Below are 45731 nucleotides of genomic sequence, written 5' to 3' on the forward strand. Positions count from 1 at the left end.
TGACCCTAAGAAGATGGCCTGTCATGCAGGCGTTGCCCCCTTTGAACACCGTTCAGGAACCAGTGTGCGTGGTAAAACCCAGGTGAGCCATCAGGCTCGTAAACGGTTGAAATCCCTGTTTCACTTGGGAGCCATGTCGGTCATCCGCATGAAAGGAGAACTTCAAGACTACTATCAGCGAAAGGTGGGCGAAGGCAAAAATAAAATGCTAGTGCTAAACGCGGTTCGCAATAAACTTATTCACCGCATCTATGCCGTTGTTAAGCGGGGCAAAAAATATGACAAAAAGTATGTCTCATCACTTGCATAAACCATAGAAATCCGTGCGGATGAATTATAAATGATGAATAGGCTCGTACAGCAACAATTCATCATTCATCATTCATCATTCCTATCACCACCCCTTTGCCAGCGTCCTGATTCGGCACAGATACATGTCAGCGGTGACGTAGAGCGTTGAGCCATCATCGCCCCAGGCGCAGTTGGCAGTAGCTCCGCCGATGCGGATATGTCCCAGGAAATCGTAGGGACCGTTTCCGGGCGTTGGGGCCAGTACCAGTACGCCACCGCCCCCCGTTACGTACAGGTTCCCTTCGCGGTCTACTTTCATGCCATCGAAGCCGCCGGGCAGATTCTGTTTCTTCATCTCATCGGGTCCGAACGCTACCCGACCTTTTCCAACCGACCCATCAGCCAGCAGCGGATACGCCATCACCAATGGGCGCATCGGGTCCGACTGGGCGACGTACAGTATTTTTTCATCGGGGGAAAGGGCAATGCCGTTGGGCCGGGTCAGATCACCCACCACAATGGACACGGCACCCGGTACGCCCGCGCGTTCGGGTCCTATTCGGTATACGCCCCAGCCGTCGGTTTCGCGGGTGGGATCGTTTTCTTTTTTGGGCATTCCATACGGTGGGTCGGTGAAGTAGTAACTCCCATTGGTATGCGCCACCACATCATTAGGACTGTTGAACCGCTTGCCGTTGTAATTATCGGCCAGGGTGCGTTTGCCGCCGGTGCCATCCATCGCCATGGCCGTAATGCGCCGGTCGCCGTGTTCACAGGCAATCAGTCTGCCTTTCGGGTCGATGGTCAGCCCGTTCGAGCCGGGTTCGTCACTGTAAGGGCCCAGCCCCGTGTAGCCCGACGGTTTCAGGAACGGAGTTACCCCCTCCTTGTCGGCCCACTTAAAAATGGTGTTTTGCGGCACATCGGAAAAGAGCAGAAAGCCGCCCATGTTCCCACCCTGATTTTTGACCCAGATAGGCCCTTCCGTCCAGACGAAACCACTGGCCAGCACCTCGATTTTGGCCCCGGCGGGAATAAGTTTATCCAGGCGGGGGTCAGCCCGAACAACCTGGCCAATGGAGGGCAACGGGTTAGTTTGGGCGGTAGCGGGGCTTAAGGTCGCTGTCAGGCAACAGGTCAGCAATAAGGATAGGCTTTTCATACGACATCAGGAATTTAGGTTCAATGGTACAACGAATTTAGGGGCGCAGCAAGTAGAAAAAAGGGATTTACAGCTACTTATAATTCCGCCAGAAACTATTTTCCGTTCACAAACCTTAAATTTATGTAAGAACGGTTTTCAGGTATGTACTTTTTACATCTCAACTGAATCGCATGAAGAAAAACAATAAACGCGCAGTGCAGTCGGCTAACGATACAAACAGTTCCCGGCGCTCCTTTCTAAAAACCCTCGGTCTGGCCAGTACAGCCGCAGCCACCGCTCCGGCCGCTTTTGCCAGCACACCGGTGGCAATGCCTCAGTACCTTAATCTGGTTCGCAGCCACTCCAGCACAGCCGCCAATGATAAAGTTCGTATTGCCCTGATTGGCACGGGCGGCATGGGTATTGGCGATACTCAAACCGCCCTGATGGTGGATGGGGTAGAAATGGTTGCCGCCTGCGATTTATACGACGGACGACTGCGCCGGGCTAAAGAGCTTTGGGGTGATCAACTGCCCGTTACGAAAGACTACCGGGAAATTCTGGAGCGTAAGGACATCGATGCCGTCATTAATGCCACCACCGACCACTGGCACGAAAAAATATCGTCCGATGCCATGAAAAAAGGCAAGCACGTATACTGTGAGAAGCCGATGGTGCAAAAGGTGGAGGATGGGCACACACTGATCGACGTGTCGAAAAAAACGGGTAAAGTATTTCAGGTGGGAAGCCAGTTTGCCAGCTCGTTACTCATTGCAAAAGCCCGCGAACTGATGAAAGCAGGCGACATTGGTGAGCTGGTCTTCGCCGAAGCCATTTACGATCGGCACAGCGCGATGGGTGCCTGGCAGTACTCCATTCCACCGGATGCGTCTCCGCAAACCGTCGATTGGGATACCTACCTTGGCAGTGCACCCAAACGCCCCTGGGACCCCCTCCGTTTTTTCCGGTGGCGCAACTACCGCGACTACGGAACCGGTATAGCCGGTGACCTGTACGTTCACCTGCTCACCTCGCTCCACTGTATTACGGGGTCGAAAGGGCCAAGCCGAGTCTACTCGTCGGGGGGCACCCGCTACTGGAAAGACGGCCGCGACGTACCCGACATTCAACTCAGCATTTACGATTACGCAAAAACGGCCGAACATCCGGAGTTTAACCTGACTACCCGCTCTAATTTTGAAGATGGGGGTGGCGGCAATTACCTGGTTCGGATTGTGGGTACGGAAGGTGACCTGTCCCTTGGCTTCGACAGTCTGACCGTACACCGGACCAAATTTCCGAAGGCACCGGGCATGTCGATTGACAATTTCCCCAAAGATCAGAAGGAAAAGTACATCGCCGAATACCAGAAAATGTATCCCGAAACCCCCGAACTGGTGGGTCCGAAAGAGTTCAAATACGCGTTCCCGAAAGAGTACAAGGGCGACCGTTACGAGCACTTTGTCAACTTCTTCAATTCGGTGCGTACCGGTAGCCCCAACGTGGAGGATGCTACTTTCGGTTTGCGGGCCTGTGGACCGGCACTTTGCGGCAACATGAGTTATTTCGATAAGAAAATTGTTGGCTGGGACCCCATCAATATGAAAATCAAGGGCGTCGTTTAAATTTGCTTTATCATCCTGTCATGCTTGTAAGCAGGGTATCAAACGGCAACAACCAGCCGTTTGATACCCTGCTTGCTTATTCCACTTTCACGCTCCCCTGCCCTACGCCCGGCATTCCGCTTATCGTTATTCCTTCGGCCCGAAACCGGATTGGATTTTTAGCATCGGAGGTGAAAAAGGAAACGCTGGCCTTGCCCTCCGCGTCGGTTTGTATCATAGGTGCCCAGAACAGCGTAGCCCGATAATCAGGTTGACGGTCCGGCGATCCGGGTTGTTCCGGTTTTTTTACATCGTACCGGGGAGCATAAAACTCCCGAACGGGAGCGTAGCCGGGCAGCTTGGCCAACAATGTACCGGGAGTAACCTCCTTCGTAAAATCATAGTCGGGTGCGCCCCGCTTGGTGAGTACCGAAATGACTCCGCCCCCACCCCGCGAGCCGTAGATAGCCGCCGATGCCCCTTTCAGCACATCCACCCGGTCAACATCCGACACCGGAATATTGATGACCCCCTGCAAATCGGTAGGCATTCCATCCAGCACGAACAAGGGCTCGACGGGACCACTGAAATTAACCGCTCCCCGGATTTGCACGCGTGCCTGAAAGCCGGAACCCGTTACCTGCACACCGGCAATCTGCCCCTGAATAACATCCAGAATGGTTTGTCGCCCCGCCGAGTTCAACGTAGTAAACTTAACACTGGCATCGGGATTGCTGTAAATCACCCGCGAGTCCCGCTCCACGTACTTTTTCGCTTTCACCGTAACAGCCTTGAGAAGTACTTCCCCATTGCGCCGAATCTGGCGTTCTATTTCGAGGTATTCGCTGGCCCGTTTCATGAACTCAGCCAATTCGTCGCGCTGAAATTCAACCGGGTTATAAGGTATTTTCGTCAGGGTAACGGTGGGTAACAGCAACTGATCGAGCTGGATAACCAGGTCGCGGTTGGCCCGGCCTTTTACGCCTTGTATGCGCACGATGGTCGTATCCGTAAAGTTGAGGTCGTAGGCCCCAAAATTACCGGCCTCATCACTTTCACCCAGCAAAAAATCCCGGGTGCTATCGCCTTTCACCACCATAAAATTCAGGTTTACCTTACCACCGATGTCTTTTCCGTTTGGCCGAACCACCCGGCCCGTCAAGGACAGGCCCCGCTCCACCGGGTGTTTTATGGGCGGTATGGTTCCCGCCAGTATATCAGACCAGGCAAAACGTCGCCAGCCCTGGGTCATCAGCAACAGATCCAGCATTATCCACCGGTTTTCGTGCGCAGCGTTGAAATACCAGGCGGGCTGCTCGATAGTGCCGGTCAGATCGGACGATAGTAGTAGGTGTGATACAATGGTAGCGCTGTTGGTGTCGGCTTCGGGCGCGAGTCGGGCATCCAGAGCCGCCAGCGACAGATTGGCCGCAACGGGTTTTCCGTTAGCATCCGTGGTGGTTAGGGAAAGAGCTACTTTCTCCCGGTTTTTGTACGTCTTTTTGTCGGGTGTCAGCGTAATGTTGATTCGCTCCTGCTGGTTCACAAAGATCAGCCGCTCACAGGTGGGCTTGTGAGTCTCGTCAAAAAGGGTCAGTTGGGCGATTCCTTCGGGAAATTCTTTTTTTGGCAATTGAACCATCAACACTTTTTTGCTGACGGGTATACTCACTTCATGAATAGGCTGGCCGCGCGTGTGGGCCAGGAGTGTCAGGGTAGCGGCTTCGTCGGAACTGCTCCTGTTATGCCGCACGTACACCTTTACCTGCTCTTTGGAACTCATGTTGTCAACCTGCATGATAATACCCTGTTCCTGCACTGCCGGTATGGAGTAGGGAATTACCGTTCCCGGAGCCACCTGTACAAATGCGGTATAGGCCTGCCCGGCTTCTGGTTTGACCGTAAAAAAACCCATACCCAGGTGACTACTGGCAAAACCGGTCACGGTATCTTTCTGCGTATTCAGCACAAATCCACTGACCGGCATACCCCGCCCCGATGGCCCAACCGCTTTAAAAGCTACCCGGCTCTCAATACCCGCTACCAGTTGCCCCCCTTCCGGCAAAAACTGCACATCGGGTTGAACGGACACAACCGTTGGCCGTACCGCCTGAGTGGCATCACCCCGTGGTAAGCTGGTTATTGCCCCATTACCGGGAAGGATGGTCAGGGTTTTAGTGAAATAATACGCGTCCGGCTCATTGCGCATAAAGTTCGTGTAGGCCCGTAGTTGATACGTACCGGCAACCAGCGAATCGGGCAGCAGCAGTTGGCCAGGTGCGTACCCCGCCGTGGCCCGGAGTTGCGTCCGTAGCCGGACCCGGCTGGCTACTGGATCGACCAACTCTACGTACAGTACCCGGCTAACGGTATCGTATTCGTGCGTTGTTCCATTCACTAGATAGCCTTTGAGCCATATCGTTTCACCAATCAGGTACGCATCGCGGTCGGTCTGGATATAAACCTTTTCGGTAGGTCGCTCCTGAGAGTAAGCCCGGAAGTTAGCGATCAGCCGTTTACTGAATCCATCGTCGGCTCCGTAGCGAAAAGCCACCAGAAATAGGCTGAATACCACCCCATAAGGGGTAAGTTTACGAAAAAAGTAAGGCGGCATAGGATAGATTTCTACTTGCTTTATGGTCATTTGGCCATGAAGCAACTAAATTAGCAGAAATCCCTTTTCGTAACCATGACCTTACCCATACAAAAAACGGCGTTGGTACTTGGTGCCAGTGGCCTCATTGGTGATTCGCTCACGCATTATCTCGTCGAGTCAACCTTCTACTCCAACGTTAAGGTGCTGGTACGTAAATCGTTGAGCTGGCAGCATCCCCGCCTTCAGCAAATACAGTTTGATTTCAAGAACCCCAATGGCTTATTAATCCAGGCCAATGATATTTTTTGTTGTCTTGGCACCACCATAAAAAAGGCGGGATCGAAACAGGCGTTCCGACAGGTAGACTATCAGTATCCAATTGACATTGCGCGGCTTGGCCTGGCCAATGGTGCCCAACAGTTCGCTATCGTTACGGCCATGGGGGCTGACCCGGATTCCCGTATCTTTTACAATAAGATCAAAGGCGAAGTCGAACGTGACTTGACGGTTCTCAACTACCCGACGTTCCTCATCTTCCGCCCTTCGCTCCTGTTCGGAAATCGCACCGAAAACCGGTTGGGGGAGCGGCTTGCAGCCGGAGCGATGCGCCTGTTCAACCCTATTATTCCAGCTAAGTACCGGGGTATTGAAGCGGACAAGGTAGCGAATGCCATGCTACAGACAACCCAGCAGGATTTGATGGGTAAGCACGTTTTCGAATCCGATACGCTACAGGATTTCTAAAATGGGCACCCAATCTACTCCTGCCGATGGTGTACTCATCCGGCGAGCCACCGCGGCTGATGCCGACTTCGTTTATGCGTTCATCTGTGCGCTCGAAGATACAACCATCGACCCGGGTAGATTCCAGGCCATCTACCAGTTGAATATAAATTTTCCCCCTGTTCACTATTTCGTGGCCGAGCAGGCGGGTGAGGTAATTGGTTTTATAAGTTGCCACACTCAGCATTTACTCCACCACGGCGGTAAAGTGGGCGAAATTCAGGAATTTTTCGTTCGGCCAGACCGGCGCGGGAAGGGTATTGGCCGGCAGCTTTTAGCGGCCGTTATGGCTCTGGCAACAGAGAAAAAGTTCGTTAATCTGGAAGTGACTACCAACCAAAAACGGCAGGATACCATTCGGTTTTACGAACGGGCTTCCTTTCTGCTATCTCATTACAAACTAGTAAAACCAATCAGGCCCTAATGCGTTTTCTTCTTGTCTGCATTTTATTCGTTGCCTGTTTCTCCGCTACATTCGGTCAATCACCGACACGAACGGATAAGAAGCTGGAGCAGAAACTTCAAACTGCTTTCGCCAACTTTCGGGGCGATGTGGGCGTGTACGTCCATAACCTGCGCACGGGAAAAACCGTAGCGATCAACGCGGACACGCTGTTTCCAACCGCCAGTACTATCAAAATCCCCATTCAGTGCGGACTATTCGACAAGATTCAGCAGGGTGAACTGAAATATGGACAGGAGCTGATCTACAAGGACTCCCTTCATTACGACGATGGCATTGTCGGCTCCCTGAAAGATGGCAGTAAAATACCCCTTAGCGAGGTGGTGATGCTCATGGAAACCGTTAGCGACAATACGGGTAGTTTATGGTGTCAGGCACTGGCTGGTGGGGGTTCCTCCATCAATGACTGGCTCGAAACGAATGGCTTTCACCAGACGCGCGTCAACTCCCGAACACCGGGCCGCAAAGCAAATCAGGCGCAGTACGGCTGGGGGCAAACAACTCCGCGCGAACTGGCCAACTTACTAACATACATACGGCAGGGCAAGGCTGTTAGTGTTGCTGCCAGCGACGAAATGTATCGGAATTTAGGGCGGCAATACTGGGACAACGACGGACTCTCGCAGGTACCGCCCGATGTAAAAACGGCGTGTAAAAATGGAGCCGTGAATCAGTCCCGGTCGGAGGTAGTGCTGGTACATGCACCGCATGGAGACTATGTGTACTGCGTGATGACGAAAAACCAGAAAGACGAAAGCTGGGAACGGGCCAACGAGGGGTTTGCGCTGTTACGCGCTGTGGGCGCTGTCCTCTGGCATCATTTCGAACCAAAATCGACCTGGAAACCGGCCGTAGGCTACGAGAACTGGTGGTAAGTGCTATCGGTAGTCTACGCTAAAAAAGCTATCTTTGATTAAGCCAACCGAAAGCTATTACAGTATGACAGCTCCCCAGTCTATCCCCAAAACATACACATTTGATGAGTATGTAGCTCTCGAGCAAGCCGAGGGTATTCGCTATGAATACTGGGATGGTGAGGTCATTGCCACGGACGGAGCTACCAAGCGGCACAACATACTTGTACAGTCTTTATCAAGGCTTCTCTACCCCTATGCTCGAAAAAAAGGCTGTCAGGTTTTTGCGGAGAACGTTCGACAAAAACTTAAGACAGGAGAACGGTATGTTTATCCAGGTATCATTTATACCTGCGATCCTGCCGATTTGGAAAACGATATGGGCGTGTGGGTCAACTCACCAAGTTTACTCATCGAAGTAGGCTCAAACGCGACACAAAGTAACGATTTTCACGAGAAGCGACCTCACTACACAAAAATCCCTTCCTTACTATATTATTTGTTAGTCTCCCAAACCGAGTACCGCATTGAAGTATTCGAGCGTAATGTCGACTTCTGGAAGTATCGGATTACCGAGGGAGTAGAGGCCATTGTCGACTTGCCCTTATTGGGTATGAACTTACCTTTAGCGGATGTTTATGAGGGGATCGTTACTGTAGAAGAATAGCCTTTTCGGTCACACCATAGGCATAAAAAGAGCCATCTTTCTCGCGAAAAATGGCTCTTTGCGTAGGTGTACAGTCGATTTCTTAATTCAGAAACTGAAGACGCAAATCGTTTAACTGGTTGCGGAGTGATTCGTCAACCTGCCGGTCGCCCAGACGCAGGACATAGCCACCAATCAGTTTGGGATCTATTTTTTCTTCCAGCTCAACCAGTTTTCCACCGGTTGTCTGCATAACCATCGCTTTGAACTTCTCCCGCAAAACAGGTGTCAGCGGCACGGTTGTTATGATGGTGGCCCGTTCAATATGGTTCAATCGGTTGTACTGATTGATAAACTCTTCGGCAATAGCGTCCAGAATGGCTTCGCGGTTCTTCTTGGCAATGATCTGAAAGAAAGCCATCGTCATAGCGTTCAATCGACCCTCGAAAACGGCTTTGATGATATTGTTCTTCTTCTCTGCCCGGACGATTGGATTTTTCATCATCAGCAACAGCGGCCGATTTTTAGCCACCGTTTCCTTGAAGAACTGCATATCCTTGTGAATCGTCTCAGTGAGACCTTTTTCCTGGGCCAAATCCAGCAGTGATTTGGCATAACGGGCGGCTACAGTAGCAACGGCCATAAGTGTATTTCAGTTAGGAAGTCGGTTAGTTAGAGAGTCGGTTAGTCAGTTACTAACTGATTGACTGAACAGCTATCCAACTGACGGACTAGTTTAAATGCGAGTTAGCGACCAGATCGCTTATCAATTTCTCCTGCGATGGTTTATCGCTCAACTCTTTACGGAGTACCTTCTCAGCAATATCGAGCGACAGTGTAACCACTTCTTTCTTCATCTGAGCAATCAGGGCCTGCCGTTCGTTATTCATCGACTCGCGGGCCTGCTCCAGAATACGCTTTCCTTCCGTTTCTGCTTTTTCGCGCGAATCAGCAATCATTTTGTCAGATGCCTCTTTGGCACCCCGTAGAATGATATCACGCTCAGTGCGGGCCTGTGTCAACAACTTTTCGTTGTCGGCTTTCAGTGCGGTCATTTCGAGCCGGGTTTTCTCGGCCAGATCGAGAGCACTTTGAATGTTGTTTTCGCGCTCGTGCAGGCTATCCGTGATGGGTTTCCAGGCAAACGCACGCAGAATCAGAAACAGGCCCAGAAAGACTATTACCTGCCAGAATAAGAGACCGAGATCGGGGGTAAGTAAATCCATTTGTTTAACGTATATAAAATCAATACTATCAGTTTATAGCAATCTTTTGCTGGTCAACGTTCGCCCGTCGGCAACCCCAAACGGGCGAACGTTTTCCGGGAAATCAGTGAGCTGGGATGCCAGTGCCTAGTGCAACCAGCAAGCTCGTACTCGGTGACTATCAGCTTGCGCCGACCAGATTAGGCCGTAGCAACCAGTAGACAAATAACGGCTGCGAACAGGGCAACGGCCTCGATCAGAGCGGCAATAATCAGCATGGCAGTCTGGATACGACCAGCCGCTTCCGGCTGACGGGCAATACCTTCCATGGCACTACCACCAATCTTACCAATACCCAAACCTGCACCGATAGCGGCCAGGCCAGCACCAATAGCAGCACCCATAACGGCAACACTACCGGTAGCTTCCAACAACAAAGCAAACAACATTGCAAACATGATAAACTAGGTATTAAACGTGAAACAAAAGATTGCAAAAATAGGTAAACAGGCAATTAATTAGCCAGGTAGTTGATTAGCTAAGTAGTCCATGAGTAGAATAACTAAGCAATTGATATCAACCAGTTGACTATACTCAGTGGGCTTCAGCTCCTTCGTACCCAATTCCATGATCGGCTTCGTGGTGGTCTTCAACGGCACTGCCAATGTACATGGCTGTCAGCAGCGTGAAAATAAAGGCCTGCAGGAAAGCCACCAATATTTCGATCAGATTCAGAAACAGGGTAAACGCCAGCACTACCGGGCTAATGGCAACACTCGTCATCATACCTCCCAGGTTATTGGCCATAAAAATGAGACCCAACAAACTCAGAATGATAATGTGCCCGGCAGTAATGTTGGCAAATAACCGGATCATGAGCGACAGGGGCTTCATAAATACACCCACAATCTCGACCGGCACCATGATGGGTAACAACGCCACAGGAACGCCCGTTGGCTTGAAAATGTGCATCCAATAGTGTTTGTTACCACTGAAGGTAACAATCAGGAACGTGATAACGGCCAGTACCAGCGTCACGGTAATGTTTCCCGTCAGGTTAGCCGAACCGGGCAACAGCCCCAGCAGGTTATTGATCAGTATAAAGAAGAACAACGTTAGCAGGTAAGGCAAAAACTTCGTGTAGCGAGGTCCAATGCTGGGTTTGGCCACTTCATCGCGAACGAAAAGGATAATCGGTTCCAGCAACGACTGAATACCCGACGGCGCCCGGCCTTTGTTTTTGGCATATCCCCTACTAACAGCCGTAAATACCAGCAACATAATAGCCGCACTCAGGAATAGAGAAGCTACGTTTTTAGTGATCGAGAAGTTGTAAAATTTAGCTTCCTCATCAACAACGCCGGCTTCGTTTACGCGGTGAATTTTGCCGTGTACGTTCTTGTACCCATTGTGTACTTCTCCATGTGCCAGGTGGGACGACGAGAACATCTCAAGCCCCCGGTCCGCCGAGTAAAGGATAACGGGCAGATGCAGAGTAACGCCATGAGCAAACTCCCAGCCGTAGTCATCTTTAATGTGGTGCATAATCATTTCACCAACATTAAATTTTCCTTTAGCGGCCGCTTCCCCGCCCAGCTGTGGTACGCCCGGCTCACCTTCCTGATGGTGCTCCTGTGCCTGAACACCTACTAACGAACTCAAAATGAGCGCCGTTACTACTAAGAATCTTTTAATTGACGAATGCATCATATGATGTAACCAATCCATTTTATGAATCGCGTCGCAAGTTACGAGTAAGGCTCCAAATCTCAAAGCCTGTGTAACATATATATAGTACAAGAAAGTCCAAAATAAAGGCTCGGCGCTGTTCAATATGGTGGAACAGAAAGAAACCCACAAAGGCAAGGCCCAGTATCAGCCGGGAAACAGTAGCGGCCAGATACAAGGGGATCAATCGTTCCTGATTACCCTGTAAACCAGTCTCAACCAGTCGATGTGTCAGGAGTGATATAGTTAGAAAGAAGCCTAACAGAATTTTCCAGTAAGGGTGTAGCCAGGGGGAAACAAAATATACGTCGGCTACGAAAAATCCAATTGCGAGTAAAATGGTAAAGAGAAAAGTTCGCAGCATGAAAAGAATAGAAACCGCTTACCGGCTCTTCCAGTATTCTATACAAAGCTATGGTATTTCGCCTTATATCGACGTTACTGTACGGCCAGATTTGTCCAGGTAACTGCAATATTGAAGATATCAGGGCGAAGTCATACGTTGTAGCAACATACTGAATATTAAAACACCTGATATTTGGCACCCGTAGGCAATTAAACCGTTCATCATTTTCACCTGACCTGAAACCCTTTTGGAGGTACGTAGTCAAGCGATTTACCAGGTTTCCCATAAAGGGTTTATACTCAACCCAGATACCCATTCCCAGTAAATCAACTTCAAAGGTGAACGTCACGAATACGGGCTTCTTTTTCGGAACATGTAGCGCATAGTGCTTAAGCAGCAATCGAATCAGGCAGATAATGCGTATGTAATCACTAAAAATCGTCCTGAACACCTTAAAGGAGGGCTGCTCCCCAACAGATGACCAATGACAATGAGTATCCGCAGTTCATCTTACACCGAGTGTATGTAACCTCCCTATTGAGTACAATTACAATGCTTTCTTATATTTGCACCATTATACTTACCTCCCGGTTCACAAACCTACTCGCTGCGGAAGTGTTGGTCCGCGTGCCAGTACCAATTCAAACGATACACCACGATTCTTACCGCCGTCCCGTAGATTAATCCGTACGCCTGTTAGCCCCTAAGGGGCTAACCGACAGTCCCATTGCATTCGTTTTCTATCGCCTACAGGCAGTTTTACTTTTTTCTCTACTTCTCATTATATGCGGTCAGTACTACTTATTACCTTTCTTTCCCTGTTACATATTGCTGCATCTGCCCAGAAATTAACCGGGCAGGTTATCGACCAAACGTCGCAGCAACCCATTGTGGGTGCCACCGTGCAGGTGAAACGCACGCAGTCGGGTACGCTTACCAATGCTACGGGCACCTTTACCCTCGCCAATCTCCAGCCAGCCGACGTCCTGACGTTTTCCTACCTCGGTTTCCGAACGCAGGAAGTTCAGTACACGGGTCAGACCAGCCTGACCGTCGAACTCGTTGCGGGGGTTTCGCTCAATGAGGTCGTCGTAACGGCCCTGGGGCTGGAGCGTAATGCCCGTAGCCTGGGCTATGCCATTCAGAAAGTCGATGGCCGGCAGGTCAGCGACGTAAAGGCACCTAACTTCCTCGACAATCTGGCGGGTAAGGTAGCGGGCGTGATGATCACCTCCGGCTCAACAGGAGTGGGCTCTTCGTCGCGCATCACCATCCGGGGCGAATCGTCCTTTACCAACAACAATCCCCTCTTTGTGGTTGATGGCATTGTGATCAACAACGCCACGGTGGTCAACCGGGTCAACGACGATGCCAACGGGTTTCAGGAAATCGACTTCGGCAACGGGGCCATGGACATCAACCCCGACGATGTGGCTACGGTATCGGTGCTCAAAGGTCCCGGTGCGGCTGCGCTCTACGGCACCCGGGCGGCCAATGGGGTTATCCTGATTACAACGAAAGACGGTTCATCGGCGGGCAAAGGCATTGGCGTTAGCTTCAACAGCACTTTCTTCACCGAACGTCCGTTCCAGCTGCCCCGCTTTCAGAACAGCTATGGGCAGGGTAACAGTGGTGCGTTCAAGTACGTCAACGGTCTGAGTGCGGGTATCAACGACAACATCTCGTACAGTTACGGCCCCAAACTGGACGCAGGTTTGCTTATTCAGCAGTACGACAGCCCCGTAACCCTGCCCGACGGCAGGGTCGTTCGTGGAGCCGATACGCAGGTGTACAGCGGGCTGCCCATCACCCCAACTCCGTTCGTGTCGCACCCCGACAACCTGAAAAACTTCTACGAGACAGGACATACAGCCATCAACAATCTGGCTATTTCGGGTAGCTACGACAAAGGCAGCTACCGGCTTTCCTTCACCGACCTGAACAGTCAGTCGACCATTCCCGGCGTTGACCTGAAACGTAAGACGCTGGCTGCCCGGTTGCAGTTTGAGCCTATCAGGCGACTAAAATTCAGTTCATCCATTAATTACATCAACAGCGGCAGCGATAACCGCCCTGCCACCAAGTACGGCTCGGAAAACACAAATTATGCCCTGAGTGCCTGGCTGGGTCGACAGACCGACGTTAACCCCATGAAGCAGTACTGGCAGCCGGGTTTAGAAGGTATTCAGCAGTTTTCCTACAACTATACGTTCTTCGACAACCCGTATTTTACCCTGTATGAAAATCGCAATTCATTCAATCGCGACCGGCTGATTGGGAATCTGGCCGTAACGGCTGAACTGGCCACCAACCTGACACTAATGGTGCGCAGCGGTATGGACTACTCGAACGAGAATCGCCAGTTTCGGCGGGCGTTCAGCAGCAACCGGTTCAAGAGCGGAGCCTACGCCGAGAACGCCGTTTTTTTCCGGGAAGTCAACACTGATTTTCTGCTGAACTACACCCGCAGCCTGGGTCCACTCTCACTCGATGTATCAGCCGGGGGAAACCGCATGGATCAGCTGGCCTCGTTTGACCAGTATCAGGCCCTGACCCTGGCGCAGCCGGGCGTGTTTAAACTCAACAACGCAGCCTCGCCGGTGGAGGTGTACCAGCAGAGTGCCCGGAAGCGTATCAACAGCTTGTACGCGCTGGCCAAACTAGGTTTCAAAGACGTGCTGTTTGTGGACATTACCGGCCGCAACGACTGGTCGAGTGCGTTGGCTACGCCCACTTCCACGGCTAATACGGCCTTCTTTTATCCGTCGGTATCGGCAAGCTGGGTTTTGTCTAACCAGTTTACACTGCCCGCCGTTATCTCCTTTGCCAAAGTACGAGCGAGCGTCGCCAGCGTTGGCAATGACACCAGTCCCTACCAAACGACGGGGGTTTATAACGCCCGAAACCCGGTTTTTTCGCAGCCGGCCTTCAGCGACCAGTCTGCCATTGCCAATACCAACCTGAAACCGGAGTCGATCACTTCACTCGAAGTAGGTACCGACGTCCGCTTCCTCAACGACCGACTGAGCGTCGACCTCACTTACTACGATGCCCGTACCAGCAATCAAATTCTGTCGCTGCCCATTGCCATCCCAACGGGCTACAGCGAACGGGTCATCAACGGCGGAGAAGTACGATCTATGGGTGTTGAAGCCGTAGTAACGGCAACGCCCATTCAGACCAGCCGCATCCGGTGGAACGTCGGTCTGAACTTCAGCCGCAACCGGACCACCGTAGTATCGCTACCCGAAGAGGCTGGGACCCTGACACTGGGCTACAACCGCATCTACGACAACGTGAACCAGACCGTCTGGTACCAGGTGCGGCAGGGCGACCGGATGGGCGATATGTGGGGTACGGGCTACCGGCGCAACGCGCAGGGTGACTTTATTGTGGGTAGCAATGGGCAGTACATTGCCGATAACACCCTGAAGAAGTTGGGCAACTACAATCCCGATTTCATCGTGGGTCTATCAAACCAAATCAGCGTTCAGAACTGGAACCTGGGCTTTCTTGTCGACTGGCGGCAGGGCGGTATCCTGGTATCTCGGACGCTGGCCCTGGCGGGCGTAGCGGGTCAGTTAATCGAAACGGCCGACCGGCCCGAAGCGGGTATCGTGGCCAAAGGAGTAGTGAATACCGGTACAACCGAGAACCCGACCTATCAGCCTAATACCCGCGCCATTCCGGCTGAAACCTATTACCGAATGTACTACGACCGGAACCACGAGGAGAACAGTACCTACAACGCATCGTACGTGAAACTGCGGGAACTGACCATCGGCTACACAGTGCCCGAAACAGCCTGGCTGGCCAAAAAGCTGGGTATGCAGCGGCTGACCGTGGCTCTTGTAGGGCGGAATCTGCTGGCTCTATCACACATTCCGCACTTCGATCCCGAACAAACCTCGTTCCAACAAAATCAACTTCAGACGGGTGTGGAAGACATGACCTACCCCACTACCCGCAACGTGGGCGTAAAACTAAACGTAAATTTTTAAGCCCTACAACTACCCAGGCACCTGACTAACTAACCATGAAACGGACGCTATATAGTACCCTCCTGCTACTCGCACTCGCTGGCTTTGTGCCGGGCTGTACGGATAAATTCCAGGAAATTAATACCAACCCCAATGCGCCAGTCGACGTACAGCCGTCGCTTCTGTTCCGCAAAATCCTGTTCGATTACGGCGAACAGATGTCGTACGAAGCCTTCGTAGCGGGCAACCTGCTGGGGCAATACTTTACAGCCATTGACTTCAACCTGTTTGACCGGCATAGCCTTAGTGAGCCGCAGTACGGCGGCAATCCATGGCCGTTCCTTTATACCAACCTGCGCGACAACGAGATTCTGCTGCAAAAGGCCCGCGCCAACGCTGCTTTTGGCGTCTACGAAGGACCGGCCCTGATTATGAAAGCCTACATGGCCGCCACGCTGACGGACCTGTACGGTGATGTTCCCTACAGCGAAGCCCTACAGGGAAAAGCGGGCGTTATTACTCCTGCTTACGACACGCAGGAGGCCATTTACACGGCGGCTGGGGGCATACTGGACAACCTCGACAAGGGAATTGCTTCTATCAACAATTACAAAGGTGCTACGGCCCTGGATGGTGATATTCTGTACGGCGGCAATCGCAGCAAGTGGATATTGTTTGCCAATTCCCTGAAGATTAAGTCGCTGATGCGCATTTCGGGGAAGGTAAACGTGAAAGACGCGCTGCAAAAAGTGTTCACGGAAGGCAACTTCATCAAGGCCAATACGGACAATGCCGTGTATCGGTTCTCGCTATCGCAGCCAAACAACTTCCGCATGTCCACGGCTCGCATTGGCGATTACAACCTGTTCATCATGTCAAAAACCAGTGAGGAACTCCTGACCACGCTGAACGACCCGCGCATTGGGGTGTACTTCCGGCCTACCTCGGGCAAACCGGGTACCTACAAGGGCCTGCTCAACGGACCTGATGCGTCGAAACTCTCTATCTCATTAGCCGATTATTCGTTTACGGGAACTATATTTCGGGAAGAGTCGGACAAGCTGTATGCTAACTACATGACGGCCTACGAAACCAGTTTATGGCTGGCCGAAGCCGCCGAGCGGGGTCTGGTAGCGGCCCCGGCCAAAGAATGGTACGAACGCGGCATCACCCAGGCTTTCGATTACTGGCGGACAACGCTACCAGCCAATTACCTGACCAGTAGCCTGGTGGCGTACGGACAGAATGGCCAAAACCCGGTTGAGCAGATTCTGACCCAAAAATGGCTGGGCAACATCAACAACGGCTACGAAGGCTGGACGGAGTACCGCCGAACTGGTTTCCCGCGTCTGAAAACGATTTCGGCCAGCCTGAATAATGGACTGATTCCCGCCCGCATGCCCTATCCCGGTACCGAGAGCGCCCTAAACACAGTACAGTACAAAAAAGCTGCCGACAAGACCCAGAGCAACAGTATCAACGTGCCCGTATGGTGGGCTACCCGCTAATTCCTCCGCATGACCACAACCCTGTTGCAATGGGCGCTGGTACTGGCGTCGAGTATTACGCTGTATTTCGTATCGCCCCTGTCCCGGACCGCGCCCGAATTTTTTAAAGGAGCTCGTAAAGAGCGCAGTCCGAATACCATTTTCCTGACGAGTAGCCTGGTCATTTCCTGGCTGTTTGCCAAGTCGATTACCAATGCTGCTAATCTCGGTAATAGCTTTGGACTGGTGGGGGGCGTGGCTTATGCAGGGTATTACCTGTCGTTTCTGGTAGCTGGTTTTGTCATCGTATCAATGCGCAATAAAGGTGGCTACCGCAGCATTCACCATTTTCTTAAGTCGAAGTTTGGGGGGAGTGCGGTAGTAGTGTTTACATTCCTGATTATCATTCGGCTGTACAACGAAATATGGTCCAACACCATCGTTATCGGCTCTTATTTCGGGGCGCAGGGCACTACCGATTACTACGTGGCCATTCTGGTTTTTACCCTGCTAACGCTGGCCTACACGCTGAAGGGTGGCATGAGCAGCTCCATCATGACCGACGTAATTCAACTGGCGCTGTTTATGGTATTGCTGACGGTTATTCTGGGCTTCATTCTGCCGCAGTACGGCGGTAGCCTTAGGCCTTTTCTGAGCAGCGGACGCTGGGAACTGAGTCAGGGTGTCGATTTGCTGCTGGTGGCGTTGGTGCAGTGTTTCAGCTACCCATTTCACGACCCCGTCCTGACCGACCGGGGATTTATTTCCGACACCCGTACCACGCTGAAAGCGTATTGCTGGGCCGGTGGCATCGGTGCCCTCTGCATCATCTTCTTCAGCTTCGTGGGCATCTTTGCCAAACTTAACGCCCTGACGGGTGAAGCACCGGTGGCTGTGGCCCGGTATTTTGGCGTACCGATGTTGCTGCTGATGAACCTCATCATGGTCACCTCGGCGTCCTCAACCCTCGATTCGGCCATGGCGTCGTTCTCCAAGCTAATCAGCATCGACCTGAGTAAAGCCGCCGTGCCGAGCGTAACGAAAGGACGGTGGGCAATGGTGGCTTTAACAGGGCTGGGCACTATTCCGGTGTTTTTTGACCCCACTATCCTGTCGGCCACTACCATTAGCGGTACGCTGGTGCTGGGTCTGGCGCCCGTATTTTTGTTCTGGCATATTCCCGTGCCGCGTTTTGCCTTTCACCTGTCGGTGGTGGGTGGGCTGGTGCTGGGCGGTTTACTAACGTTTTTACCCCTGCCCAACGCTCTGATACTGGGCGGTGGCAAGTACGGATCGTTGCTCAGCGTGAACCTGATTACATCGGGTTTTTGTTTCCTGGTTTTCGCAGGCAGTACTGTTTTCCAAAAAAAGACCTATGCCAGTTAGCCCGGACACGCATAATTTTAAAACCCGTAATGGAAGGCTGCTCGTATTTGGGGGCCCCTACTCCAACCTGCAGGCACTGGAAACGCTCAAAGACATAGCCGACCAGCTTGAGATTCCGGCTGGCAACATCATCTGTACCGGCGATATTGTAGGTTACTGCGCCCAGCCCGAGGAGTCGGTGCAATTAGTAAAGGATTGGGGTATCCATGCCATTCAGGGCAACGTGGAGCAGAATACCATCCGGGGCGAAGACGACTGCGGGTGTAACTTCACTGAGGGTGGTCGGTGCGATTTGTTCTCCCGCACCTGGTTCCCCTACACGGTGCAGGCACTGTCGACCCAATCGGTGGCCTGGTTGAGCACCCTGCCGCTCCACCTCTCATTCCGGTATGCGGGTAAGTCGGTAACGGTGCTGCACGGGGCCGCCACCGGCATCGCTGATTTTGTATTTGCCTCGACGCCCTGGCCGGTGAAAGAAACGAGTTTTGCCTATACCGGGGCCAATGTGGTACTGGCCGGTCACGCCGGCTTACCCTTTGCGGAGAAACAGGATGAACAGTACTGGCTCAACGCGGGCGTTATCGGGATGCCCGCCAATGACGGCACTCCCCGCGTGTGGTACCTGCTGCTTGATGATACCGATGACCAGTTCACCTATACATTCCATGCCTTCACCTACGATAATCGCAGTGCTCATCAGTTAATGCTGAACAATCAGCTCCCCGGCTCCTACGCACAGACGCTCCTGACGGGTTTATGGGACAACTGCGAGATTTTGCCGGACGCCGAGAAGGCGCTGCAAGGCAAAACGATTATGCTTGATCAGGTGATTCGCGAACAGGCCGTTTTGTAAACTGGCACCAACAGCCTGCTACTTGCTGTAGTCTGCGGGGTTTGGTCATGATTCCGTTTCATGAAAGCGGTTGGCTCCGGATAACGTCAGCAGCGTGACTAGTTCTCAGTTTTGATAAAGATTGACGGCGCATCATACCTAATTATAACAGACGGTGGATGTGGCATGTAACGAGGTAACCGATACCCTAAAACCAGCGTAAGAACGAGATCGCCCGGTAACTGAGTGGGGACTGCTACCTCGTTTATCCTGCCTACTTTCAAACAATTTCCACTTTTTTCACTCACGCCCGTAACAATTACACCACACAAAGAATTAAAACCCCGTTGATGTGACAATGAACAGTTTATTTATCATTGTTACGGACGTAACTTTGTACTTTCTACCTTGTTGCTGTATTCAAAATACTTACTTGTATGGATGACCAACCCTTTGAAATCCTGGTAGTTGATGACGATCCAAGCGTTATTGATTTGTTTAAACGAATAGGCAAACATACGTTTTCAGAAGCAACTTTTACCTGGACACAATCACATCAGGAAACCATCTCCTATTTGTCACGCCCAGCCAGCACTCTCCCCCGACTAATCTTGCTGGACATTGATTTCCAGACGGGTCCCGACGGCTTGTCAGCACTTCCGGAATTGGTTAACCAATTTTCCGGGCAGTTACCCATTATCATGTTCTCCAACTCAAACGAACAGGATCAAATCAAACGGGCATATTCCTACGGTGCGGTTGCTTACACCCAAAAGCCGCAGGAGTTGCAGGAGTGGAAGAATTATGTCAGCATTTTAAGAAGGCACTGGTACGAAACAGCAGTTCTTCCGCCACAAATTTGTAAAAAGGCGTAGTGCTTTTACACGGGAGCAGCCACTTCGGTGGGTAACCTGAACTATACCCACAGCCGTTTCCTTCGCTACCTGTTGGTTAATTGCCGGATAAATAAATAGAGTGATGCGCCAATGGCGGTCAGAGACAAGACAATGGTCCAGACGGGCCGTTGGTTCTGCTGCCAGGCATCCAGTTTCATACCTGCCCATACGCCCAGCCCAATGGTAGCCAGCATTTGAAAGGCAATGCCGCTGAACTGAGCAAACGACGTTGTTTTCTCCGTCACTTTCTTTAACGGCTCGTCCGCCCGGGCGGGTTTGCGGGGGCTTTCAGAATCAGCCTGGTCGGGGGCGTTCTCCATAGAGTTTACGGTTTGGTATAATATACCGTGCAAAATTCGTTAATTTGACCAAACGTTCCATATAATCAATGCATATGGCAACGTTTTACTACGATTGACCACGCGTTTTTGTTCGGATGTTCCGCTATCGTCATACTCCTTTTCTACTTTTCCTTACGGTCCTGGTTGCCCTGACCGGTGGGTTACTTTCCTGCTCCCAGTACAGCACCGGAACCGTCAGCAAAGGCTACCATAATCTCACGGCGCACTATAATGCCTACGTTATTGCCCGCGATGAGATTAATGAAGCCGAGCGTGTTTTGTTCAAAAACCGGCAGGAGAACTATAATCAGCTGCTGCCCATCCTGTTGCCCGTTGATTCCAACGCCACCGCTCCCGTAAAACAGGAGCTGGAGGATGCCATCAAAAAAGCATCACTCATTCCCGAACGCCACCAGAACAGCAACTGGCTCGATGATGCCTACAACCTGATTGGCCGGGCCCGGCTGCTGAAACAGGATTTACCCAATGCCATCGAGGTATTCAAATACGTTAATACCAAGGGCACCAATGAGAATGACAAGCACACAGCTCTGGTAGGCCTGATGCGGGCTTATGTAGAGGGCGGGGACTATACCAATGCCCTAAACGTAGCGGAATACCTCCGTACGCAACCGCTTAACAACGGTAACACCCGTGATTTTTACCTGACAAAGGCGTACCTGCACCAGCGGGCGGGTGAATACGCCACCGCCGTCGGTATTCTGGAAGCCACGTTTCCCAGCCTGAAAAAAGGTGAAAAAACGGCCCGGCTGCACCTGATTGCGGGGCAACTATACGACCTGATTGAGCAACCGGCCAAAGCTGTCGAGCAGTACCAGCAGGTGCTCCGGTCGCGCCCTACCTACGACCAGTCCTTTTATGCCAACCTCTACGCTATTCAGAGCAATGGCCTTACCGGCGACCAGAAGCGGATGGCCCAGTCTTCCGAAACGTTTGACCGGTTGCTGAACGACCGGAAGAATGAAGACCTGAAGGATAAAATCTATTTTACGATGGGCCTGCTCGAAGCCCGGAGTGGGCACATCGACCAGGCCATCAAACGTTACAGCCAGTCGATTCAGGCGGCCGGGTCCAATACCACGCAGGTTCCCTACACCTACCTGGAAATTGGCAAATTGTATTTCGAAAAAAAGACCGATTACCTGAACGCCAAAGTGTATTACGACAGCGCCCTGGCCCTGCTGCCTAAACAATCGCCCGATTATGCCACCCTGCTGAGTCGCAAAACGACCCTCGATGAGTTTGTTCAATATAAAACAACCATCCGGACAGACGATAGCCTGCTGGCACTGGCTAAACTGGACCCAGCAGCCCTCGATCAGCTGCTCGACAAAGTCATTGACCAGCGCGAAAAAGAAGACAAAGAACGGGCCGCGCTGGCGCAGCAAATCATTGATAAGGCAACCAACGGAAACAGTACCGTAGTGCCGGGGGCTACCAACTCGAATCTGGCACCCGGCGAACGATGGGTGTTGTATAACCCCATTGCGCTGAGTCAGGGGAAGCAGGAGTTTGGCGTAAAATGGAGCAACCGACCGCTGGAGGATAACTGGCGACGAACCAATAAGGAAGAATCGGCAGCGATAGCGGGCGTAAATAGTCCGGTGCAGGGAGGTTCGCCATCGGTTCAGGCCATCAACCCCAACCCTACGCTTCCCAACTCCCAGGCAGCCCAGGCAACGGATGCCACTATGGCACTGGCAACGGGTCGGAAATCGCAGAAAGAGGGGATGAAACTCAAAATTCCGTTTGCGCCGGGAGCACAGGTAGCTGCCAACCAGCGGATTGAAAGTGCCCTCTATAAGCTGGGGAAACTGTATAAGTTTCAGTTCAATCAACCTGTCGACGCTATCCAGACGTTCGAGCAGTTGCTGAGCCGGTATCCCAGCACGATTCAGAAACCAGAGGTGTATTACCTGTTGTACCTCTCAAACGAGCAACTGAGCAGGGAGTCGTCGTGGAAAGATAAACTGTTGGCCGAATACCCGAATACCTCCTATGCCCGTTTGACGGGTAAGGTCGTTAATCAAACAACGGATTCGGAAGCGCAGGCGCAGAAAACGTACACCGAAATCTATGAACTCTACAAAGCCAACAACCCGACCGAAGCCCTGGCCCGGGCCGAAAATGCGCTCGGTCGGCTGGCCGGTAGTCAACTGGAGGACAAATTAGCGTTATTGCGTGTTATCCTGATTGGCAGGGTGAAACCCATAGATGCCTACCGCCAGGCCCTGGCCGAATACGTACGCGACTATCCGGGTAGCCAACTCCTGCCAAACGTGAAAGAGATGCAGGCTGCGGCTGAACAAACAGCCGCCAATAGAAAATAATCCGTTTCGGCCCCCGAGCCGACAAGCTATTAATCCTTAAAGCAAAAATGATTGACTTTGCCCCCGGAAAATTCCGGACCATTATAAAAAATCTGTGGCGCTTTTCGCTGCTGGGTATCCTGGCATTAGTGCTCTACGTGCTGGCCGTCAGCTATAATTTCCTGTGGCTCTTCGGTGGTATGCCGAGTTTGAAAGCATTAGAAAACCCCAAGAGCGAAGAAGCCTCGGAAGTGTACACGGCCGACAACCAGCTACTGGGGAAGTATTACTCCGAAAACCGTACCCCCATTGAAATATCGCAGGTGTCGCCCAATGTCACCTCCGCCCTGCTGGCAACGGAGGATGCCCGTTTTGTCAAACACGCTGGTATCGACCCCCGGTCGCTGTTCCGGGCCGTTAGTGGTATGCTCACCTTCCGCGACGCGTCGAGTTCGGGGGGCGGTAGTACGCTGACCCAGCAAACGGCTAAAAACCTGTTCGATACCCGCCGGGAAGAGCTGCGCGGCCCACTGGGCAACGTTCCCCTGCTGGGGCTGGTAATCGCCAAAACCAAGGAGTGGATTCTGGCCGTTCGGCTGGAGCGGAACTACACCAAGCAGGAGGTGATGATGATGTACCTCAACACGGTATCGTTCGGTAATAACACCTATGGTATCAAAACGGCGGCCAAAACCTACTTCAGCAAAGAACCCTGGGCACTAAATGTGGAGGAAGCCGCCCTGCTGGTCGGGATGCTTAAAAACCCCACCCTGTACAACCCCCGTTTGTACGAAGACCGCACCCGCGACCGCCGGAATGTGGTGCTGAGTCAGATGAAAAAGTACAAATTTCTGACGGCCGAACAGTTTTACACCTATAAGAACAAACCCCTGAAACTGGATTTCAGCATCGAAAACCAGAACACGGGTATGGCCGCTTATTTCCGGTCGGTCGTTAAGGAGGATATCAAACGGTGGATTAAGCAGTACAATGAAGAAAACCCCGATGCCGACCTGGACCTGTACACCAGCGGGCTAAAGATTTACACCACCATCGACTCCCGGATGCAGACCTACGCTGAGGAAGCCGTGATGGCCAACATGCGCGACCAGCAGACGAAATTTTACGAGCACTGGCGCGGCCGAAACCCCTGGGTACAACCCAAGAAAGTGGGCAAAAAAACGATCTATGAAGAGAGTCCCGGTTTCATTCAGCGGGTAGCGCGCCGAACCAGCCGCTACAAGCAGCTAAAAATCACGCACGGTGACGATGAAAAGGCAATCTGGGCGGAGATGAATACACCCGTCAAGATGAAGGTGTTCGTGTACAGTGGTCGGGGCAATCGAAACGAGAAGGACACAACCATGAGTTCGCTGGATTCGATTCGCTATTATAAACGATTGCTTAACACAGGTTTCATGTCGATGGACCCCCGAAATGGGTATGTAAAAGCCTGGGTGGGCGGTATTAATTTCAAGCATATGAAGTTCGACCACGTGCGCCAAAGTCGTCGGCAGCCGGGTTCAACCTTCAAGCCATTCATTTACCTGACCGCTATGGACCAGGGTTTTGTAACCCCCTGTAGCCACGTTACCGATCAGCCCACTACCTTCCTTCATGGCGAGGATAACAATGGCGGCCCCGCCTGGACCCCTAAAAACTCGAATGGAAAATACAGTTATCAGAGTTTATCGCTTCGGGAGGCATTAGGCCGATCGATAAACACAGTTAGTGCCCAGCTAATCAAAAAAACCAGGGCAGCCGAAGTTATAAAATATGCCCACGAAATGGGTATCCAAAGCAAAGACCTGCCCGAAAACCCAACGCTCTGCCTTGGCACGGGCGATGTGTCCGTTTATGAAATGGTCAGTGCTTACTGCGCCTTTGCCAACGGCGGTATGCGCGTTCGCCCGATGATGCTGATTCGGATTACCGACAAGAATGGCCAGGTACTCAAAGAGTTTTCGCCCGATGCCAAACAGGTTATCAGTGCCAACCGGGCCTACGAAATGCTGCACCTGATGCGGGGAGCCGTGGAAGAACCCAATGGCACCGCGCAACGGCTGCGCACGCAGTACAAACTGTCGGAGGGGGGCAATGAGATTGCGGCCAAGACCGGTACGACATCCAACTACTCCGATGCCTGGTTCATGGGGCTGACCCAGCACCTGGTGTCGGGTCTGTGGGTGGGGGGCGATGACCGGGCCATTCACTTTAGAACGATCGAACTGGGGCAGGGTGGCCGGATGGCCATGCCCGCTTGGGCCATGTACATGCAGAAAATATACAAGGACCCGAGTCTGACGCAGTATCGACCGGAACCCTTCCGCAAACCGAACAACTTCCAAATCGACTGTGGTGGGTACTACATCGACTCATCCCAACGGTATATTCCGCCCAAAGTGGTGCCGGAAGATGAAGACGAGATTTTGCAGTAATAAGAAAGAAGCCAGCCTGTTGCTGGCTTTTTTCTTGTCGGAATAACTGGCAACCTTTAGGCTATATTCTGTGTTTTATAAGGCAGCTTCGTCTGCCCGTCAGTGATTTTATTTACCGTTCATTTCGGCCCGTTGCCGACCCGTTTTATGCCCGAATTCGACTACAAAAAGGAATTAGCCAAGGTACCTCATGAGCCGGGTGTTTACCGGTACTTCGATTCATCGGGTGAGGTTATTTACGTCGGCAAGGCCAAAGACCTTAAGAACCGCGTCAGTAGTTATTTTACCAATTCCAAAGGACACGACCGGAAAACGCTGCGGCTGGTCAGCCAGATTCGGAAAATCGAATTTACCATCGTCCATACCGAGTTCGACGCGTTGCTGCTGGAAAATCAACTCATCAAACGCTACCAGCCGAAATTTAATATTCTGCTGCGCGATGATAAAACGTACCCCTTCGTCTGCGTCACCAATGAGCACTTCCCCCGCGTATTGACTACCCGGCGTATTGACCGGAAGCAGGGCACTTTTTACGGCCCTTTTGCCAACCTGAAACCCATGTACACAGTGCTGGATATGTTCAGTCAGTTGTACACGATTCGCACCTGCAACTATAACCTCGCGCCCGAAAATATTGAAGCGGGCAAGTACAAAGTGTGTCTGGAATACCACATCGGCAACTGCAAAGGCCCCTGTGAGGGCAAACAGACCGAAGCAGATTACGACAGCGACGTGGAGCAGATTCATAACATCCTGAAGGGTAATCTGAAACCGGCGCAGGAGTATTTCAAAAACCACATGGTAGAAGCGGCTGGCAATCTGGCCTTTGAGCAGGCGCAGAAATACAAGGAGAAAATGGACGTGTTGCAGCGGTTCCAGAGCAAATCGACGGTCGTAAATCCGAAGATTGCCGATGCCGATGTGTTCTCCATTGCCTCCGATGAAACAGCCGCGTACGTCAACTTCATGAAAGTGGTGAATGGCACCATTGTGCAGGCCCACACGGTAGAGGTGAAAAAGAAACTGGACGAACCCGACCCGGATATTCTGGCGATGCTGATTATCGAGTTTCGGGAGCAGTACGGCAGTCAGGCCAAAGAGTTGATTACCAACATCCCGCTCGACATTGACCTACAGGCCGAAGTGACCGTTCCGCAGATTGGTGATAAACGAAAACTGCTGGATATGTCGCTGAAAAATGTGCTGTACTTCCGGCGCGAACGGCAGGAACGGGCAGCCGCCGAAGCCACGGCCAACGCCAGCAAAAAAGACCGCGTGCTCATCCGGCTCAAGCAGGATTTACAACTCAAAACCATTCCCAACCGCATCGAGTGTTTCGATAACTCCAACATTCAGGGTACCAATCCCGTGGCGGCTATGGTCTGTTTTATTGGGGGCAAACCGGCGAACAAAGAGTACCGGCACTTTAGTATCAAAACCGTTATTGGGCCCAACGACTTTGCCAGCATGTATGAGGTTGTTACACGCCGGTATAGCCGCGTGCTTACCGAAGGCCTCGATATGCCTGACCTGATTGTGATTGATGGCGGTAAAGGGCAGCTTAGTGCCTCCTGCGATGCCCTCAAAGACATGGGCCTGTATGGCAAAGTACCTATCATTGGCATTGCCAAGCGACTGGAAGAAATTTACTTCCCCGAAGATAACCTGCCCCTTTACATCGATAAGAAGTCAGAGTCGCTGAAACTCATTCAGCGCATTCGCGACGAAGCCCACCGGTTTGCCATCACCTACCACCGCGACAAACGCAGTCGAAACAGTTTGATCAGCGAGTTGGAAAACGTGGAGGGAGTAGGTAAGAAAACGGCGGCCAAGCTGCTAAAGCACTTCAAAGGCGTGAAAAAAATCCGGGAAGCTACCTTCGATGAAGTGGCCGAAGTTGTGGGCAATGACCGGGCGACCAAGCTGAAGAGTTACTTCGACACTATTCAAAATGGCTAGATCACCGGGGTCAATGCCTGGTTCACACCGGGCTAAACAGCAAGGCATCGTCGGGGCATCGACCAGCCGGGCTTTGAGGCTTTTTGTTGGGGTAAAAAGGCCTGTTTCTTTTAGAAAAATACTCACCTTTTAGTTGCTGTAAATACTCAAATATTATTTCTCAATAAGTAATTTCCCATATTGATTATGCTAGTAGCTATTTCGCCATTTATCACTACTTAGTGACTATTTTTTTATTATTTTCCAGCCGTATCAACATACACATTTGTTATTATTAGGCATCAATAATTCCGCATATATATATAAGGTGAACCAAGCCTGTTTCCCCGTCAAATTCTGCTCCTGTATCGAGTCAGCCCAGCAGCATTAAACGAGCTGACACTAAGATACTTATACGTTCATATGACTAAAGAAATCAAGGCAAGATTAAAACAAGTAGATTTTAAAACAATTTCGTTAAACATCCGTTACACATATCATTTAAGCTGTCCTTAATAGTTTTATCAAAAGAATATTCTTTATCCTTTATTCCAATAGTTAATATAATAGCTTTGACTGAGAAAAAGACAACTTTTACGTCATTATTACTTTTTTTTGTCTAAATGCATTCCTCTTTAACCTTATCTTAATATATTTGGCATTGCACATTATCCGATTTATACATTTTCACAACTTAAACTATGTCTTATGCGTAATTTTTTACTAACACAGTTCCTGCTGTGTGTATTCGCTATTCCACTATTGGCTCAGGATATAGCCGTAAGTGGCAGGGTTACATCCGGTGAAGACGGCTCAGCGCTCCCCGGTGTAAACGTTTCGGTAAAAGGAACCTCACGGGGCACTAGTGCAGATGCTTCTGGTTCGTACCAGATTAACGCTCCGGCAGGCTCTACGCTGGTATTCAGTTTCATCGGCTTCACGACACAGGAGGTTGCAGTGGGCAATCGCACAAACGTTAACGTAACGCTGGCACCGGATGCTTCTCAGTTGCAGGAAGTAGTAGTTACAGCCCTGGGTATTGCCCGCGAGAAAAAGGCTCTGAACTATGCTGTGCAGGAAGTAAAGGCCGATAAACTAAACTTCGCCCGTGAGCAGAACGTGGGTAATGCACTGGCTGGTAAAGTAGCCGGGGTACAGGTTCTGGGTCAGTCGGGCGCTAAGTTTGGTAACCCCAACATCCGTATCCGGGGCGTAAACTCCCTAACGGGTGGCGACCCACTTTACGTAGTGGACGGTACCGTAACCGACATCAGCCAGGTGAACATGGATGATGTAGAAAACCTGACGGTACTGAAAGGCCCTTCGGCTACAGCCCTGTATGGTAACCGTGCTTCGGCGGGCGTTATCGTGATTACGACCAAGCGCGCTAAATCCGGTGAAACCCGGCTGGATGTTAACCACAGTACTACGCTGGATATGGTAGCCCTGCTGCCCAAATACCAGAATGAGTACGGCGGTGGTTACGCCCCGACGTTCGATAAATTTGAGTATGACCCTACGCTGCACCCGGCTAGCTGGCAGGCCTTTAATGGACAGAACCTGATTGACTACTCGGCGGATGAAAGCTGGGGACCTAAACTGGATGGTACACTACACCGTTCGGCGGCATCGTGGCTGCCCGGCCCGCAGTTTGGCCAGTTGACTCCCTTCTCGCCCAACCCGAACAACGTGCGTAATTTCTTTGAGAAGCCCATCAGCAATAACACCAACATTGCTTTCTCGAAAGGAACGGAGGCCTTCCAGAGCCGGATTTCGTACACGCACATTATCAACAATGGTATTATTCCAAACTCGTCACAGACACGGGATTATGTGAGTGCGAAGAACTCCATCAAGTTTGCCGAGAAACTGACGGCCAATCTGAACATCAACTACACGACGGTAGGCACCAAAAACCAGCCTGCCGACCGCTACGGTTCAACGGGTGGTACTACTCCACAAAACAGCCCGCTTGGCATCAGCAACGCGACGCTGAATGGCTACAACCAAACGATTGGTTCGTTTAACCAGTGGTTCCAGCGGCAGTTACCCATCGAAGATTTGAGGAATTACAAGAATCCCGACGGTACGTACCGGAGTTGGAACATTGGTGGCCCAACGGACCCCCGCCCTAAATACTGGGACAGCCCCTACACGCAGGTGTATGACAATACGAACGAAAACCGGAGCAATCGCCTGTTCGGTGATTTTGGCCTGACGTATCAACTTCTGCCTTCCCTGAAGGCATCGGCTACGGTACGTCGCGACCAGAATAACTTCTACCAGCAGGCCCGCATTGCTACCGGCACCCTGAACGCGGGTGGTAAAGGAGCCTTCTCAACGCTGGGAGCCAACTCGGTCGAAAACAACTATGAAGCCCTGGTTAATTACAACCAGAATTTTAAAGACCTGTCGGTGGTGGCCCTTGTGGGTGGCAATGTTCGGTACAACCGGACCGAGGCCCTGTTCCAGGCAACGGTGGGTGGTTTGAACGCACCGGGCTTCTACAACATTGCGGCTTCTATCGACCGCCCTTTGTCGAACAACTACACGTATGAGCGCCGGGTAAACAGCGTATTTGGTAACGTAAGTTTAGGGTTCCGGGATTTTGTCTTTGTGGAGGCTTCCATCCGGAACGACTGGTCCTCAACGCTGCCCGCCGGTAACAACTCGTACCTGTACCCGTCCATCTCGGCCGGTTTGGTTTTCACCGAGCTGATACCTAAAACCAATTGGCTGTCGTACGGTAAAATCCGGGCTGGTTACGCGCAGGTAGGTACCGACGTTGACCCATACCGCACATCGCTGGCCTACAACATTGGTACGCCTTACGGCGGTTCGGCTACGTCCTTCCTGCCGGGGCAGTTGCCCAACACGAACCTGCTGCCGGGCCTGTCGTCTTCATACGAAGGCGGTATCGACCTGAAATTTGCGCACAACCGCATTGGTCTGGAGTTTACAGCCTATCAGAACGACAACAAGAATCAGATTATTCCCCTGCCCGTAGCGCCAACGAGCGGCTACTCGAACGCCATTGTCAACGCCGGTCTGATTCAAACCTCTGGTCTGGAGTTGCACATTTATGCCAACCCCATCCGCCGGCCAAATGGCTTCAGCTGGGAGTTTGATATCAACGCCGACCGCAACCGCACTAAAGTGGTTAGTTTAGTAGATGGCCTGGACAACTACCAGATTGACGGACCACAGTGGCGTACCCTTACGCTGAATGCCCGCACAGGCGAAGACTGGGGCCTGCTGGTTGGTCAGGGTATCAAGAAAGATGCAAATGGCAAAAACATGGTTTACGGTTCGGGTGCCAACGCTGGCCTGTACATCAAGGAAAACAACGTGAAATTAGGCACGGTACTGCCCACGTTCAAAGGCGGCTGGTTGAATACGTTTACGTACAAAAACGTAGTGTTGCGCGTGAACACAGACTTTGTGGTAGGCGGTAAGTTCTTCTCGACCACCAAGATGTTCAATGCTTATTCTGGTCTGGCAGCTGAAACGGCGGGTGTTAATGAGTTAGGCAAAGAACTGCGCAGCGATCCGGCTAGCGGAGGGGGCGTGTTGCTGGATGGCGTAACCGAAGACGGCAAACAGAATACGACGCGGGTAGATGCCCAGAACCTGTATGAAAACTGGCTGTTTGCCCTGAACGAGCGTTGGATTTACGACAAAACCTACGTGAAACTGCGTGAAGTGTCATTTGGCTACAACCTGCCCAAGAAATTTCTGGGTAACTGGGCTAAGTCGGCAAACGTCTCGTTTATTGCCCGTAACCCATTGCTTATTTACAGCGCTGTAGGCGGTGGTATCGACATTTCCGAATCAGAAACGGTATGGTATGAAGGCGGTCAGTTGCCACCAGTTCGCTCCTTCGGGGTCAACGTCCGGCTGGGCTTCTAAATCAACAGACACAACCGATAATTAAAGGTAGTTTTCACTCGTTACATGATTAAACTGTCCTTTATTATCAACACGTATAAATGACTAAAAAAATGAAAGGATATAAGTATCTGTTTTTTGCGGGCCTGTTGTCAATGACAACCGCCTGTAATGACTTTGGGGATATTAACGTCAACCCCAACAGTCCATCAGCCCCTAACACGTCCAGTTTATTTACCGGAGCCATTCGCACGGTGGGTACCATTAACAATCAGGTTGGACCGGCTTCCTACAACGGTGTACCGGCCATTTATGTGCAGCAGATTGGTGATGTAACGTACATTGAGGAATCGCGCTATAAGACCATTAATTTCAGTTATAACGCCCTTTATTCGGGTCCGCTGGTCAACCTCCAGCAGGTTATCAACCTTAATACGGCTGCCGACACCAAGGTTGCGGCAGCCGCTAACGGTTCTAACGCCAATCAGATCGCTATTGCCCGGATTCTGAAAGCCTATTTCTTTCAGTTCATTACCGACCGCTGGGGCGATGTACCCTACTCGCAGGCGCTGAAAGGAAGTGAGAACTTCTCGCCCGCTTTCGACAAACAGCAGGACATCTACACGGATTTGTTCAAAGAGTGGAAGGAAGCGGCCGCGCAGTTTGACGGGGGTGCTACCGTTTCCGGCGACATCCTGCTGAATGGCAACGCTGCCCGCTGGAAGAAGTTTGCCAACTCGCTGCGCCTGATTGCCGCGCTGCGTATCTCCAAAGCCGACCCTGTTAAAGGAAAAGCAGAGTTTACTGCGGCTCTGGCCGATGGTGTGCTTGCTTCCAATGCTGACAATGTTCAGTACAAGTTCCTGAGCGATCAGAACAACTGGAACGGACTATATGACAACTACGAGTTTAGCAACCGGAAGGATTTTGCCGTGAGCGATACCTACGTGAACTACCTGAAGAGTGTTAACGACCCACGCCTGCCCTATCAGGCCGCTCCTAACCAGAAAGGTGCTTACGTGGGTGTTCCCTACGGTGTGTTCCCCGCAGCGGGCAAAGCGCAGGATTTTTCACTGGCGGGTACAATGGTAAGTCAGCCAACCTCACCAGCCAACGTTATGACCTACGCACAGGTACTATTTGCGCAGGCCGAAGCGGCTAAACTGGGCTGGACCGCGGGCAATGCCAAAACGTTATACGAAGAAGCCGTAAAAGCATCCCTGCAACAGTGGATGGGCACTGGCTACACCGACGCAGCGTATACGGCTTACATTGCACAACCGGGTGTAGCCTACACGGATGCCAATGCCATCGAACGTATTGCCACCCAACGCTGGATTGCCCTGTTCCTACAGGGTCAGGAGAGCTGGAACAGCTGGCGCCGGACGGGCTATCCCGTGCTGAAGCCTGCCCCAACCACGCTTAACGGTGGTACTGCCATCCCCCGCCGACTGGCTTACCCCGTAACGGAAACGACACTAAACGCCAAAAACTACGCAACCGTAGTGGCCGCTCAGGGAGCCGACGATCAGTATAGCCGCGTGTGGTGGGATAAGAAGTAACAATAGCGTTAACTGATTACCAGGAGCGGACCGATTGTATCGGTCCGCTCTTTTGTTTCCTGACTGCGTCAGTAACCGTATAATAAGTAGTTCATCAGTAAATAAATCAAATTTTTCTACATTTAGCCATAATTTGTTTACCATCAGTTATGGCACGCCCATCTCTGTCAGTGCTTCTTTTTCTGTTTGCTCCCCTACTGGGATTGGCTCAGATAACTCAGCCTGGCGGTGCATATCCAACCCAATTCAGTGACCAGCCTACCACCAATCAATTCGACCATCTGTCGGTTGAGAATGGGTTATCGAATAATTCCGTCAGTTGCATTTTACAGGACCGGGAGGGCTACATGTGGTTTGGCACCAATGATGGGCTGAACAAATACGATGGCCATACTTTCACCACGTTTAAGCCGGACCTGAACAACCCGGCGCATAGTTTTCAGAACAACCAGATCTACCACTTGTGCGAAGACCACGCTAACCGGCTGTGGGTGGCCACACTGGGGGGATTGCACGAGGTAGATAAGCAAACGGGCCGGGTTACTCCCCACCTCATTTACGCGGTCGATGCCGACAAATGGAATTACCAGCATTCCGTTTATGAAGACAGTCAGCACGTGCTATGGGTCAGTACACTGGCGGGGCTGGCCCGGTACGAACCCGGTCTGCATCGGTTTACACTTTATCCGCTCCCGCAGCCAATGGCCAGTATCAAAACGGTGTTTGAAGACCCTCAACATCGGTTTTGGGTGGCTACCTACGAAGGGCTGTATCGCTTCGACCGGACCACGGGGCGGTTTACACTGGTACCCGCTCAGGTTGCTGCCGGGGCGGCTCAGCCCACCTTCATTGCGTTTTATCTCGATCCGCAGCAGGTACTCTGGCTGGGAACATCCACAGCCGGGTGTGGCCTGTTTCGACTCGATCTGCGCCGTCAGCCCTGGCAGTTGGAGCGGTATGATTCTGTCGCAAATCCCATCTCCTACACCTTTCTGAATTCCATCCACAGCGATGCGAAGGGCATTATCTGGGTAGCCACCACCACCGGGCTGGTACGCGTTAACCCAAGAACGAATCAGGTATTCACGTATCATTCCGATCCGGATGCGCCCCGGGGAATCAGCAGTAATTTTGTTCAGACGGTTTACCACGACCGGGCCGGGACCCTCTGGGCCGGAACCGACAATGGTATTGACCGGCAGGCTATCAACACTAAGCCGTTCATGACTTACCAGGCCCGGCCCAGCCGGGGCACCGCCAACCTGCTGGAGAACAAGGTAGTAGCCTTATTGCCCGACACCAGTGGGCATTTCTGGATAAGTACGGGCTTCAGCGTGTATAAACCCGCAACCAGCAAGGGGCCACCACCACTCCTCCCGCCCGAAAAACTGGGAGCTACCAGTCAGTTTAAAAATTTTACGCAGGCGTTTATGCCCGATGGCTCCCGGGGTATCTGGCTGGGTACATGGGCGGGTTTGTACCACGTTGACCGGGCAACCGGTCGTTTCGACTTCTACCCCTCCGAGGTGCCGGTAGAATACATGAGCCGGGCACCATCGGGCGAAATCTGGGTGGGTGGTTTTATTGTTCCCAATTCGGGTATTGCGTCCTTCAACCCCGTTACCCACCGCTACCACTATTATAAATACGCTCCCAAAGACCCAAACGGACTACCCGAACAGTACATTCATGGCTTACTGGTTAGCCGGACGGGCGATGTATGGATACCCTTCCGAAAAAATGGCCTTGGCCGCCTGTCTCCCCAAACCGGGCGTTTTACCCATTACCGGGCTGGCCCGCAAACCGGCTTGAACAATAATGCCATTCAGACCATTTACGAGGACGATGGGGGAACCATTTGGGTAGGTACGCAGCAGGGTGGTATTAACCGGTTCGATGCCCAAACCAGTCGTTTCTCCGCCTACACGACCCGCAATGGGCTACCCAGTAATAACATTGCCGGAATTACCAACGACAAAGCAGGGCGTCTGTGGCTCAGTACCGACAAAGGGCTTTGCCGATTCGATCCCCGTACGAAAGCCGTTCGCACCTACCTGAAAACGGATGGGTTGCCCAGTAATGACTTTCTCAGAAATGCCGTTTACCAGCAGCCGAACCGGCTCTTTTTTGGCAGCCTGAACGGCATTGTTCACTTCAATCCCGATAGCATCCGCGACGACACCCGTCCTTTCCAGGTTTACATTACAGCATTACGGGTGCTGGACAAGCCCCGCCTGCTGATTGATAGTGTTATCACCCTGAAGCACGAAGAGAACTTTTTGTCGTTTGAGTTTGCGGCTCTGTCTTACGCCCATCCGGAGCAAAACCAGTATGCCTACCAACTCGTTGGCGTCGATAAAAGCTGGGTTCAGAACGGGAACCGGTATGTGGCTAACTACACCAGTTTATCGCCGGGGCACTACACATTCCGGGTCAGGGCGGCCAATAGCGACGGCGTCTGGAACAAAAAAGGAGCTTCGGTTCAACTGGTGATTCAGCCACCCTGGTGGGCCACCTGGTGGGCCTATGGCCTGTACGCCCTCCTGATGGGTGGAGCCATCTGGGCATACATCCGGTTTTATACCAACCGTATACGGCAACGGCAGGAACTGGAACTTAACCGCCGGAAAACGGAACAACTTAAAACCGTCGATGAGCTTAAAACCCGTTTCTTCTCCAACATCACCCACGAATTCAGGACGCCCCTTTCCCTGATCATATCGCCCGTTGACAAATTATTACAGGCTGATCGGTTTGATGAACCCACCCGACAGACCCTGGCTTTGGTGCAGCGCAATGCCAATCAGTTACTCCGGCTCATCAATCAGTTACTGGACCTGTCCAAACTGGAAGCGAACCACATGAACGTATCGCTGATGCGGGGCGATGTGAACGTTTTCGTTCATCAACTGACAGAGTCATTCAAGCCAATGGCCGATCAGAAGTCGATACGTCTGACCTACACAACCGAAGGATTCAGTCAGGATGAGTACTTATTCGACGCCGATAAATGGGAAAAGATACTGACGAACCTGCTATCGAACGCGCTGAAGTTTTCAAGTAGCGGTGGGCAGGTATCCGTGGCTCTTACAACCGATCTTTCGGTTCCGTCGGACGGCCGTTTTCCCGTAACCATTCGGATTAGCGATTCAGGTATCGGTATTTCGCCCGAAAACCTGCCGCATATTTTTGATCGCTTTTACCAGGTAGATACCTCCCGTACCCGGGCCTACGAAGGCACCGGCATTGGGCTGTCTCTCGTAAAAGAACTGGTTGACCTGATGGGGGGCACCATCAGCGTTGACAGTGAGCCAGGTAAGGGTAGTACGTTTCTGCTGACGTTACCGGTTTACCCCGTGTCCTTCCAGACCGAAGCCCCAAAGGTGCATTTATTGAGCCAAGCCCCTGCCCTACCTGATAAGGCCCCTGTTTCGGCAGTGGAGGGGCTCCAGCCAACAGAAGACGAAAACATACCGCTGCTTCTCATTGTGGAAGATAATGCCGAATTGAACAGGTTTCTGGCTGACTCCCTGACCCCTGCCTACCGCGTTTTGCAGGCAACCAATGGCGAGGAGGGCTGGCAACTGGCGCAGACCGAACTCCCGAACATTGTTATTTCGGATGTGATGATGCCGAAAATGGACGGGTATGAATTAACGCATCATATCAAGAATCACCCCGCTACCAACCATATAGCCGTGGTCATACTGTCGGCCAAAGCCGCCCACAGCAGCCGAATCGAAGGGTTACAGGAAGGAGCGGATGACTACATAGCGAAGCCTTTCCACCTGGACGAGTTACTACTGCGCCTGAGAAACCTGATTTCCTATCAGCAGAAACTGCGCGATCAATACCGTCGGCAGTTTACGGAGCCGGATACCCCCAGTCCCATCAACGGAGTAGACGATGTGTTTTTGCAACGGACCTATGAACTGCTGGAAAAGCACCTCAAAGACCCGGCACTAAGCGTCGACTGGCTGGCCGATGAACTGGCCATGAGCCGCAAAACCCTCTACCGAAAAGTTCATAGCCTGGTGCAGTTGAATCCGCACGAACTGATACGGCAGTACCGCCTGCGCCGGGCAACCGATCTATTGCGGGCTGGTCATAACTCCTCCCAAACGGCCATCCTGACGGGGTTCAAGAATCACTCCTACTTCACCAGTGTTTTTAAAGAATTTTATCACAAAACACCTACCGAATTCACGTCCGGCGATGCCGGCAATAGGCCGTGAGCCTGATACATACAATTAGCTCACTATCAATCCTGGGACTATTCCTTTCGATTACGGGACAATTTACGTTGTGGACAAACGGATATGCCTTCAGAACCATACATTTACCACAGATCTGGATGTATCCAGCCTTCTCTCAATTAATCACCCTTTATGTTCAACACACATGAAAAAAATCTACTTACACCCAACACACCGCGTTCTACTGTCTTTGCTCTGGGCATGCCTGTTCCTGGCCAAAACCACCTGGGCACAGTCTATCCCCGACCCTCAATGGGCACGAGTTGGTAGTACGCTGGCCATCACCACGGATGGTAACATTGTAACATCGGCCGCTTTACTAGGAACTGGAATCCCGCTTACAACACCAGTAGGGCTCAAAAAATATGATCTCCAGGGCAATCTGGTCTGGCAAACCGGCCCGCTGGCAGGTGTTTCCTATATAGCAGGAAAAATTCCAAACCCCAGTTTTTGCCCCTGCGTTGGTGGGTATGCCGTTATTGATAGAATTGGACAAATAAGCCCGGCGTCGGATGGCGGTATTCGGCTTTTGGGTAATGAATGGGGTGGAGGCCAGGTTCTTACCGGTGTAGACGCTACCGGCCGCCAGACTGGGAGTAGCTCTGGTGGAGGCTCCAACTTTCTAGCAACACCTGACGGTGGTAGTTTATACACTAGTTCGTATTTTGATAACCTAGGTTTTGGCCTTTCCAGAGAAGGCGTAGTGGTTGAGAAAACAGGCAATCCGTCCTGGACAACCAGAGTCGCCTACCCCGACGGATCAGATGCCTATGCTATAACAAGAGCCCATGTAGCCATTAACACGCCTGATGGTGGCTACCTGCTGGCAGGCCAATACCTAAACTCCAGGTCTGCAACCCGGGCTTCCTGGGTAGCCAAACTGGATGGACAGGGCAATAAATCCTGGCAAACAATTATTCTAATCCCCTCTCCAGGCCCGGGTGATGTTTCTAGGGTGGATGACTCCTGGGATGCCATCGTGTCAGCCGATGGCACGGGCTATGCGCTGGTGGGACAAGGAAGCACTTCCCCTAATACCAGTGCTACTGTGCTGTTAGAGATTGATTTCAGTGGCAAAGTCAAAACAGGCAGGGTGAAAGCCATTGACGGGCCACTGGTCAACGAAGCCTACATCACTATTTACACCGGCGGCAATGGCAAGAAATATTATGCGGTGGGCACTACCAGCGAACAGGACCGACGTGACCCGCAGATTCTGCTGGTCGATTCCGGCCCGTTGACGACCGTAGCCAAACGCATTTTTCCCGGACCGGGTGCTAGTTCCCTCATCGACATTGCCACCGCCGGAGATGGCAGTCTGGTGTATGTCACTAATAACAACCAACTGGTCAAACTCCAGCCCGAAGCAATCACCCCCAACCCGCCAATCGGTGGTTCCCTGGCTCTGATCGCCCCCACCTACAACTGCGCCACCGGGGCATTCACCTTCAACACCAGTGGGGGCAACGGCTCTGCCATCGAATATCAGGCTGCGGGCATTACAGGCTGGACCACCAACCCCAATCAGTTCGTCGACACAGAAAGCAGAACCGCCCTCGATGTGCAGCCCTTCAACCTGATGGCCCGTCAGAATGGGGTCACCGTCACTTACGTCTGGGACCTCAGAGCCTACTGTAATGGTACGCCACCCCCACCACCGCCCGTTTTACCACCTAATCCACCCGTTGGTGGTTCGCTGGCCCTGCTGGCCCCCACCTACAACTGCGCTACCGGAGCTATCACCTTCAACACTTCCGGGGGCGATGGCTCCCCCGTCGAGTATATGGCACCGGGCATCACCGGATGGACCACCAACCCCAACCAGATTCTTGATGGCTGTGCCCGTACTTGTGCTGATACCCCCCCCTTTCTAATCTCGGCACGGCAAAGCGGGAACGTGGTTACCTATACGTGGTCACGACAAACCTACTGCACCAACCCCCCACCACCCCCACCGCCCGTTACCCCGCCCACCGGTGGGGCACTGGCCCTGCTGGCCCCCACTTACAACTGCGCTACCGGAGCCTTCACCTTCAATACTTCCGGGGGTAACAGCTCTGCCATCGAATATCAGGCTGCGGGCATTACGGGCTGGACCACCAACCCCAATCAGTTCGTCGATAGAGAAAGCAGAACGGCCAACGATGTGCAGCCCTTCACCCTGATGGCTCGTCAGAACGGGGTCACCGTCACTTACGTCTGGGATTTGAAGGTCGCCTGTGGCCGGGCCCGCACAGCCGCCCTGCCTGAACCAGGCACTCAGTTACAGGTGCGGGTACTGGGCAACCCAGTGCTCAACCAGACGGCGGAGCTTGAGGTTACGGGGGCCGGGCAGCAGGCAGTGCAGCTGAATCTGGTTGATTTGCAGGGTCGGGTGCTCCATCAGCAGCGCATCCAGCAGGCCGAATCCACCCAACGGGTGCGGGTGCCTCTGGGTGAGGGCAGTGGTTTGTTGCTCTTAAACGTCAGCACTTCCACCCAACGCCAGCAGGTCAAACTGCTGAAACCCTGAATAAACATGACAGGCTTTGCCCGGTCGTGCGCAAAGCCTGTCAAAAGATCCGCTTCACCCTTTATTCTTTACAATCATGAAAAAGCACTATTTACACCTAACACACCGCGTTTTACTGCCTCTGCTCTGGGCCTGCCTGTTCCTAAACCAAACCACATTTGCCCAATCCATACCCGACGCCCAGTGGGCACGGGTAGGCGACAGGCTGGTTATTACCAATGATGGGAACATCGCCACCTCAGGGGAACTGAGTCCAGGCCCCGAGGGGGTACGACCAAGACAAGTTGTAAAATATGATTTGCAGGGTAATGTACTTTGGCAGAGTGGCGTACTGGCAGGACAGTCTTATTTGGGAGGGAGGCTACCGCCAGAATTCTGTCCCTGCATTGGTGGCTATGTCATTATTGATAACATCCTGCACATGAACCCAGCCCCGGATGGCGGCATCAGGCTTACGGGAAGGGAATATAAGGGCAGTGGGGTAATCACCAGCCTAAACGCAGCGGGCCAACAAGGCTTAAGAGATTATGGGGGTGGGTCGGACGCTATGATCGCTACGCCCGACGGGGGTAATCTGTACGTCAACACGGTCCGGGAATTTGTAAGTTCAGGGGTTGAGAAAACAGTAGTCTCCGTGGAGAAAAAAGGAAGTACTTCTTGGACAACCAAGCTTTCCTACCCGTCATCTGCACCGGATATCGGTTTGACGAAAGCCAATGCGGCCATCAGCACACCCGATGGTGGGTATCTTATTGCAGGTTACTACAATCCTGGCGGTGACGAAAGTCCCTTTAGTGGCTGGATGGCCAAGCTGGATGGGGAGGGGAATTTATCCTGGCAAAAGTTAATCTCCCCCGGCCCACTTACTACTAGCTTTCCTAGCAAGGGTGACATCTCCTCCGTGAGTAACATCACGGATGCCATTATATCGGCCGATGGCACTGGTTATGCCCTTGGCGGCTATGGAAGAGCCTACCCCAACAGTGATGCTACCGTGCTGGTAGAGATTGATGCCAATGGAAACAGCCGGGCAGGCCGGTCAAAGGCCATACTTTTAGGATTCAATAAAGCATATCTGACAGTCTATACCGCAGGCAATGGCAAAAAATACTACGCTTTTGGTAGTACTTCTACGCAAGGCCGTGCGGACCCACTAATCCTACTAGTTGATCCGACTACAGTGTCCAGCGTAACCAGCCGGACTTTTCCCGGACCGGGTCAAAGTCGCCTTACCGACATCACCACCGCCGGTGACGGGAGTCTGGTGTACGTGACCGACAACAACCAACTGGTCAAACTCCAGCCCGAAGCTCCAACCCAACCCCCCACCAGCGCACTGGCCCTGACGGCCCCCACTTATAACTGCGCCACCGGAGCCATCACCTTTAATACTTCCGGGGGCGATGGCTCCCCCGTCGAGTATATGGCACCGGGCATCACCGGATGGACTACCAACCCCAACCAGATTCTTGATGGCTGTGCCCGTACTTGTGCTGATACCCCCCCCTTTCTAATCTCGGCACGGCAAAGCGGGAACGTGGTTACCTATACGTGGTCACGACAAACCTACTGCACCAACCCCCCACCACCCCCACCGCCCGTTACACCCCCGCCAACGGGTGGTTCGCTGGCCCTGCTGGCCCCCACCTACAACTGCGCCACCGGGGCCTTCACCTTCAATACTTCCGGGGGTAACGGCTCTGCCATCGAGTATCAGGCTGCGGGCATTACGGGCTGGACCACCAACCCCAACCAGTTCGTCGATAGAGAAAGCAGAACGGCCCTCGATGTGCAGCCCTTCACCCTGATGGCCCGTCAGAATGGGGTCACCGTCACTTACGTCTGGGACCTCAGAGCTTACTGTAATGGTACGCCACCCCCCCCACCGCCCGTTACACCCCCGCCAACGGGTGGTTCGCTGGCCCTGCTGGCCCCCACCTACAACTGCGCCACCGGGGCCTTCACCTTCAATACTTCCGGGGGTAACGGCTCTGCCATCGAGTATCAGGCTGCGGGCATTACCGGCTGGACCACCAACCCCAATCAGTTCGTCGATAGAGAAAGCAGAACCGCCCTCGATGTGCAGCCCTTCACCCTGATGGCCCGCCAGAATGGGGTCACCGTCACCTACGTCTGGGATTTGAAAGCCGCCTGCGGCCGGGCCCGCACTGCCGCCCTGCCTGAACCAGGCACTCAGCTACGGGTACGGGTGCTGGGTAACCCGGTGGCGGGTCAGACGGCGGAGGTCGAGATTACGGGGGCCGGGCAGCAGGCATTGCAGCTGAATCTAGTTGATTTACAGGGTCGGGTACTCCATCAGCAGCGCATCCAGCAGCCTGAATCCACCCAGCGGGTGCGGGTGCCTCTGGGTGAGGGCAGTGGTTTGTTCCTCTTAAACGTGAGCACTTCCACCCAGCACCAGCAGGTCAAACTGATCAAGCCGTAAGTAAACCTGATGGGCTTTGCGCACTCGTGCGCAAAGCCCATCAACAGCTCCTCTTCACTCTTTTATCTTTACAATCATGAAAAAGCACTATATACAGTTTACACAACGGCTTGGCTTACTTCTGCTCTGGGCATGCCTACTCATAAGCCAAACCACCTGGGCACAATCAATCCCAGATGCCCAGTGGGCCAGGGTTGGCAATACGCTGGTTATCCTGGCAGATGGCAACATAGTAACCACACGATATTATTCTTCTCCTTCACCGTTTTCTCCATTTAATAATGGAGGAGATGTGTTGACCAACTATTCCCTGACCGGTGATGTAATTTGGTCAGTGGGTCCGCTAAAGGGTGGTAATTATATTGGTGGGCAATTGCCGGGGACTGATTACGAATCCATTAGAAAAATTACCGCAGCGGGTGCGGCTACCAATGGTGGACTAACCGTGGCCGGACCGCTCAATGTCAGGCAATCGTCCAATGCACCCGTTCAAATCAGTGCCAATGGACAAAGTGGCTCCTGGTCAGATAGGGACCTTTTCGCTTCGTTTGGAAATGATGATTTCCCCCGCGATTTAATTGGCACGTCCGATGGTGGATTCATTATACTATACTCTATTAAGCACTCCGATGGCCCTTCCAGTGCTGTTCTCCGAAGATACAATGCGGCCAAACAGTTTTTGTGGACACGGCAAATTGACTACCCAAATCCCAATCCCCCAACCCCGAATCTGGGATTAACGAAAGGGACAAGGATTGTTGGCACACCCGATGGTGGCTTTTTAATCGTCGGATTCTATAACCGATCAGGAACAGCTGAGGATAAAAATTCCGGTGTCAGTCAAGGTTGGATGGCGAAGCTGGATGCAGACGGCAATGTATCCTGGCAAAAGTTAATCTCCGCCACTGGTTCACTATCTATCATCACGGACGCCATCATATCGGCCGATGGGGCAGGCTATGTGTTAGTGGGACATAACTTTGATGTTACACGTCTGGTAGAAATTGATTTCAATGGCGATGTCAAAATAGGCAGGGTAAAAGTCGTTACTGGACTAGAATCCACCAACGCTTACATCACTACCTACACGGGAAGCGGTGGCAAAAAATTCTACGCCGTCGGCAACACCGCACAGTCAGGCCGATTGGACCCACAAATCCGGCTGGTCGATCAAAACGACCTCTCCGTCGTAGCCAGCCGGACTTTTCCCGGACCGGGTCAAAGTCGCCTTACCGACATTGCCACCGCCGGGGATGGCAGTCTGGTGTACGTGACCGACAACAACCAACTGGTCAAACTCCAGCCCGAAGCGCCTACCCAACCCCCCACCAGCGCACTGGCCCTGACGGCCCCCACTTATAACTGCGCTACCGGAGCAATCACCTTCAACACTTCCGGGGGCGATGGCTCCCCCATCGAGTATATGGCACCGGGCATCACCGGATGGACTACCAACCCCAACCAGATTCTTGATGGCTGTGCCCGTACGTGTGCTGATACACCCCCCTTTATGATCTCGGCACGGCAAAGCGGGAACGTGGTTACCTATACGTGGTCACGACAAACCTACTGTGCCAACCCTACGGACATCGTTAGGGTGAGTCCGATAGCTGACATAACTGCCACCGTTGGCCAGGGTATCAATTTCCCGATAGGCCTGGCTTTTTCCTCCTCGGTGACCACAAGCTGGAGCGTTAATGCACGGGGGCTGCCCCCTGGTGTCGGCCAATTTTTCAGACAGGAAGGCGGAGGCAGTCCAAACCCTACCTGGCTACTTATCGGCACACCCACTACGGCAGGTGTTTATTCGGTAACAGCCTCTGCCAGTGCCAATGGCGGCAGTGCGTCCACAACGTTCCAATTCATCGTTACCAATGCCAATGCCGGTAATCCGTTCGCGTTGACCGCCCCCACTTACAACTGCGCCACCGGGGCATTCACCTTCAACACCAGTGGGGGCAACGGCTCCCCCATCGAATATCAGGCTGCGGGCATCACTGGCTGGACCACCAACCCCAACCAGTTCGTCGATAGAGAAAGCAGAACGGCGCTCGATGTGCAGCCCTTCACCCTGATGGCCCGTCAGAATGGGGTGACCGTCACTTACGTCTGGGACCTCAGAGCTTACTGTAATGGTACGCCACCCCCCCCACCGCCCGTTACACCCCCGCCAACGGGTGGTTCGCTGACCTTGGTAGCACCTACTTACAACTGCGCCACCGGGGCCTTCACCTTCAATACCAGTGGGGGTAACGGCTCTGCCATCGAGTATCAGGCTGCGGGCATTACCGGCTGGACCACCAACCCAAACCAGTTCGTCGATAGAGAAAGCAGAACCGCCCTCGATGTGCAGCCCTTTACGCTCATGGCTCGTCAGAACGGGGTGACCGTCACTTACGTCTGGGATTTGAAAGCCGCCTGCGGCCGGGCCCGCACTGCCGCCCTGCCTGAACCAGGCACTCAGCTACGGGTACGGGTGCTGGGTAACCCGGTGCTCAATCAGACGGCAGAGGTCGAGATTACGGGGGCAGAGCGTCAGCCCCTACAGTTGAACCTGATTGACTTGCAGGGCAAAGTACTTCATCAGCAACGCATCCAGCAGGCCGAATCCACCCAGCGGGTGCGGGTGCCTCTGGGTGAGGGCAGCGGTCTGTTTTTGCTCAACGTTAGCACTTCCACCCAGCATCAGCAGGTCAAACTGGTTAAACCGTAAGTAAGCACCAACGAAAATCGCATCTGAGTCGCCTTATGGGGCAACTCAGATGCGACATGATTTCTATCTGTACGTGCGATTTGACCAGCTAAAAATAAGGCTCAACTTCTTTGTGGAGAAACTTGCTACCTGGTCTGGAACCCTAAAAAATTAACCTACCTATAGCATGAAAAAATTACTTTTTGTATTCCCTCTGTACTTTTAATTGTCTCAGTGGAGAAGTCACCTTCAACGTTACCGGGGACGACGGCTCCCCCATCATCTATCAGATGCCCGGTAGTACCCGCTCGCCCCTGACGAGCAATACCGGTGTCGTGGAGCGGGAGTTACGAAACGACCCCAGGCCCATTCCCATTACAGCCTTTCAAAGCGGTCAATTGGTTAGCTATACTTTCTTCAATTTGGTCTTTCTTTAGCGTATGCGATACCTTATTTTACCCGTTCTATTAGCCATTGGTGGGTTGCTGGGACTCAGCTCCATCCATTCCGCCCAGGCTCAGTCCTTACCGGTGTCAACTTCATTCAATTGTGGTGTCCCGGAATTGACCCGGGAACAGGCCATCTCGCTGGTGCAGGCTGCTGAACTGGCTTTTAGACGAAAAAAAGCCTCCATAACCTCCGGAGAATCGCCACCACCGATTTCGTATGTACCGATTCGGCCCCACATCATTCGCCGGAGCGACGGTACGGGTGGCTTCGATCTGGCCAGTCTGAATCAGGCCATGGCGCTCACCAACGGCCATTTCCTGAGCAACGGCCATGGCATCCAGTTTTATTTTTCGGGAAGTACGCCCGACTACATCGACGATGACGCGCTATACAACGGCTTCGAAGGTAATTTGCCTCCTAATCACAGCGATAATAACGCCATGAACCAGTATTACGTCAACCGGTTCAGCGGATGGGCGGCAGGCTACGGAGGGTGGGCCGCTTTCCCGGCGGACTNTCCTTCTTCTACCCAATCGGTCGTTCTGGCCAGGCCGGGCGATAATCTGTACACTTTAGGCAGCTCTCTTTTCCCTCATGAGCTGGGCCATAACTTTAATCTCTGGCATACATTTGGCCA

27 protein-coding genes are annotated in these 45731 nt (G+C 52.5%); 20 read left to right on the top strand and 7 right to left on the bottom strand.

What is annotated here, in order from left to right; translation table 11 throughout:
- Positions 1 to 310 (top strand): transposase (locus B156_RS0120700; RefSeq protein ID WP_026260756.1); only part of this gene is annotated, 310 nt, incomplete at its 5' end.
- 84 nt (positions 311 to 394) lie between these two features.
- Here B156_RS0120700 and B156_RS0120705 read toward each other — a convergent pair.
- Positions 395 to 1453: an SMP-30/gluconolactonase/LRE family protein gene (locus B156_RS0120705; protein ID WP_018621696.1), complete on the bottom strand. Its 1059-nt coding sequence runs from the start codon at positions 1451 to 1453 to the stop codon at positions 395 to 397.
- A 173-nt stretch (positions 1454 to 1626) separates the two neighbouring features.
- Here B156_RS0120705 and B156_RS0120710 point away from each other — a divergent pair, with 173 nt between their 5' ends.
- Positions 1627 to 3060 (top strand): Gfo/Idh/MocA family protein, encoded by a 1434-nt coding sequence (locus tag B156_RS0120710; protein WP_018621697.1) that lies wholly within the window; start codon positions 1627 to 1629, stop codon positions 3058 to 3060.
- 76 nt (positions 3061 to 3136) lie between these two features.
- On the opposite strand, the gene B156_RS0120715 is transcribed toward B156_RS0120710, so the two are convergent.
- Positions 3137 to 5683: a TonB-dependent receptor plug domain-containing protein gene (locus tag B156_RS0120715; protein WP_245563794.1), complete on the bottom strand. Its 2547-nt coding sequence runs from the start codon at positions 5681 to 5683 to the stop codon at positions 3137 to 3139.
- A 45-nt stretch (positions 5684 to 5728) separates the two neighbouring features.
- On the opposite strand from B156_RS0120715, the gene B156_RS0120720 reads away from it, so the two are divergent.
- The 4 genes from B156_RS0120720 to B156_RS0120735 all read left to right on the top strand — a co-directional run bounded on the left by B156_RS0120720 (position 5729) and on the right by B156_RS0120735 (position 8402).
- A complete protein-coding gene (locus B156_RS0120720) occupies positions 5729 to 6379 on the top strand; it encodes a Rossmann-fold NAD(P)-binding domain-containing protein (protein WP_018621699.1) in 651 nt (216 codons plus the stop codon).
- 1 nt (position 6380) lies between these two features.
- Positions 6381 to 6842 (top strand): GNAT family N-acetyltransferase, encoded by a 462-nt coding sequence (locus B156_RS0120725; protein ID WP_018621700.1) that lies wholly within the window; start codon positions 6381 to 6383, stop codon positions 6840 to 6842.
- Positions 6842 to 7756, top strand: a complete 915-nt coding sequence (locus tag B156_RS0120730) for a serine hydrolase (protein WP_018621701.1) — start codon at positions 6842 to 6844, stop codon at positions 7754 to 7756. Before B156_RS0120725 ends, B156_RS0120730 begins: the two co-directional genes overlap by 1 nt.
- Positions 7757 to 7820: 64 nt before the next feature.
- The gene (locus tag B156_RS0120735) at positions 7821 to 8402 is read left to right on the top strand and encodes a Uma2 family endonuclease (RefSeq protein WP_018621702.1); all 582 of its coding nucleotides are present in this window, start codon (positions 7821 to 7823) and stop codon (positions 8400 to 8402) included.
- 82 nt (positions 8403 to 8484) lie between these two features.
- Here the strand turns inward: B156_RS0120735 and atpH are convergent, their stop codons facing one another.
- The 4 genes from atpH to atpB all read right to left on the bottom strand — a co-directional run bounded on the left by atpH (position 8485) and on the right by atpB (position 11296).
- Entirely contained in the window at positions 8485 to 9024 is a 540-nt protein-coding gene (gene atpH, locus B156_RS0120740) for an ATP synthase F1 subunit delta (RefSeq protein ID WP_018621703.1), read from the bottom strand.
- Positions 9025 to 9112: 88 nt separating this feature from the next.
- Positions 9113 to 9607, bottom strand: a complete 495-nt coding sequence (locus B156_RS0120745; RefSeq protein WP_018621704.1) for a F0F1 ATP synthase subunit B — start codon at positions 9605 to 9607, stop codon at positions 9113 to 9115.
- 179 nt (positions 9608 to 9786) lie between these two features.
- The gene (atpE, locus tag B156_RS0120750; RefSeq protein ID WP_018621705.1) at positions 9787 to 10044 is read right to left on the bottom strand and encodes an ATP synthase F0 subunit C; all 258 of its coding nucleotides are present in this window, start codon (positions 10042 to 10044) and stop codon (positions 9787 to 9789) included.
- Between the two features lie 136 nt (positions 10045 to 10180).
- Positions 10181 to 11296 carry a F0F1 ATP synthase subunit A gene (gene atpB / locus B156_RS0120755; RefSeq protein ID WP_018621706.1) on the bottom strand — a complete coding sequence of 372 codons (1116 nt, stop codon included), beginning with the start codon at positions 11294 to 11296 and terminating at the stop codon, positions 10181 to 10183.
- A 1149-nt stretch (positions 11297 to 12445) separates the two neighbouring features.
- Between atpB and B156_RS0120765 the strand changes: the two genes are divergently transcribed.
- From B156_RS0120765 to B156_RS0120785, 5 genes are all read left to right on the top strand, one after another.
- Positions 12446 to 15661: a SusC/RagA family TonB-linked outer membrane protein gene (locus tag B156_RS0120765; RefSeq protein WP_018621708.1), complete on the top strand. Its 3216-nt coding sequence runs from the start codon at positions 12446 to 12448 to the stop codon at positions 15659 to 15661.
- Between the two features lie 35 nt (positions 15662 to 15696).
- Positions 15697 to 17148: a SusD/RagB family nutrient-binding outer membrane lipoprotein gene (locus B156_RS0120770; protein ID WP_018621709.1), complete on the top strand. Its 1452-nt coding sequence runs from the start codon at positions 15697 to 15699 to the stop codon at positions 17146 to 17148.
- Between the two features lie 9 nt (positions 17149 to 17157).
- Positions 17158 to 18513: a sodium:solute symporter family transporter gene (locus B156_RS0120775; protein WP_018621710.1), complete on the top strand. Its 1356-nt coding sequence runs from the start codon at positions 17158 to 17160 to the stop codon at positions 18511 to 18513.
- Positions 18503 to 19366, top strand: a complete 864-nt coding sequence (locus B156_RS0120780; RefSeq protein ID WP_018621711.1) for a metallophosphoesterase family protein — start codon at positions 18503 to 18505, stop codon at positions 19364 to 19366. Before B156_RS0120775 ends, B156_RS0120780 begins: the two co-directional genes overlap by 11 nt.
- 416 nt (positions 19367 to 19782) lie before the next feature.
- Positions 19783 to 20220: a response regulator gene (locus B156_RS0120785; protein WP_018621712.1), complete on the top strand. Its 438-nt coding sequence runs from the start codon at positions 19783 to 19785 to the stop codon at positions 20218 to 20220.
- A gap of 65 nt (positions 20221 to 20285) precedes the next feature.
- On the opposite strand, the gene B156_RS0120790 is transcribed toward B156_RS0120785, so the two are convergent.
- Complete coding sequence (locus B156_RS0120790; protein WP_018621713.1) at positions 20286 to 20561, bottom strand: AtpZ/AtpI family protein; 276 nt, start codon at positions 20559 to 20561, stop codon at positions 20286 to 20288.
- A 116-nt stretch (positions 20562 to 20677) separates the two neighbouring features.
- Between B156_RS0120790 and porW the strand changes: the two genes are divergently transcribed.
- The 9 genes from porW (at position 20678) to B156_RS31975 (ending at position 44665) form a co-directional block, all read left to right on the top strand.
- Positions 20678 to 22933, top strand: coding sequence for a type IX secretion system periplasmic lipoprotein PorW/SprE (gene porW, locus B156_RS0120795; RefSeq protein WP_018621714.1), 2256 nt, complete (start codon positions 20678 to 20680; stop codon positions 22931 to 22933).
- Positions 22934 to 22980: 47 nt separating this feature from the next.
- Positions 22981 to 25350, top strand: a complete 2370-nt coding sequence (locus tag B156_RS0120800; protein ID WP_018621715.1) for a penicillin-binding protein 1A — start codon at positions 22981 to 22983, stop codon at positions 25348 to 25350.
- 147 nt (positions 25351 to 25497) lie between these two features.
- On the top strand, positions 25498 to 27309 hold the full coding sequence (gene uvrC, locus B156_RS0120805) for an excinuclease ABC subunit UvrC (protein ID WP_018621716.1): 1812 nt from the start codon (positions 25498 to 25500) through the stop codon (positions 27307 to 27309).
- Positions 27310 to 27996: 687 nt separating this feature from the next.
- Positions 27997 to 31197 carry a SusC/RagA family TonB-linked outer membrane protein gene (locus B156_RS0120810; RefSeq protein WP_018621717.1) on the top strand — a complete coding sequence of 1067 codons (3201 nt, stop codon included), beginning with the start codon at positions 27997 to 27999 and terminating at the stop codon, positions 31195 to 31197.
- Positions 31198 to 31289: 92 nt separating this feature from the next.
- Complete coding sequence (locus B156_RS0120815) at positions 31290 to 32738, top strand: SusD/RagB family nutrient-binding outer membrane lipoprotein (protein ID WP_026260956.1); 1449 nt, start codon at positions 31290 to 31292, stop codon at positions 32736 to 32738.
- A gap of 149 nt (positions 32739 to 32887) precedes the next feature.
- The gene (locus B156_RS0120820; RefSeq protein WP_018621719.1) at positions 32888 to 36973 is read left to right on the top strand and encodes a hybrid sensor histidine kinase/response regulator transcription factor; all 4086 of its coding nucleotides are present in this window, start codon (positions 32888 to 32890) and stop codon (positions 36971 to 36973) included.
- A 166-nt stretch (positions 36974 to 37139) separates the two neighbouring features.
- Positions 37140 to 39506, top strand: coding sequence for a T9SS type A sorting domain-containing protein (locus B156_RS0120825; protein ID WP_018621720.1), 2367 nt, complete (start codon positions 37140 to 37142; stop codon positions 39504 to 39506).
- 76 nt (positions 39507 to 39582) lie between these two features.
- On the top strand, positions 39583 to 41952 hold the full coding sequence (locus B156_RS0120830; protein ID WP_018621721.1) for a T9SS type A sorting domain-containing protein: 2370 nt from the start codon (positions 39583 to 39585) through the stop codon (positions 41950 to 41952).
- 76 nt (positions 41953 to 42028) lie between these two features.
- Entirely contained in the window at positions 42029 to 44665 is a 2637-nt protein-coding gene (locus B156_RS31975; protein ID WP_018621722.1) for a T9SS type A sorting domain-containing protein, read from the top strand.
- Positions 44666 to 45731: the final 1066 nt, after the last annotated feature.

Source organism: Spirosoma luteum DSM 19990 (genome assembly GCF_000374065.1).
GTDB lineage: Bacteria > Bacteroidota > Bacteroidia > Cytophagales > Spirosomataceae > Spirosoma > Spirosoma luteum.

Excerpts from the sequence above, each read along its gene's own strand:
- B156_RS0120725 (WP_018621700.1), top strand. The coding sequence starts at position 6,381 with ATGGGCACCCAATCTACTCCTGCCGATGGTGTACTCATCCGGCGAGCC.
- B156_RS0120790 (WP_018621713.1), bottom strand. The coding sequence starts at position 20,561 with ATGGAGAACGCCCCCGACCAGGCTGATTCTGAAAGCCCCCGCAAACCC.
- B156_RS0120710 (WP_018621697.1), top strand. The coding sequence starts at position 1,627 with ATGAAGAAAAACAATAAACGCGCAGTGCAGTCGGCTAACGATACAAAC.
- B156_RS0120735 (WP_018621702.1), top strand. The coding sequence starts at position 7,821 with ATGACAGCTCCCCAGTCTATCCCCAAAACATACACATTTGATGAGTAT.
- B156_RS31975 (WP_018621722.1), top strand. The coding sequence starts at position 42,029 with ATGAAAAAGCACTATATACAGTTTACACAACGGCTTGGCTTACTTCTG.
- B156_RS0120720 (WP_018621699.1), top strand. The coding sequence starts at position 5,729 with ATGACCTTACCCATACAAAAAACGGCGTTGGTACTTGGTGCCAGTGGC.
- B156_RS0120830 (WP_018621721.1), top strand. The coding sequence starts at position 39,583 with ATGAAAAAGCACTATTTACACCTAACACACCGCGTTTTACTGCCTCTG.
- atpB (WP_018621706.1), bottom strand. The coding sequence starts at position 11,296 with ATGATGCATTCGTCAATTAAAAGATTCTTAGTAGTAACGGCGCTCATT.
- B156_RS0120775 (WP_018621710.1), top strand. The coding sequence starts at position 17,158 with ATGACCACAACCCTGTTGCAATGGGCGCTGGTACTGGCGTCGAGTATT.
- B156_RS0120815 (WP_026260956.1), top strand. The coding sequence starts at position 31,290 with ATGAAAGGATATAAGTATCTGTTTTTTGCGGGCCTGTTGTCAATGACA.
- B156_RS0120800 (WP_018621715.1), top strand. The coding sequence starts at position 22,981 with ATGATTGACTTTGCCCCCGGAAAATTCCGGACCATTATAAAAAATCTG.
- atpH (WP_018621703.1), bottom strand. The coding sequence starts at position 9,024 with ATGGCCGTTGCTACTGTAGCCGCCCGTTATGCCAAATCACTGCTGGAT.
- B156_RS0120825 (WP_018621720.1), top strand. The coding sequence starts at position 37,140 with ATGAAAAAAATCTACTTACACCCAACACACCGCGTTCTACTGTCTTTG.
- B156_RS0120770 (WP_018621709.1), top strand. The coding sequence starts at position 15,697 with ATGAAACGGACGCTATATAGTACCCTCCTGCTACTCGCACTCGCTGGC.
- B156_RS0120765 (WP_018621708.1), top strand. The coding sequence starts at position 12,446 with ATGCGGTCAGTACTACTTATTACCTTTCTTTCCCTGTTACATATTGCT.
- B156_RS0120820 (WP_018621719.1), top strand. The coding sequence starts at position 32,888 with ATGGCACGCCCATCTCTGTCAGTGCTTCTTTTTCTGTTTGCTCCCCTA.
- B156_RS0120730 (WP_018621701.1), top strand. The coding sequence starts at position 6,842 with ATGCGTTTTCTTCTTGTCTGCATTTTATTCGTTGCCTGTTTCTCCGCT.
- B156_RS0120785 (WP_018621712.1), top strand. The coding sequence starts at position 19,783 with ATGGATGACCAACCCTTTGAAATCCTGGTAGTTGATGACGATCCAAGC.
- B156_RS0120705 (WP_018621696.1), bottom strand. The coding sequence starts at position 1,453 with ATGAAAAGCCTATCCTTATTGCTGACCTGTTGCCTGACAGCGACCTTA.
- B156_RS0120780 (WP_018621711.1), top strand. The coding sequence starts at position 18,503 with ATGCCAGTTAGCCCGGACACGCATAATTTTAAAACCCGTAATGGAAGG.
- B156_RS0120810 (WP_018621717.1), top strand. The coding sequence starts at position 27,997 with ATGCGTAATTTTTTACTAACACAGTTCCTGCTGTGTGTATTCGCTATT.
- atpE (WP_018621705.1), bottom strand. The coding sequence starts at position 10,044 with ATGTTTGCAATGTTGTTTGCTTTGTTGTTGGAAGCTACCGGTAGTGTT.
- B156_RS0120715 (WP_245563794.1), bottom strand. The coding sequence starts at position 5,683 with ATGACCATAAAGCAAGTAGAAATCTATCCTATGCCGCCTTACTTTTTT.
- uvrC (WP_018621716.1), top strand. The coding sequence starts at position 25,498 with ATGCCCGAATTCGACTACAAAAAGGAATTAGCCAAGGTACCTCATGAG.
- B156_RS0120745 (WP_018621704.1), bottom strand. The coding sequence starts at position 9,607 with ATGGATTTACTTACCCCCGATCTCGGTCTCTTATTCTGGCAGGTAATA.
- porW (WP_018621714.1), top strand. The coding sequence starts at position 20,678 with ATGTTCCGCTATCGTCATACTCCTTTTCTACTTTTCCTTACGGTCCTG.